The following is a 55,724-nucleotide window of genomic DNA, read 5'->3' on the forward strand; positions in this document are numbered from 1 at the left end:
GTTCGCGAGTGGATCGCGGCGGTCGGGGCCAGGACCGCGTTCATCGAGCCGGGCAGCCCCTGGGAGAACGGTTATTGCGAAAGCTTCAACTCCAAGCTCCGCGACGAACTCCTCAACGGCGAGATCTTCTACAGCCTAGCCGAAGCCCGGATCGTCATCGAGAGCTGGCGCTGCCACTACAACACCAAGCGACCGCACTCCTCGCTCGGCTACCGGCCACCCGCTCCAGCCACCGTGCCGTGGCCGGCTGCGCCACCCCAACCTGCTTCGCCGGCCACCTCTACCGTCGCCTGCAAGCCCACCATGCATTAGATTGAAACCGGGCCACCTAACCGGGGCAGGCCACTCGGCTAACCCTCAAAGCACAAGCGGGCAATGCTGATCTCGCCGTAGCCGCGCCTATCGATGCAAGCTCTACCCTCGCTTCGCCCGATCGGTCAGCATGCGATCGCGCTTCAGATGCCCGCTGATCGCTGCCCGCCACGCCCCTCAACGCGGCGGGCAACTCTCGCGTCAGGAGCGGCTGAGCATCGTGCGCGCCGTACCGCCTCCGTCGCGATATGTGTAGGCCAGACCGTTGCCGCTTGGCGTGACCGTGACGGTGCCCGGTCCCCGTCCAACAGCCATTACCAACGCACCACCGGTCATGCTGGCGGATCGCACGGCCACGTTTTGGCCGTCGAAACGGTAGCTGGGCGTACCGCTCTCGGGAATGCGCAACTGGATGGATTTGCCGCTGGCCAGGCTGCCCGACCAGGTTCTAACCAACGCTTGCCGACTCTCCATCTTGCCGGCGGCCATCGCTCCCGCCGGTGGCCCGGCCGTGTTGGTCGCGTTGCAGCCGGACAGCGTGAAGCACAGCGCAACAGCGGCTGCGGCATGGTAGATCGTCATCTCAGCCCCTCAGCGTAGTCGCCAGCGACACGTACGATACGGCCAACCCGACCGGGCGCATTCTCGCCATAGTCGGCGACGGGTTTCCTCCCCCGTCCGGGGGATACGTGACTTGTTTGGGTGAGGAATCTTCGGTCTCTTGGACCACTACGGCCGCACAAAAGAAGGTCCGCCCAGCGTCAGCCGGACGGACCTCGATCATGCTGGCGGCTGTATCGGTCGTCAGGCGACGTAGGCGTCCGAGAACTGTGTCTGTGTGACACCCTGCAGGATGATGACGTCGCCTCGGACAGCAGAAGCGCCGCCGAACAGCCGCGTGCCGTTGTCAGCGCGTACATCTCGCTTTGCAGGTCGAGCACGTCGCCATCCTCGATGCTGAAGTTGGTAACGATGTCGTTGCCCTGGCCGGGCACAAAGACGAACGTGTTGGAACCTAGGCCTCCAACTAGGACGTTGTCGCGCCGGCCACCGTTCAGCGTATCGTTGTCTTGGTCTTCGAACAGCGTGTCGTTGCCAAAGCCGGCAGTGGTAATATTCCCCGACGTGTTTCCAGCGAGATTGTTATTGTCGGTCGTTCCGAAAACCGCCATTTTGCTTGTCGGACGCTGTGCGGGCGAGGTATTATAGGTGATCGAGATATCGAGGAACGTCTCGTCCCCTTAGGCTGCCTAAATCGTCAACGTCTTGGTCCATTCCATAGCTAAGGTCGACGGTTCCATCTGCAATGATCACCACCTAGGCTGGGCTAGGGATCGTAAAGGCCACCTCGTTGCCACCAGTATCGTCGTCATTTGGCACGATCCCGTTGAAATTTGCGCTCTGATAGCCCTCGATCTGGGCGTTCACGAATTCATCCGCAACGGATGGATCGAAATCTCCGTAGTATTGAGAAGTGACTTCGAGTATTGGACCCCTTTCTTATCGCAACGTTGATGATGGCGCACGGCCAAACGGTTAGCAGGCCGTTGGCTCCCACCAAAATTCCGTAGCGGCGCCATGACTGTCGTCGTCTTCATCATTCCTTCTTTTTCAAAATGATGCACCAGACACAAATTTAATCATGCACCTTTGCCTACCCTTCGTACCGTTATGGTAGCGCTTCATGATACGTATTGTTTATGATTGTTTTTTAATTGTTATATGGATTTATAAGAGTATCCAATCGCGCCATTCACCAAGTTGTCCTTTTGCCTAGTGATGGAGTGCTCTGGTCCGACGCTGCGGCGACGGCTATCGAACCGCTGCGTCAGCACCGCAACCGATGCCGACAGCCCGCCGAGCGCTTGATGGATCTCGGTTAGGTGCGCGCTGATGTTCGACAGGCTCTGGTCAATTCGCGCGTTGGTCGTCCCCAACGCTTCCTCGCTGGCTGCGCCTGGATGAATAAGGTTCGGCCTCGTCACCGTCGCCCATCGCGATCGGCCTGACTTGGCCGGGTTTATTTGGATGGCTGGGTCAGGTCGCCAGACCGATGGAGTCAGATATTGATCCGATCCGGTAGTTCGATTCCCATCGCATTGGAGGCAGCATGGCATTCGCAAAGCTTACGCGTGACGACGGAAAGACGCCCCTGTACGTGAATCCCCAGCAGGTCGTTTACGTCTCCCTGTCGCGGGGCAAGACCGTCATCGGCCTCACCGGCGCTCTCGGCGAAGGTCTGGGACGGGTCTTCGCCGTCCTAGAGACGCCGGATGAGGTCATGCAACGGATCGACACACACCCTCGGCCCTGAGGGTTTCCAGACGGAGATGATCGATGACCCCGACCGACCGGTGCCCTGTGACCGATGAGGCCGCGACGACGCAGAGCGTCGTCGGCGACTTTATCGAGGTCGAATGTCCGACCTGCGGTACATTCCGAGTTGCGCAGTCAGCCCTGGCACAACTCCGCGATATGCCGGAGGGGCTCAGCCTCGACGCCTTGTCCAAGGCCAAGAAGCGAGCCGAGATCAACGAGGACGAGGTTCCCGTCATCAAGACCTACGATCTGGTGATGAGCTGATCGCTTCAGGTTGTCTCCAGCTTGCGGCTATCAACGATAAGCGCCAATGCGCAGGACGATCCGAATGGATCTGGTGATCGCCCGCGCACCTCACAGCTCACGCCATTGATGTCCGGCACAGCGAAGGCCTCGACAGTCTGATCGCTCGTGAACTTGCCGTCGTACCCTCCAAGAAGGCGTCTGGCGGCTTCGACTGCCGCAGCGCGTCTCTGGCATCGTTGGTAGAACAGGTGCGTCGTCTCCCGCACCCATCGGAATGACCGCGCATCACCTCCATGCGCGCGATCCATACGCTCTTCCCAGAGCATCGTCGTTCAAGGTTTTCCAACCGTCGCTCAGCCAACGGCGCGATAGCGGGGGAGAGAGGAGCAGCATTCCGTTCGATCGCCTGAAGCCTCACGCGCCTCGTCGGCGAAGCCCATCAGCGACGGTTCGAACCGGCAACCGATCTCCCTGTGAATCGTCCGGAACCATCGGATCATCTCACCGAGCCCGTAAAGCGCTTCGTGCGTAAGTGTGTGAGTGCGGGAGGTTTGGAAGCGATCCTCTTCAGTTCCGTGTACCGGCGCACGCCGTCTTCGGCCAAATATCCGCGATGACAAGTTCGATGCGGGCAGATGCCGGATCCCGACGACGGTCGTCTCGGCGTTTGCGGCTCCGCTGCGGCCCCAGAGACGCCCTTCTCGTCAGATTCGGATGTCTTTGCGAAGCCCCATGCCTCCATCGCTTCGCGCAGATCATCGACGAGGTTGCCATGGATCCAGCTGTTCGTAGTGAAGTGCCAGGCCGAGCCCTCAATCGTCAGCGGATCACACGCATCTCCGTCGTCGCGGCTGAGGATGGCAATGAGGGCGCGTTGTTCTGTTCGCGCTAGATGAAGGGGCGCGTCGGTATCGAAGAGGAGACCGTCGAGTTCAGGACTCATGGATCAGAGTCAGAGAGCACGGTGGTCGCGATGGCGGAGCAGAAGACGGTTGGGCATCGGTCGGTGCGAGTGGCAACGCGCCGCCAGTCCGTCAGCCGCGCGAACATGACCTCGATGCGATCACGGCTGACAGAGCGTCGCTTGTCGTGCTTGACGGGCGCGTTGCGTGACCGGCGTCTTGGAATGCAGGGCTCGATGCCTTCGTTGCAAGAGCGTCCCGGCACCCGGTGGCGTCGGTACCGCAATCACCGAGCAGCCAATGCGCCTGGGGCAGATCGTCCAGAACCGCTGCCGCGCCGGTATCGCCGCTCACCGGCCTGGCGGTCAGAAAGAAGCTAATTGGCCTTACCAACGGCATCGGCCACGGCATGAAGCATGGTGTTCATTCAGCTCTTTGCACGACCGCCAGGCTCGATGCGGTGCGGTGCGCCTCCAGACAGGTCGCGTCGATCATGACGGTCCCGGGATCGGCGTCGCCTGCGACCGGTCCTTCCGTCATCCGAAGGACGACACCCGCTCAGCCAAGATGCTTCTCCTGGTTGGTGAGCGTCTTTGCGGGTTCATCGTCCCTTGGTGCACCCCATCAGCGCAGACCGTTGCGGTTGATGACCACGATCTCGCTCAACACGCGCCGATCATCGACCCGTGGCCTGCCGTGACGTCCGGGGAAGAACGGCCGCAACCGCCCCATCTGTTCGTCCGCCAGCCAAAACAGGTCGTGCATCCGCAGTCTCCTGATGGAGATCGCAGTCAGATCGGCGCGCCTCCAATCAATGGGCCTTGACCCAAAGATCCCCTCCGCTGAACATCGTCAGGTCCTTCGGCGCAGCCGACGCGGCACGCCCTTCCTCATTTCCTATGTTGCCGCTCGTCGCTGTTGATGGGGTACGGCTACGGCACGGGGATCTGGCGGTAATCGGGGCTCTGCCGCATGGGCTGTCGGTTCTGCCGCCCGCATCGCGACGCGGTGCGATCGATGCTTGCGTCTTCAAGAAGCGCAACTTCACCGACAAGCAACCATCTGTTGAAATCGCACGCCGCGCGCCCCGGATCTTAAGGCTCGTCTCGTAAGGTCGATGATGAGCCGATGGTTGGCTTGCTCCCGTGTAGGCGGATTGTGTTCCGATGGATCCGGCGATGATGCTCCTAGCCAGCCGACATGTCCTGAACGCGTTGCAGTCGGCGAACACGGCGATGGAGCGTGCGCAAGGTCGCTTGGTCAGCGGATTGCGGGTCGCGCAAGCGAAGGACAATGCGGCCTATTGGTCGATCTCGACCGCGATGCGATCGGACCGCCGCTCCTTGTCTGCGGTGCAGAGCGCGTTGAGCCTAGGCGCAGCGGTTGTTGGCACCGCGCAACTCGGCCTGGAGTCAGCGGTCCCGGTGCTGGATGCCTTCAGGGCCCAGCTCATGACGGCGCTTCGACCCGGTGCCGATCCACGCGCGATCCAGAACGATATCGAGGGTCTCAAGCTGCAGCTTCGGACGATCGCGGAATCGTCCGAGTTCCTGGGCGAGAACTGGCTTTCGGTGAATTCCGGGAGTTCCGAATTCCGTGCGTCGAAATCCGTACTCGCCTCCCTGAACCGCGATCAGACCGGTTCCGTGACCCTGGGAACGATCGAGGTCGATTACGCGACTGCCGCGTTGCTCGATGCCAATGTCACGGGCGGTGGCATCTTCGACAAAGGGGCGTCCTCGAACCTGGCCGCCAACGGCATCGCAGAGGCAAGCGATACCGGCGTCGTCGCGCAAAGTGCGACCGGCGCGACGGTCGTGTACCGTCCACCGATCGGTTCAATCAACGGATTCGACACGCTCTACTATGAGATGGAGTACGTCCGACCGAATGGCGCGGGCTACGAAACCTATGTAACGCCCCATAACTCATGGCCCGGCGTGTCTCTTCATGGGATGAGCACGGTAACGATCGAACAGTTCAAGAACTTTCTCGGCAGTGCATTGACTGACTTCGCCACGGTCACCATCGCGCCCGACGGAGTATCGCTGTCCATCCAGTCGAATCTCGTTGGTTCGATATCGAGGATCGCGATTCGACAGGTTCATGTTTATAGTAACAATGGCCAAAACCGCGAACTTTCATCCCCGTTGGAGGTCCGCGATCCTATAGCCGGGACGCCTGGAACCGATGCTGTTCCGTTCCGTGCCGCAAGCGTTGCCTTCGACTTTGGCGGTTCGTTTTCTCTCGGCGTCGATGACAATCTCTCGTTCACGATCGCGGCGGACGGCCGGTCGGCGCAATCCATCAAGGTGGATCGCGCGCTTGTGGACCGAGTACGGCCCGGGCAGGATGGCGCCATAGCGGACGGTATCGCCTACCGTGACATCCTGCGCGAAGCGTTGGCGGATGCAGGCGTTACGAATGTCGCTGTCGAATTCACCGGCGGCAAGATCACCTTCGCCAGCCGTGCCACGTCCGGTCCGACGCGTATTGCGATTACGGATGTCACAGCGACGCATGAGTCGCCCGTCATGGCGATCGACATCTCGAACGCATCGGACGACCAGATCCGGCGGTCGGTTCGAACGGTTGATCGCGCCATTCGTGCCGTTACGGACGCGGCCGCCAAGCTGGGTGCCGTGGCCGCGCGCATCGATATGCAAATCGCCTTCCATCGGATGCTCGGCGATACGATGGATCGCGGCATCAGCGGTCTGGTCGACGCCGACATGGCGGAGGAGTCGTCACGCCTTGAAGCGCTTCGCGTGAAGCAGGCGCTGGCGCAACGCTCGCTCTCGATCACCAACAGCCTGCTACGCAACGGTCTGGTGCTCTTCATGCAACCTTCGCGATGACACGCCGGTCGCCCGATGGCCACGGCATCGCCGTCCGGAAAAGCTGATGATCAACGACTGCGGCAGGGCGATGCACCCGCTATAGGAAGCGGGAGTGCCATCCTCGTCTTGGTTCCGACCCCATGCCTCCTGTTGCCCGTTCACCGGAAACCGAGCTCTACGCGCCCGTCAAACGCTTCCTCGAAGGGCTGGGTTTTGCCGTGAAGGGCGAGGTCGACGGTTGCGACCTGCTGGGGATCAGCGAGGGCGAACCGGCGGTGCTCGTGGTCTGCGAGTTGAAGCAGGCTTTCAACCTCGAACTCGTCCTGCAGGGGGTGGACCGGGCCGCGGCCTGCGACGAGGTCTGGCTGGCGGCCCGACTGTCGACCCGCGGCAAGGGACGCGAGGGCGACGCCCGCTTCCGCAACCTGTGCCGGCGCCTCGGCTTCGGTTTGCTGGGCGTCGGCGCGGACGATCAGGTCCATGTTCTTCTTAGCCCCACCGCGCTCCTGCCGCGCCGGGATCCCAAGCGCCGGTCCCGCCTTCTCGACGAGCACCGGCGGCGGCAAGGCGATCCGGTCGCAGGTGGCGGCTCCCGGGCGCCGATCATGACGGCCTATCGCCAACAGGCGCTGATCTGTGCCCGGGCGTTGGCGGACGGACCGAAGCGACCACGCGACGTGAGAGCGGCCGTCCCGGGTGCTGCGTCCATCCTGCGCCGAAACGTCTACGGCTGGTTCGAGCGAACGGCGCACGGCGTCTACGGATTGACGCCGGCCGGGCACGAGGCGCTCGCGCGCTGGCCGTAGACGAGGTCGGTCCCCGGGCAACCGTTGCGCTCCGCACTCGCTCGATCGCGAGCTGGCAATCGGTCCAGGACATCCGCCGTTTCGGCCGCGCTGCGCTGGGCCTTCCGTGACCGCTTCGAGCCCTGCCGGCTCGCCCGGCGCCATCCCACCCGCAGCGCTTGCCGCGATGATACCAGCGAGCATGGCCTTCAACCGCCTGGCGCAAACAGCGTGTCACGTCCGGTGCGGCCGCCCCTGTGCCGGGGCACAGCAGAGGCAACCGCGTCGGCTGCCGGGGAGCCCTCCCGAGCCTTGGCGTTCTGCCTTCCTGAACAGACCGACAAGGTTCTCGATCGGTGACGGACCGGGCGCCATCAACTCGCCTAGCATTCCGTTGGAGCGTCGCCTGCAAGCTTGCAGCGGTCGTCCCCTGCCCTCGTCTGCCCTGCTCGCGCCGGCCACGGCGATCACCTTTGGTAGATCTTCATGAGCTGGAGCTGGACGCAGGCGCACAGTTCCGCCCCGTCATGCTTCGGACCCATTGATGGGGGAAGTCCGATCCGATGCGGGCGCCGCAGGAACGACGGCGGCGCGACCGGTTCGCAGGCCGGATGCCCGCCCCGATCCGAACGGTCGCCTGCGGGTTCGGCCGGTGCCTTCGCGGCGACGGCCATGCCCGTGCCAACGCGTCCGATCGCGCAACCCGACCTTCAAACGCGGGTCGCCCGGTCGAATTCGGCGCGACGAGCGGTAGATCGCCAAAGCGCTGCGAGACGAAACAGGACGTCGCCCCGATGCCTCCTCTTCCTCCCCTTCCGTTCGGTACCGGTCGAGCTATGACGCGCCGGTCGGCGCTGACGCTCCTCCTGTCCGCCACGCCGCTTGCGAGGGCGTGGGCCGCGCCAGGCGCCGAGCCTGGCGCGAACGGCGCGCGTCCAAGACCCACCGACGCCGCGGACGAACCGGCCGTTCCGATCAGCTTCGAGACGTTCGCCACCCGTTTCGCGTGGGGCGTGAACATGCCCGGCCTCCAGTACGAGCGCCCCGACCCCTCGAAGGCCCAGCTCGACGGCGCCCCGATCCGGCCGCTCGACTGGAAGTGGGACTACCTGGCGTCCAAGGGCATCCGCCTGGTCCGTCTCCCGTTTCTCTGGGAGCATACCCAACCCCGCCTCTTCGGCCCGCTCGGCCTGGAGATGGACGGCTACGGCTCGAACCGGCGCGATCCTGACCGCAACTCGCTCCAGATGATCAAGAGCCAGGTCGCCAAGGCCGAGGCGCGGGGCATCAAGGTCGTCCTGGAATGCAAGAACTACGGCGCCCGGGCGGTTCCCGACGCCGCCGGTTCGATGGCGGCGCGCACGGGCTACGGGCGCGGCGGGAAATACGCGATCGGCTCGCCGGAGGTACCGCACGAGGCCTTTGCGGATTTCTGGCACAAGATGGCCGCCGAGTTCGCGTCCGATCCGACCGTCATCGGCTTCGACATCATGAACGAACCGACGAAGATGGTGGCCGGCGAGACCTGGGACACCATCCCGGATGGCGGGCGTGTCTGGACGCAAGCCGCGCGGCAGGCCATCCGGGCGATCCGCGAGGCGGGCGCGCCGCAATGGATCATCGTCGAAGGCTACAGCTACGCGACGACTGGCTATTGGGACCGAGCCAATCCGGATCTTCATACGCTGAAGGACGCGGATGCGATGGAGCGTCTGGCGTTCTCGCCCCACCTCTACTTCGACGCCAACCATTCCGGGACCTACAAGGAAGCGGAGGCGAGGGCGCCGCGCAGCCTGGACGACGACCGGTCGCGCATGACGCGCAACGTCGCCGTCTTCAAGACATGGATGGACGCCCATGGCTTCCGGCATGCCTTCGTGGGGGAGACCGGAGCCCCGAACACGCCGGACTGGCAGGACATCCAGGAACAGTTTCTCCTGATCTGCCGGGACAACGGCTGGCCGGTGACGCTCTGGGGCATGTGGCCGCGCGGCGAGGGAAACGCCAACGTCAACGATCTGACGCCGATCGGCGGAACGAAGGGCGTCGGCGGTACGGAAACGATCGCGATGGAGACGCTCGGCCGTCTGGCCGCCGCCAGCGCCGCATCCGGGTCGCCGACCGTCCTGCCGCCGCGCCAACCGTAGACGACCCAGCGGACCCGTCAGCTGTCCGGCCCGGGAATTGGGTCGGTGCGTTGCAGATCGACCGCGGCGATATCGAGGTGGACGGGTTTGCGACGCGAGCCCGTTCCGTTCCCCGGCAGAGCGCCCCGCTCGGCTCGTCCATCAGCAACGGGGCGGTCTGCCGGGTGCTGGCCCGCGAGTCCGCGCCCGGCGGCCGGACAGGATGCGAGGGCCGGACACCGTCCATGCGGCGCCGGCCCGGCCCTCACCTTCAGGCGAAGGCGCGCCTGAGCGGCGGCACGTTGCGGATGACGAGGATGTCGACCGCGACCATCGCAAGGATCAGCAAGCCCGACAGCGGAAACAGGACGCCGAAGACGACGGCCATTCCCCAAAGGGCGCCGTAGACGCGGCGGCTCGTCGGATAGGGCGGCACGCCCATGCGCCCCGCGGGCCGTCGCTTCAACCACATCACGAGGGCCGCCACCGACGACAGGATGATCGCAACGCACGTCGCCAGCATCAGGAGCTGGTTCGCGAGGCCGAACTCCTGGCCCATGTGGATGTTGATGCCGAGTTCGGTGAGCTTGGCGAGCGAGCCGTAGTCGGCGTAGCCGATGTCGACGATCGGCTCGCCCGTGTACTGGTCGATATGGATCGTCCGGGCCTTGGCGAGCTCGTCCGGAAACACGGCGGCGGTGTAGACGCCGGTCCCGTCCGCCGGCGGGGTCACCTCGAAGCGCGGCGCCATGCCCTTGTCGCGGGCGACCGCCACGGCGCGGTCGAGGCCGATCGGCTCCTTGGCGCTCCCATGCGACATCGGCATGGGCGAGGATTCCATCGTCCAGCCCACCGTCTCCATCGCGTGCTCGGCATGCTCGCCCGACGTCGGGACGTTGTCCCAGAGCGCGGCCGGGTAACCCGTTCCCGTCGCGGTCGCGATCTGCGTCAGCTGGCCGCCCCAGACGCTCGACCACGGCAGGCCGGACAGGGCGAGGAAGGCGATCAGGACACCCGCGAACGCGCCGGTGACCGCGTGCGTGTCGCGCCAGAAGACGCGCTTCGACGGCGTGCCGCGGACGCTGACGATGCCGCCCGTCTGACGGCGCGGCCACCAGAGGTACAGGCCGGACACGACGAGGATGACGGCAAATCCCGCGATCGCCTCGATCACGCGGTTGGCGTAGGCGCCGACGTATTCGAGGCTGTGCAGCTTGCGCACGACCTCGTTGAACTCCTCGCTCTTCGCGACGGTGCCCAGCACCTCGCCCGTATAGGGGTTCACATAGGCGTAGATCGTTCCCGCCCCGGTCCGCATTCCGATGCGGGCCGAGCCGGTCGGCCCGCCGGGGTCGCGGAAGGCCGAAAGCGTTGCCCCCGGCAAGGCGGCCTGCGCGCGCGCCACGAGTTCGCTCGGCGGCAGGGGCGCCGAGGTCTGCGCCTCGACGACCGTGCGGTGGGCGAAGACGGTGCGGTCGATCTCGTCCCGGAAGAGGTAGAGTGACCCCGTCACGGCGAGAAGGATCAGGAAGGGAACGGCGATCAGCCCGGCGTAGAAGTGCCAGCGCCAGATCGCGCGATAGGTGTCGGATGCGAGCGTGCGGGTGCGCGTCCGCATGGATGCGGCGATGTCGGTCATGGATCGGGGTCTCGGTGCGGGACGAGCCGACGCGCGCGCCGTCCCCCACGGGATTCCGGCGCGGTGCGGGACGTCTCCAACGGAACAACGAGGGCGCTGCCCTCGGCGGATCACGTCGGTTCGTCGTGCCGCGGCGGACCCCTTGCCTCATAGGTGCGGCCGGAAGGGTGCGACGTCAGCGGCGCCGCACCGTCGGCAGCGATCTCGATGCGGTCCGCGAAGCGGATCGGAATGCCGGAGGTCTGCGACGGATCGGTGACTGACTGGACGTGAAGGCCCGCCGCGCAGAGTTCGGCGCAGGGACAGGGTTTCGCGCCGTGCTCGCGCAGCGGCCGATGCGCGACGCCCCCGGACGAGGTGCAGAGGACCGTGAGCGGACCGGGCGACATCACCGCCGCAGCGGCGCGGCTGGCGTCGGCCAACTGGAAGGCGAACGACAGAAGCAGGACGACGCCCAGGACGCCCCCCAACAACCTGTCGCCCACGACGTCCCGCCAGATCCTCATGCCGGCCGCATCGCACGCCGGCCCCGCCTTGTCGATGCCCTGACGGGATCAGTCCCCGGCGGTTTCCGGAATCACCACGAGCTGGCCGTGCCGGACGCTCCGCTCGGCGATCACATGCTCGGCGAAGTGCCGAACGTCCCCGCCGGTCCCCTTGAGGACGGACACCTCGAGGCAGGTGTCGCGATCGAGATGAACATGAAGGCTGGAGACCGACAGGTCGTGATGGTCGTGGTGGCTGTCGGTCAGGCGGCGCGACAGGTCGCGCGCGCGATGGTCGTAGGTATAGACGAGCGCCGCCACGCAGGGCCGCGCGGCGTCGCCCTCGCGGTTCGCCCCGCTCAATCCCGCCCGCACCAGGTCGCGCATCGCCTCGGACCGGTTCTGGTAGCCCCGCTCGGCGATGATCCGATCGAGTTCCCCCATGAGCTCGTCGTCGAGGGTCACGGTCACACGCTGCATCTCGGCCTCCCGCGAACCCGGCACACCGGCCGCAGCCGACTGCATAGCGCAATCGGGACAGCGGGACGACAGTATGATCTTTTGGCATGGACATCATACCCGGACGATCCGTATGGTCCGCCGCGTTCCCGAAACCCTTTCGACCGCCGAGCCGATGCGCCAGACCGTTGCCCTGCTTGCCCTTCTTCCGGTGCTCCTGTGCGCCGCGGGACCGGCCGCCGCCGCCGCGAAGACCGATCTCGTCCTGGCGATCGGCGGAGAGCCGGAGACCGGCTACGACCCGTTGCTCGGTTGGGGAGCCTACGGCCATCCCCTGTTCCAGTCGACGCTTCTGCGCCGCGACGCCGATCTTCGCACCGAGGGGGATCTGGCCTCCAGCTGGACGCTGTCCGACGACCGGCTGACATGGACGGTCCAGATCCGCAACGATGCGGTCTTCTCCGACGGAACCGCCCTCACCGCCCGCGATGTCGCCTTCACCTACACGCAGGGCGCCCGGACCGCGGGCGCGCTCGACCTTTCGGTCCTCGAAAGCGCAACCGCGCGCGACGATGCCACCGTCGTCCTGCGCCTCAAGAAGCCGTGGATCACGTTCACGGAAACGTTCTTCTCGCTCGGCATCGTGCCGGCCGCCTCCTACGGGCCGGATTACGCGCGCCATCCGATCGGATCGGGTCCCTATCGCCTCGTGTCCTGGAGCGAGGGCGAGCAGCTCATCGTGGAGCGCAATCCCGGCTACTACGGCAAGAAGCCGGCCTTCGAGCGCGTGACGTTCCTGTTCACCGGCGAGGACGCGGGGCTTGCCGCAGCCCAGGCCGGCGCGGTCGACATGGTGTCCGTGCCCGCTCCGCTGGCCGATGCCGTGCCCGACGGCTTCCGGGCCGAAAGCGTGCGAACCGTCGACAACCGCGGCATCAGCCTGCCCTTCTTGCCCGACACCGGCCGGCGCGACGCAAACGGCGGACGGATCGGCAACGCGGTGACCTCCGACCGGGCCGTGCGCCAGGCGATCAACCTCGGGCTCGACCGCGCCGCTATCGTCGAGGTCGCGCTGCACGGGCACGGCACGCCCGCCTTCGGGCCGGCCGACGGCCTTGCCTGGGCCGGCGAGGCCGACCGCGTGTCGTTCGACCTCGCCGCGGCCCGGCGCATCCTCGACGAGGCGGGTTGGCGCGAGGGATCCGACGGAATCCGGGTGCGGGGCGGGGTCCGCGCGGCCTTCCCGATCCACTACCCAGCGTCCGATACGACACGGCAGTCGCTGGCGGAGGTCGCGGCCGAACTCCTGCGCCCGCTCGGTATCGAGGCGACGCCCGAGGGTTCGTCCTGGGACGCGATCAACCGCGTCATGCACGCCGAACCCGTCATCTTCGGCTTCGGCAGCCATTCGCCCTACCAGCTCTACAGCCTCTACGAGTCCTCGCTCGGCGGGGTCGAGTATCTGAACCCAACCTTCTATGCGAACGAGGCGGTGGATGCCGCCTTCGCACAGGCCCAGGCGGCTTCCGGCCTCGAGGCCTCCTATCCCTTCTGGCGCCGGGCGGCCTTCGACGGCACCACCGGCTACGGCCTGCAGGGCGACGCCGCCTGGGCCTGGCTCGTCAACCTCGACCACGTCTACTTCGTGAACCGGTGCCTCGACATCGGCCGTCCGCAGATCGAGCCGCACGGCCACGGCTGGCCGATCACGGCGTCGATCGCCGATTGGCGCTGGACCTGCGAGTGATCCGGTCGCGCGCCGCGCTGGCGGCAGCGACCGCGGTTCTGCGCCTCGCGCTCCTTCTCGCCTTCGTGGCGGCGGTGGCCTTTGCTCTCATGAAGCTCTCGCCGGTCGACCCGATCGACGCCTATCTCGGACCGGCGATCGCGCGAGCGAGCCCGGAACAGCGGGCGCAGATCGCGAGCAGTTGGGGCCTCGACCAGCCCGCTCCCGTCCAGTTCGGCCGCTGGGCGGCCCGCATCCTGCAGGGCGATCTCGGCTGGAGCACCAGCTACGCCGCGCCGGTCGGCGCGGTACTCGCCGAGCGCGGCCTACCCTCGCTTCGCCTGACGGCACCCGCCTGGATCCTGTCGGGCGCGGTCGGCTTTGCGATCGGTCTGCTGGCGGGCGCCTTCGAGGGATCCTGGCTCGACCGCACCTTGCGCCTGGGCGCCTACCTGACCGCGTCGGCTCCGTCCTTCTGGGTGGCGATCCTCCTGCTCTCGTTCTTCTCGGTCACGCTCCGCTGGACCCCGCTCTGCTGTGCTGGCCCGATCGGCGTCGAGCCCGACGCGGTCACGCTGCTCCAGCGCCTCTACCACCTCGTGCTGCCGCTTCTGGCGCTTTCGCTGGTCGGCATCCCGCAGGTCGCGCTTCATACGCGCGCCAAGGTCGCGGAGATCATGCGCTCCGACTTCGTTCTCCTGGCGCGGGCGCAGGGCGCGACCACCGGCGACATCCTCCTGCGCCACGTCGCGCGCAACGCCGCGCTTCCGGCGGTCGCGATCCTCTTCGCATCGCTCAGCGAGATCCTGGGCGGCGCGATCCTGGCCGAAGCCGTTTTCAACTATCCCGGTCTCGGTCGCGCGACGCTCGAGGCCGCCTTGACCGGCGACGTGCCGCTTCTTCTGGCGATCACGCTTCTGGCGACGCTGGTGGTCACCATCGGGAACCAGGCGGGCGACGTCCTGTCCCGCCGTCTCGATCCCCGCACGCGCACGCAGCGTCCGGCGCTGCTGGGCCATGGCGCATGAGCCGGGATACGGCATCGAGCCTCGACCTGCGCCCCGCAGCGCTTCCCGCGGCCGCGCTGGCGCTCGTGATCGGGGTCGCCGCCGCGTCGGTCCTGGCAGCGGAACCGGCTCGCCTGACGAACTTCGGCCTGCGGCTTCTTCCGCCCGGCGCCGCTCACCCCTTCGGAACCGACGCGCTCGGCCGCGATCTTCTCGCCCGGACCCTGGCGGGTCTCGGCACCAGCCTGCGCGTCGGCCTCGTCGCAGCCGGACTGTCCACCGCGCTCGCGATCGTCATGGCTCTGGCCTCGGGCATCGGTCGGCGCGCCGACGCGGCGGTGTGCTTTCTCGTGGACGCGTTTCTCGGCCTGCCGCACCTCGTTCTTCTGATCCTCGTCTCGTTCGCGCTTGGCGGCGGGACCTCGGCCGTGATCGTCGCGGTGGCGGTGACGCACTGGCCCCGCCTGACGCGCGTCCTGCGGGCCGAACTGCTTCAGATCCGCGAGGCGGAATTCGTCACCCTGTCGCTCGGCTTCGGACGCTCGAAAGGCTTCGTGCTTCTGCACCATGTCCTTCCGCATCTCGTGCCGCAGGCCCTGGTCGGCTTCGTTCTCCTGTTTCCGCATGCGATCCTGCACGAGGCGGGCCTGACCTTCCTGGGCTTCGGACTCGAACCCTCGCGGCCGGCGATCGGCATCCTCCTGTCCGATGCGATGCGCACGCTGGCGGCCGGCCGATGGTGGCTGGCCGTGTTTCCCGGCCTGGCGTTGCTGGCCCTGGTTCTGGCCTTCGACACGCTCGGCAACGGCCTGCGACGGCTTCTCGACCCGCGCGGCGAGCCGGCCTGATGGGGCACCTTGCGATACGCGACCTCGGCGTGGAGTTCCGGAGGCGCGCGGGATTGCGGCGCGAAACCGTGGTGGGCCTCGGGTCCGCGACGCTGGAGGTGCGTCCGGGCGAGGTGCTGGCGCTGGTCGGAGCGTCGGGCGGAGGCAAGAGCCTCCTGGCGCACGCGGTGCTGGGGCTTCTGCCGCCCAACGCACGGGTTCGGGGCGAGGTCCGGCTGGACGGGCAACCGCTCGACGAGGCGGCGTTGCGCGGGGCACGCGGGCGTCGGCTCGCGCTCGTGCCTCAATCGCCGACCCATCTCGATCCGCTGGCGCCAGTCGGGCGGCAGCTGGCCTGGGCCGGACGGCGCGGCGGGCGAGCCGTGGATGTCGGCTTTGCGTTGGCGGCCGTGGGCCTGCCGGCTGCCAGCGCCGCCCTGCGACCGGCGGAACTCTCGGGCGGAATGGCGCGGCGAGCCCTTCTGGCTGCGGCGCTCGGCACCGGCGCGGACACGATCCTGGCGGACGAGCCGACCGACGGCCTCGATCCGCGCAATGCCGCAACGGTCCTGGCGACGCTTCGGCAGGCGGCCGACGCCGGCGGCGCCGTGCTTCTGATCACGCACGACCTCGCGCTCGCGATACCGGTCGCCGACCGGGTCGTGACGCTCTGGGACGGGGCGACGCTGCCGGCCGAGGCGGCCAGCGCCTTTCGCGGGGCCGGCGACGACCTGCGGCACGAGGGGAGCCGTCGGCTCTGGCAGGCCGTGCCGCAGAACGGCTTTCAGGCGGGGGAACGCGTCGGTGCTTGAGGCCCGGTCGATCCATCACCGCTTCCGTCCCGACGTTCCGCTCCTTCGGGACGTGTCGCTTCACGTCGCGCCCGGCGAGGTCGTCGGTCTCGAGGGGGCGTCGGGTTCCGGCAAGACGACGCTGGCGCGGCTTCTCGCCGGGCATCTCGTGCCGGATCGTGGACGGGTGACGATCGACGGCACCGCCCTGCCCCAAGCCGGCTTCCGCCCCGTCCAATACGTGCCGCAGACACCGGTTCTGGCGATGAACCCGCGCTGGCGCATCGGCCGCGTCCTGCGGGAAAGCCACCAACCGGACTCCGCCGCCCGCAGCGCGCTCGGCGTCGATCCCGCCTGGGACCGACGCTTTCCGCACGAGCTGTCGGGCGGTCAGCTCCAGCGTGTCGCCCTCCTGCGCTCGCTCGCGCCCGGCACGCGCTATCTCGTCGCCGACGAGATCACCTCGGCGCTCGATCCCGTCGCGCAAGCGCTGATCTGGACCGCGCTTCTGCGCCTGTCGCGGGAGCGGGGCATCGGCATCCTGGCGATCAGTCACGAGCCGGCGCTGCTGGATCGGGTCGCGTTGCGCCGCATCACCCTGCGCTGACGCCACGGCGCCCCGCCGCCGTTCTCGGCGTCCTCGCTATTGTTATGTTATAACATAACAGGTACGAGGTCGGAGAGAGGTCGCGTCGACACCTCTTGCAAGCCGGAGACCGCGATGCCGCAAGACCTGTCCGCCCGCTTATCCATCGCTGCTGCAAGGATGATCCGATCCGCCGGTCTGATCGCCGGCGCCTGCCTTGCGCTGCTGACAGGCATCCCTGCAGCCTGCGCCGAGCCCCTGCGCGTCGTCGCCAGCTTCTCGATTCTGGGGGACCTTGCGCGCGAGGTCGGCGGCGAGCACGTCGTTCTGACGACGCTGGTGGGGCCGGATGGCGACGCGCACGTCTACGAGCCCCGCCCCGCCGATGCGCGAGCGCTGGCCGCTGCCGACGTCGTGTTGGTGAACGGCCTTCTTCTGGAAGGCTTCCTGCCGCGTCTCCTGGCGGCCAGCGGCACGAAGGCGCCCGCCGTCGAGGTCAGCCGAGGAGCCGCGATCCTCGCCGACCCGGAGGGTGGGCACTACCACGTCGTCGACGGCCAGGCGGTATTCCATGCCACGCCGAACGATCCGCATGCCTGGCAGTCGGTCCACAACGCGAAGGTCTATGTCGGCAATATCGCCCGCGCCTTCTGCGAGGCGGACAGGGCGCGCTGCGCCAGCTACGAGGCGAATGCCGTCGCCTACGGGCACGCGCTCGACGCGCTCGATGCCGAGATCCGGCAGACGATCGATGCCTTCCCGGCGGATCGGCGCGTCGGCGTCGTCGCGCACAACGCCTTCCGCTACTTCGAGCGCGACTACGGCGTCCGGTTCCTGTCGCCCCAGGGCCTGTCCACCGAGGCCGAGGCTTCGGCGGCGGACGTCGCCTCGCTCGTTCGCGAGATCCGCGCCGGGCGCGCCGTCGCGGCCTTTGCGGAGAACATCTCGAACGCGCGCCTCGTTGAGCGCATCGCCGCCGAGGCGGGGATCGCGCTCGGCGGCACGCTCTATTCCGATGCGCTCTCGAAGGCCGACGGGCCGGCGCCGAGCTATGCCGCGATGATGCGCCACAACGCCCGGACCATCGCCGCGGCGCTTGCCGTGGACTGACGATCCCTCCCCCTTTTCCGATCCTCTGACAGGAGAACAGAATGCCGAGATCGCTGGCCTGTGCGACAGGTCTTTCGCTCGCGCTCACGGTCCATGCCGTGGCGCAGGACGCCGAACACGCTCGCGAGGACGTGACGCACTACCGCGTGTTCGTGGGCGACCACGCGGACCCGCGCGTGACGGCCTTCGACCTCACGGAGCCGTCGAAGCGCTGGACGTTCGCCACGACCGGCCAGCCCAAGCTCTACGGCGTCGACGACGGCTCCGCGGTCGTGGCCGTCCAGTCCGACAGCGACGCCGTGCACTTCATGCGCAGCGGCATCTCGCTCCATTCGCACGGCGACCACGCCGACATCGAGATCGCCGACCCGGCCGCCGTCCGGGAAACCCTGACGGGTCCCCGCCCCTTCCACCTGATCGACCACGTCGGGAAGGTCGTGATCAACTTCGATCGCGGGGGATACGCCGCCGTCGTGAACGCGCACAAGCTGGGTGAAGGCGAGGTCGAAGCGACCCGGCTTCCGCAGGCGCGGGCCCATCACGGCTATGCCGCGCCGATCGGCAGCGCGTGGGTGACCAGCGTCGCGTCCGACGCCCCCGTCGAAGGTGACACGGCACCCAAACGCCTCGGTCTCCAGCAGGTGACGGCGGACGGCACCCCCGTCGGCGACGTGGCGACCTGCACCGGCATCCACGGCGAGGCTTTCTCGGGCGCCTATCTCGCGACGGGCTGCGAGGAGGGTATCCTCACCGTGACCGCCGGCACAAACGGGCCGTCCTTCACGATGCTGCCCTACCCGGCCGACCTGCCGGCCGGGGACAGCACCGGGACGCTGATCGGCTCGAAGGCGATGCAGGTGTTCCTCGGCAACTACGGCGCCAAGGGCCTCGTCGTCGTCGATCCCGTGGACGAACCCCACATCCGCCACATCGAACTGCCGTTCCGGCGCATCGACTTCGCGCTGGATCCCGCCAATGCCCGCTTCGGCTACGTCCTGACCGAGGACGGCACGCTGCACCAGATCGACGTCCTGGAGGGCAAGGTTGCCAGGAGCGCCCGCGTCACCGAGCCCTACTCCATGGATGGGCACTGGAACGATCCGCGCCCGCGCATCGCCATGGCGGGCGACGAGGTCGTCATGAGCGATCCCAAGGCCGGCCTTGTCCGGCGTATCGCCAAGGACACCCTCGAGGAAGCCGGCATGATCCCGGTCGAGGGCATGCCCTACAACATCGCCGTGGTCGGCGGCAGCGGCGTGATGCACGAGGGCGACGGTCACGACCATGCGGGCCACGCCCACAGCCACGGCGACCCGAAGATCTATGCGGGCTACTTCGAGGACAGCCAGATCCAAGACCGTCCCCTGTCGGACTATGCCGGCGACTGGCAGTCGGTCTACCCGTACCTTCGCGACGGCACGCTCGATCCGGTCTGGCGGCACAAGGCCGAGACGGGCACGATGGATGCGGCCGGGTACAAGGCCGAGTACGAGACCGGCTACCGGACGGATGTCGAGCGGATCACGATCGAGGGCGACGTCGTGACCTTCTACAAGGACGGCCAGCCGACCATGGGAACCTACGCCTCCGACGGCCGCGAGACCCTGACCTACAAGAAGGGCAACCGCGGCGTCCGCTTCATCTTCCGCAAGACGGGCGGCAATGCTGATGCGCCGCAGTTCATCCAGTTCAGCGATCACGGCATCTCGCCGACCAAGGCCGACCACTACCACCTCTACTGGGGCAACGACCGCGCCGCGCTCCTGAACGAGGTCACGAACTGGCCGACCTACTACCCGTCGTCGCTCGGCCCGAACGAGATCGCGAGCGAGATGATGGCTCACTGAGCGTCACGACGCCGCCCGCTCCTCCGATCCGCGGCGGTGCCGATCCGCCGCGGTCGGTGCGGGCGGAGCGAACCGAAGGACGGGACGCCCGCCGGGACCGGCCTCCACGCTCGCCTCGACCCGGAACACGGCACGGATCAGCTCGGGCGTCAGCACCTCCGACGGCGGCCCGACGGCGACGAGCCGTCCGCCCTGCATCACGGCGATGCGGTCGGCGAACAGGGCGGCGTGATGCAAGTCGTGGAGCGCGGCGAGAACCGTCCCGCCGCGCCGACGCACCAGCGCCAGGAGCCCGAGCTGGTGCTCGATGTCGAGATGGTTGGTGGGCTCATCGAGGACGAGCACGCGCGGCTCCTGCGCCAGCGCACGGGCGATGTGAAGGCGCTGCCGCTCGCCGCCCGACAGCGAATGCCAGGGACGCTCGGCGAAGGATGCCATGCCGACGGACTCGAGCGCCTGCGTGACGACCGCCTCGTCGCGTTCGCTCCAGGTCGACAGCGTCCCGAGATGGGGCGTACGTCCGAGTTCCACCGCCTGGCGGGCGGTGAGCCGTTCCGACGTTTCCGCCTGCTGCTCGACCAGCGCCAGCACGCGCGCGAGATCGCGGCGCGGCATCCGCGCGACCGATCGCCCGTCCAGCGTCGCCGCTCCGCCATGCGGGCGTTTCAGGCCCGCCAGCATCGCGATCAACGTCGTCTTGCCCGACCCGTTCGGCCCGACCAGCGCCAGGAACTCGCCCGGCTGGACCTCCAGCGACACGCCATCGGCGATCAACCGGCCACCGGCCCGGTATCGCAGGCTGTTCGCGGCAAGCCTCACCGCGCCGTGCTCGCGACGGGACGGTGGATCAGGATCAGCGCGAAGGCGGGCGCGCCGACCAGCGCCGTCATCACGCCGATCGGCAGGACCTGACCGGGGATGACGGTGCGCGACAGGACGTCGGCGGCGATCATGAACAGCGCCCCGATCAGGGCGGAGGCGGGCAGGAGCGCGCCGTGGCGCACGCCGACGACGAGCCGCGCCGCGTGGGGGATGACGAGCCCGACGAAGCCGATCGACCCGGCGATCGAGACCATGACGGCCGTCATCAGCGCGGTCGCCCCGATCAGCACCGCCCGCACCCGGCGCACGGGGATGCCGAGCGCGGCGGCGGACGCCGTGCCGAAGGCGAAGGCATCGAGCGAACGGGCGTGGAGCAGACAGACCGCGAGACCCGCCACCGCCACGGGCACCGCCAGCCCCGCGTCCGGCCAGCGCACGCCTGACAGGTTGCCGAGCAGCCAGAACAGGATGCCTCGCGCCTGGTCGGCGGTGGCGGACTTGGTGATGATGAGCGAGGTCAGCGCGTTGAAGAGCTGCGAGCCCGCGATGCCCGCAAGGATGATCGCCGCCGCCCCGCGCCCGGCCAGCAGCGCGAGGCCGGACACGACGCCGAAGGCAAGGAGCGCCCCGCCAAGCGCGCCGAGCGGCAACGACAGGAGTCCGCCGCCGAGCCCGAGGATCGCGACCGCCACCGCGCCCGACGAGGCACCGGCGGAGATGCCGAGAAGGTAGGGGTCGGCCAAAGGGTTGCGCAGGAGTGACTGGAGGACCGCGCCGGAGACGGCCAGCGCCGCGCCGCAGGCCGCCGCCACCACGGCGCGCGACAGGCGGTAGTTCCAGACGATGCCCGCGTCGATCGGATCGAGCGTATGGCCGCCGCCCCAGAGGCGGTCGGCGATCGTCGCCGCGACTGTGGCGAACGGAATGCGCGTCTCCCCCACCGCCGCCCCGACGACGAGGGCGGCGAGGAAGAGTGCCAGCGCACCGAGCGCGAAGCCGGCGGCGCGTGCCGGATGGGCGGCGGCCCGGCTCACCGGGCGAGGCCGGCCTTCGCGAGGGCGTCGGCCAGCCGCTCGATGCCGTCGATCGTGCGGATCGTCGGGTTCATCGCCTGCGCGTCCATCTCGACGACGCGCCCGTCCTTCACCGCGGGCATCAGGCTCGCGACCGGGTCGGTGCGCAGGAACTCGAGCTTCACGGCGATGTCGTCGGCGGGAAAGCGGCGGCGGTCCATCCGGCCGGCGACGATCACCGTCGGGTTGGCGCGCGCGATCGTCTCCCAGCCGACGGTCGGCCATTCCTCCTGGCTGTCGATGACGTTGCGCACCCCGAGAAGGGACATCACGTATCCCGGCGCGCCGCTCTGCCCGGCGACGTAGGGGTCGATGTCGCCTTCGGCCGAGGAGAACCAGAACACGGCGGAGGTGCCCTCCTTCAGCCCGGCGATCTTCGCCTTGGCCGCCGTCTCGCGTGCCTTCAGGTCCGCCACCACCGCCGCGCCCTTGTCCTCGACGTCGAAGATGCGGGCGAGGTCCACGACCTCCTGGTAGACGAGGTCCATGGTGAAGCGCGCCGTCCGGATGCCGTCGCCGCCCCGCGAGTTATCCTTGCCCCGGCAGTCGGCGGGCGAGGTGTAGACGGGGATGCCAAGTTCCGCGAACTGCTCGGGCGTCGCGACGACGCCCTGCGGGCCGATCTGCCATTCGAACTGCGTGGTGACGAGGTCCGGGCGCTCGGCGACGACGCTCTCGAAGCTCGGGTCGTTGTCGGCGAGGCGCTTCACCTTCGCGTTCGCCTCCTCGAAGCCGGGAAGCACCGGACTGAACCAGAGCGCCGTGCCGGCGACCCGATCGGCGACGCCGAGGAGATACAGGATCTCGGTGGTGGACTGGCCGATCGAGACCGCGCGCGCCGGCGCCTTCTCGAAGCGCAGCGTGCGGCCGCAGTTCTCCATCTCCAGTGGGTACTGCGTCGGGGCGGCGAAGGCAGCGCCCGAGGAGAGAACGGCGGCAAGGAGGCCGAGCGCGGCGGAGCGGCGGCGGAAGAGCATGAACGCATTCCTGATGGCGGCGGGCGCAGCTTCGCCATGCCGCGGCGTGCGGCCTGGGTCGCCCGGATGGTGGTGGGACCGAGGTGCGCGGCGCCTCAGCGGCGCGCGAACGCTCGCAGGCGGGAGGCGAAAGGGGGAGCGTGGGCGCGTGGGCGCCGGAGGTGGGCCGTCATGGGCATCCTTTCCGGGCATCCCCGCCCGAACAAGTGGATCGATCGCCGACGGCAGGTCTCCTGGCTCGCGGAGGTCACGTCGATCATCTGCCTTCCCGCTCGGTGCCCGGAGGCGCTTCGCAGTGGCATGGCGCCGGGGCGACCCGGCGGCCCGCCGCGACGCTGGAGCGTCGCGGGGATGATCGGCATCCGCTTACAGTTGCGGGGGCAGCCACGGTTTCGGCCCCGATTGGGTCGTCCTCACCGTGTTCCCTTTTAATCCCCCGGACTCGTCGCCGCGGGGAAACCGTCGCGAGGATGCGTACGGGCAGGGACGGGACGCGTCAACGGGCATCATGCCCGAAGGAGCCCGTCTCCCCAAGGGAAAGGGTGGGCACCAGGCACCCCTGACGCCGCAAGGCTCAGGGCTGCAGCGCCGCGACGATCTGCGCGAGATTGTTGCGGAACATGGCAAGGTAGGTCGAGGCCGGTCCGTCCGGTCCCGACAGCGCGTCGGAATACAGCGTGCCGCCGACCTTGGCCCCGGTCTCGGCCACGATGCGATCGATCAAGCGGGGATCCGTAACGTTCTCGACGAAGACCGCGGTGATGTTCTCGTCGCGGATCTGGTGGATGATCTGGGCGACGTCGGCTGCGGACGCCTCGGCTTCCGTGGAGACCCCCTCGGGAGCGATGAAGGCGATGCCGTAGGCCTTGCCGAAGTAGCCGAACGCGTCGTGGGAGGTCACGACCTTGCGACGCGCCTCGGGAATGGCGTCGAGCCGAGACCTCACCTCCCGGTCCAGCGCCTGGATCGCGGCGACATAGCTATTGCCCTTCGCCTGGTAGTCCGCCGCATGGGCGGGATCGGCCTCCGTCAGGCCTTTCACGATGTTCTGGGCGTAGACGACGCCGTTGGCGAGGTTCTGCCACGCATGCGGATCGTCGACGCCGTGCTCATGAGCGGCGTGCTCGGCCTCGTGATCGTGCGCCGCGTCCTCGGTATGGTCGTGCTCGTCCTCGCCCGCAAAGGGGATCGGCGCGAGACCGTCGGTGGCGACGACCTCGTGCCCCTTGAAGCCGGCGGTGTCGACGAGGCGCGGCAGCCAGCCCTCGAACCGGAGGCCGTTGACCACGAGAAGATCGGCGGCGCCGAGCGCCCGGGCGTCGGACGGCTTGGGCTCGTAGACATGGGCGTCACCATCCGGGCCGACGAGCGTCGTCACCGCGACGTGCTCGCCCCCGATCTCCCGGACCATGTCGCCGAGGATCGAGAACGAGGCCACGACCCGGATCGGCTCCTCGGCCCTCGCCGCGGAAACGAAGCCGAGGAGCGAGCCCGACAGGGCCAGTGTCAGAAGCGTGCGGGACAGGCGCATGGGAGACCTCCTTCAACGGGCAGGCGCAGGAAACGTCGAGCCGGCGGCTGGGCCCCTGCAGGGGTCGACCGTCGCCGCCGACAGGTTGGCGCGAGGACGGCGTCATCGTGGGTCGATAAGCCCTGCAGGATACGAACAGGCCGATGCGGCACGACTTGTCTCCCGAACCGACAGTATCGTTTGTTATGTTATAACATTACCGGCTGCAAGTCCGCTTGACACGGAACGCGCCAGCGCTGCCCGTTCTCTCGTCGGCGAGGCGGGGACCCGTTGCGAAACGGGCCAGGCACGCCGTGCCAGGGTCGGCACGCGGAGCGACCCTTCCCGCCTGACGCATGGAGGAATGACGCCCCGCGCGTGCGAACCGCTGCCGGTTCAGCCCCGGACGCTGCCGCCGAACGTCTCGGGCACGAGATCGGCGCGCGCGGCGCCGCTTCGAAGCAGGTCGAGGATCGCGGCCGCCACCCGTTCGGGCGCATGGGCAAGGGACGCGGTGCCCTGCTCCTGCGCCCTGGCGGCGTCCTCGCCCGCGCGCACGGCACCAAAGAACTCGGTGGCGGTGATCGAGGGCTGCAGGAGGGAAACGGCGATCCCGGCCTCGGCGAGTTCGAGACGCGCCACGGCGGTCAGCATGTCGAGGGCCGCCTTCGAACTCGTATAGGCGGCGGAACCCGGGTAGGTCGCGAGCGTGGCGCCCGACCCGACGTTCACGATGGCGCCGCCGCCCTGACGCCGCATCAGCGGAACGACCGCCTGCATCACCGCGAGCGGGCCGAGAAGATTGAGATCGAGAAGGTCGCGAAACGCGTCGATCCCGATATCCTCGACCGGGGCATAGAGCCCCTGCCCCGCGTTGTTGACCACGGCGTCGATCCGGCCGAAGCGCGCCACGGCGGCTGCCACGGCGTCCGCGACCTCCTGCGGTCGGGTGACGTCGCAGCGGACCGCGAGCGCATCGGAAAGCTCCGCCGCCAACGCGTCGAGCCGCGCCTGTCTGCGGGCCAGAAGCACGACCCTGGCGCCGGACCGGTCGGCGGCCCGCGCCGTCGCCGCTCCGATACCCGAGGATGCGCCGGTCACCAAGACGATCCGCCCTTCGATATCCATGCCGCTATGTCCTTCCGTTCAAGGGTCCGGCGTCCGGTTCGAACCGCGACGCCGGTGCCGGCATCGATACGGCGCGACGGGCGGCGCGGCGTGCCCGATCGGCGCGAAGACTTGCCTGTTTCTGCCGGTCGCCTTGCGGCCCGGCGCGAGGCGTGGGACGGGTCGCCCCATGAGCGATGCGGTTCAGCGTCTCCGGGATCACGTGGCCCGACGCGCGCAGGGCGTCCTGACGCGGACGCAACTGCCGCGCGTGGATATCCTGCGCGTTCTCGAACCCACCTCGCTGTTTCCCGAAGTCTACCAGCCGATGGTGAGCCTGATCCTGCAGGGCGAGAAGCGGTTGTTCATCGGCGAACAGGTGGTGCGCTATGCCGAAGCGGAGGCGTTCGTCAGTTCCGTCGCGTTGCCGGCGACCGGAGAGGTCGTTCGGGCCACGGCCGAGCGGCCCTATCTCGCGCTGCGCCTAATCCTCGACCCCGTCCTGGTCGCCGACCTCGTGCGACAGGCAGGAGGCACGGCTCCGGGACCCGACCGGCGGGGCTTCGACGTCGCGGCGGCAACCGACAGGCTGGCCGATGCCTGGCTTCGCATGCTGAGCCTCGAGGACCATCGCGACGAGATTCCGGTGATGGCTCCGCTTCTGGAGCGCGAGATCCTGTTTCGCCTGCTGTGCGGGCCGCAGGGCGGCCTTCTTCGTCAGGTCGCCGGTCTCGACCGGGATTTCGCCCGCATCCGCGCCACGGTGGACTGGATGCGGTCGCATGCCGCCGAGCGGTTCCGGGTCGATCATCTGGCGGATCGCGCCGGCATGAGCGTTTCGGTCTTTCACCGCCGCTTCAAGGCGAGTACGGGCCTGTCCCCGCTGCGCTACCAGAAGCATCTGCGCCTCTACGAGGCGCGCCGGATGCTGTTGGCGGAGCGAAGCGAGGTCGCGCCCGTCGCCTTCGCGGTAGGCTACGAGAGCGTCTCGCAGTTCACCCGCGAATACACCCGCCTGTTCGGCGCCCCTCCGGCCCGCGACAGCCGGAGCCTTCGCACGGCGGCGACCGCGGCGCTCGCCTGACACGGCGCGGGATGCGGGAGCCCTCGGCGGGGCGCCGGAGGGGGGTGGGACCCGGACAACGCCGAAGCGGCCGAGGGCTCTTCCGCCCCTCTAGCCGATCATCGCGACAGTCCCGTGACGGCGGGCGACGTCGGCGTCTCGCGGCGCCCGCCACCGCGCGACATCGCGCCAAACGCGGTACCGCGGATCGATCAACCGGTCTGCGACGTTCAGCGGGACCGGTTCCCAAGGGGTTGCGTGGTTTGGGTCGTTTGAGGATCGGCGACATCGAGGTGGCCTTCGAGGACACGGCGGACGCATCGCCGAGCGGGCCCTCCCCCTTGCTGCTGCTGCACGGCGCGGTCCAGTCGCGCCGGATCTGGCGAACGCAGATCGACGCCCTGGCGCTGGGCCGCCGCGTCATAGCGCCCGACCTGCGCGGCCATGGCGAGACGACGCTCGGCACGGCCCGCCTCGACGTCGAACGGCTGGCCTGGGATGCCCTCGGCCTGCTGGACGCCCTCGGCATCCGCTACGCCTCGGTCTGCGGCCTCTCGCTCGGCGGCATGGTGGCCTTGGAGATGGCGGAACGGGCCCCCTCGCGCCTCCATGCTCTCGCGCTGGCCAACACGCCGACATCGCTGACCTCGACCGGATGGCTCCGGCGTCTCGTCGACGGCCTCGATCCCCAGGATTTGCTTCCGCTGGTGATCCGCCTTCTCGGCGGGGAGCGCAGCGCCCGGATCGGACTGACCCTCGCCTCCCGCATCATCGGGCCGCATTGGGTCGGGGCGGCGGCCCGGCGTCACTTCATCGAAGGGTTCAGGACGATGAGCCCCCGGGCGATCCACGTTACCTACCGCGCGATCGTCGAGGCTCGCGCCGCCGACGTCGGGCACCTGGCATGCCCGACCCTCCTGATCGCCGGCCGGCACGACGCGCCCTCGATCCTGTCGCAGACCGCCGATCTGGCCGCCGAGCTTCCGGACGCGAACCTGCGAACGATTCCCGCCGGCCACGTGTCGCTGCTCGACGATCCCGTCCGCTTCAACCACCTCCTGGCCGAGTTCCTGGAGGCGCATGGGGCGTGATGCGGGCCGGGCACGCTCACGTCCCGCCCCGCAGCGCCTCGGCATCGGCACGGATCTCGTCGCGCATCCGCTCCGCGGTTCCCGGCTCCACGAGGCCGGCCTCCTCGGCATGCCGGGCGGCGCCGTCCAGCGTCGCGCCCGACACCAGCGGCACGCCGGCCGCCTCGATCCGGCGCATGGCCCGCCGGACCCGCGGCCTGAAGCCCCGGGGCGTCACGTCGCGCATGTAGACCGCCAGGATCCGGCCGGGATGGCGCCGAACCACATCGGCGTAGATCGGCGCGTCGCTCTGCCCGGTATCGCCAACCAGAACGAAGCGCAGCTGCGGATAGGCCGAAAGCAGCCGATCGATGGCCGTCAGCTTGTGCCGGCGGTGGCTCCCCGTGAGCCACTGCGTCTTGTTGAGCCCGAAGTCCTTGAGAAACATGGGCCCCGGCGGGATGCGGCGCAGCCGCAGGACATCCTCGAACAGGTCGTAGAGGTTCCACGGGCTCGAGGAGACGTAGAAGATCGGGTTCGTTTCCGGGCTGCCCCGGCCGGCCGCCAACGCCCGAAACAGGAAGGCCACCCCCGGAAAGGCGACGCGTCCTTCGGCGGAGTTCAGAGCGACCGTTCGCCAATGCCGGAACAGGTTCTGGGCGCCGGTCTCGATCACGGTGTCGTCGATGTCGGAAACGACGCCGAAGGTCGCCTCCGGCGAGACGACGCGCACCAGCCCTTCCGCCACGAGCGGCCTGAAGGCGTAGCCCGGCGCCGAGCGCAGCGCCAAGGCGACCGGGAGCCAGGGTGAGCCGGGATTTTCGCCCGAAACGAGCGGCGCGTCGATTCCGAAGAAGCCCTGCGCGTCGCTGATGGCCTGCCCGCTCGCGCCACCTGCGGTCCAGTCCACGACGGCGTTCCGGATCTCGTCGGTTTCGTAGCGGCGGAACGTGCGCTTGAGTTGGGTCCACCGGGAACGGGATGGCTCGGCCCCCACGACGCCCTCGTCCTCCACGACGCGGCCGCCCAGACGCATCCGCCCGCCGCTGGCATAGCCGCGATAGGGAAGCAGGATCGGATCGGAGGTCATCCCGAGGCGCAGCTTGAGGCCGTAGCGCCCATCGTCCCAGCGCCGGGCGAGCGCCGCGGCGACCCGCAAGACTGCCTTTGTCCCCGTCATGTTTCGATCCGCCCGTTGCCGGGCTCGAAGATGGGCCTCGGGCGCTTCGAAGAAAGGCAGCGCAGACCGCGCTGCGGCTCCCGCGGCTGACGTTCCCGATCGGCGACCTATCCTTATCGCCGGTTCCGGTCGCGGCCATCGATACTGGACCGGTCCGGACATCCCGAGGAGCGCATGAACGACGTCGCCCCGCCCCGCCTGCCCGAGCCGGGACGAAACTGTTTTCGGATCGAGACGGCGGAGCGGCTGTCGGTGATCGTGGATGCCGAAGACTATTTCCGCATCGCCCGTGCGGCCATGCTGAAGGCGCGGCGCCGCATCACCCTCGTCGGATGGGACTTCGACGGCCGCATCTCGCTCGACCCGGGAGCCAGCGACGGCGGGCCGGACAAGCTCGGCGCCTTCGTGCTCTGGCTCGTGGAACGCAATCCGGAGCTGGAGATCTTTCTCCTGCGCTGGGACGTCGGGGCGCTCGCCACGCTTGCGCGCGGCACGACCTTCCTGACGCTCCTCAGGTGGATGCGCCACCCGCGCATCCATACCAAGCTCGACGGCGCCCACCCGCCGGGCTCCTCGCACCACCAGAAGATCGTGGTGATCGACGACGGTCTCGCCTTTTGCGGCGGCATCGACATGACCGGCGACCGCTGGGACACGCGCGAGCATGCCGCCGACGACGAACGGCGCCGCCGTCCCACGACGCACCGGCCCTACAAGCCGTGGCACGACGCGACGACCGCCATCACCGGCCCCGTCACGGCCACGATCGCCGAAATCTGCCGCGAGCGCTGGGCGGTGGCCGGCGGCACGCCGGACCTGACGCCTCTCGACGGCGTCGAGGCGGCCTGGCCGGACGGCCTCGACGCCCAGTTCCGCGACATGCCTCTGGCGGTGTCGCGCTCGGCTCCCCCCGTGCAGGGGCGCGCGCCGGTCCGGGAGATCGAGGCGCTTTATCTCGACCAGATCGCCCGGGCTCGCCGCTTCCTGTATGCGGAAAGCCAGTACTTCGCCTCGCGTCGCATCGCCGAGGCTGTCGCCCGCCGCCTGGAGGAGCCGGGCGGTCCGGAGATCGTCGTGATCAATCCGCTGACGGCGCAGGGCTGGCTGGAGCCCGTCGCGATGGACACGGCCCGTGCTCGCCTCGTGGAAGCGCTGCGCCGGCGCGATCGCGAGGGACGGTTCAGGCTCTACCACCCGTTCAACGCCGGCGGAGAGCCGATCTACGTCCATGCCAAGGTGCTGGTGGCCGACGACCGCATCCTGCGTGTCGGGTCCTCCAACATGAACAACCGTTCCCTGCGGCTCGACACGGAGTGCGACGTCACGGTCGACCTCGACCTTTGCGGCGACAACAGCGCATCGCGCACCATCGCCGCGGTCCGCAACGATCTCCTGGCGGAGCATCTCGGCACGCGTCCCGAGACCGTGGCCGCCCACCTCGACCAAACGGGTTCGCTGATCGCCACGATCGAGGCGCTGCGCGGCAGCGGCCGCTCGCTGCGTCCCTACGAGGTGCCCGACCTGTCCTCGGTGGAGGCTTGGCTGGCGGACAACGAGGTCCTGGATCCGGAAGGACCCGAGGAGATGTTCGAGCCCCTGTCACGGCGCGGCCTGTTTCGCGGGTTCGGCCGGCGGCCCCGACCCTGAACGGCGCGCCGCCGCGCGTCGCGTCGGGAACCAGGCGATGGCGCCGCGTTCAGCGAAGCGGCAGGCGGCTTCGCTCGGCAGCCTGCCGCTCGGCCTCCTGCGCGGCTTTCAGCATCGCGCGGGTGTACAGGAGGGCGTGGGAGGCGAGGTCGCGGCTGTCCTCCCACAGGTTGCGCCAGATGCCGAGGATGCCTTCCAGCGGCTGGCCGACGACGCGCGAGGAGAAGCTCTCGAAGGCGATCGGCCCCTCGTAGCGCGCCGCGACCAGCGCCCGGAACACCGCGGTCAGGTCGACCGAGCCCGAGCCCATGTAGCCACGATGCGAGTCGCCGGTGTGGAAGTAGCCGATATGGGGGCCTGCCTCGCGGATCGCGCCGGCGATGTCGGACTCCTCGATGTTCATATGGTAGACGTCGAGATGCACCTTCACGTTCGGCGCACCCACGAGCCTGGCCATCTCGACGCCTTGCGCAGCGGTGTTGCAGATGTTGGTCTCGTAGCGGTTCACCACCTCCAGCGCGAGCGTGATGTCGCTCTTGGCCGCGATCTGCGCCACGCCCGCCAGCGTCTCGGCGGATTGCCGGATGCCCTCGGCGGTCGCCGGCGCCGCGTACTTGCCGAAGCCCGAGTACAGGATGCCCCCGATCGTATGGCCGCCGCAGTCGCGGCATACGCGCACCGCGTCCTCGAGCTTGCGCCGGCCGCGCTCGCGCTTGTCCCGGTCGCCCGACGAGATGTCGCTGTCGAAGTCGAGGCCGAGCGAGAAGCTGACGCCGATGCCGGCCATCTCCAGCTCGCGCCGCGTGAACACGGGATCGATCAGGCTCGGATCGAGCGCCGGCACCTCGATGAAGTCGTAGCCGACCTCGGCCGTGCTGCGGATCGCGCGCGCGCATTCCTCGTGGCTCCAGCCGGCTTCCCAGACGAGCGCATGGACACCGAGCTTGTTCATCAGACCTTCCCTCCCCCGTGCCGGCGGCGGTGCCGGTTGTCCCGCATCCGATCCGTACCGGCACGCTCGCCAGCCTACAGGAGCCGCGCCGGGCGCGCGACCGTCGATCGCCGGCGCGCCCGCTCCCGTCCCAGGGTCGCCGCGCTCGACGAGAGGCTCGGTCCGCGGTGAGGGAGGTGCCGTCCGCCGCGCGATGGGCTAACCATCGTGGAAGCGACCCGTCACCGTTCAACCGCATGTCCGCCGACCACGCTTCCGTTCCCGTTCGCAAGATCATCCATGTCGACATGGACGCCTTCTACGCGTCGGTGGAGCAGCGCGACGATCCCGCGCTTCGCGGTCGCCCCGTGGCAGTGGGCGGCTCGGCCGAGCGCGGCGTCGTGGCAGCCGCAAGCTACGAGGCACGAGCCTTCGGCGTGCGCTCGGCCATGCCGTCCGTCACCGCGCGCCGTCGCTGTCCCGACCTCGTCTTCGTGCGCCCGCGCTTCGATGTCTACAAGGCGATCTCGGCCGAGATCCGCGCCGTGTTTGCCGAGCACACCGACGTCATCGAGCCGCTGTCGCTGGACGAGGCCTATCTCGACGTGACCGAGAACAAGCAGGCGATCGCATCCGCCACGCGCATCGCCGAGCTTGTGCGCGCGCGCATCCGCGAGCAAACCGGGCTCACCGCCTCGGCCGGCGTTTCCTACAACAAGTTCTAACGCACACCTTCAGGCAGTTTTGTCAACAATTAGGGGCAAGCTGCTGTAAAACATTGCAAAATGCGCGTTTGACAGGGTTTCTTCCCTAGGGTAACTGCGTCCGCCCTATGAAGCATCTGCTGAAACCCGAAGGCATTGCCGAACTAAAGGTCACACTGGTCGTCTTTCCGAATGGCGAGCGGTGCCCGATGCTCGTCACGGGCGACGGCATCCCCCTGTTTGACCCGACGGTCTGGTCGCTCACGAAGTATCGCAGGAGGAGCGCTTCCACCGTGGAGCAAGCCCTCCGCGGGGCAATGCTCATCCACCTGTTCTGCTGGCGACACGGCATCGACCTGGCCGAACGCATCAGGAGCGGCGCGTTCTTCGAGGTCGGAGAACTGGATGCCCTCGCATCGGACGCCTCGAAACCGTTCACCCGGCTACGGGGGGTATCGAAGGTGGTCCCCGTGGCTGCAACTGCGCAGAAGCGCCGTCGCTCCGTCGCAAGACTGCATCGAAGGCTTCCGTCGACCACTCGGGCGCAAGTGGTCATTCCCGCCACCGCAATGATCAGACTGCACTACGCCGCAAGCTACCTGAAGTGGCTCGGAGAACGACAGAGACCCCGTCTCCCCACAGGGGCCGTAAGTGCCGACGAGGCGTCCGCGAGGATGCGGGAATACGGGGCGAGGCTTCTGGAAGTGGTCGAACAGATTGAGGAGCGGTTGCCGTCAGTTACCGACGCGGACCGCACGAGCCTAGAGCCCGAAGAGCGGATCCGCCTTCTCGCGGTCACCCACCCGGACAGCCTGGACAATCCTTGGATCGATCCGTTCGTGCGTCTGCGGAACTGGGTGATCGTGCGCTGGCTCCTCGCCACCGGGATGCGACGGGGCGAGCTGCTCGGCCTCAGGATCAAGGACTTCAACCGGGGTCAAGCCTTTTGCGAGATCAAACGCCGTCATGACGACAAGCGCGACCGTAGACGTAGGCAGCCGAACGCTAAGACATCGGAGCGCCTCGCCCCCTTGGACGAGGGCTTGACCGAGCTCGGGGAGGAGTACCTCGAAGCCCGCAACCGGATCGAGGCTGCGCGCAAGCACGGCTTCCTCTTCGTCGCGCAAGACGGCAAGGCCCTTTCGGAAAGCGCAATCACGGGATTGTTCGCGCTGCTTCGGGAAAAGCATCCGGATGTCGGCCCTGTGAGCGCTCACGTCCTCCGGCATCAGTGGAACGAGGACTTCTCCGCCTACGCCGACGCAATCAAGTTGAGCGCCGAAGAAGAAGTCCGTGAACGCCGCTTGCTGATGGGGTGGTCCCGAACGTCCAAGATGCCGGGCCACTACTTGAAGCGCCGGACGAAGGTCAAAGCCGACGAACACAGTAGGGACATGCAGCGCCGGTTGATGAAGCACGGGTCCGCGATCCGGCAACGCATGCAGGACATGGAACGGGCGACCAAGGCGTTGCAGGACGACAGGGCTTGGCTCGGGGAGGTGATCGGTGCGTAAAACACCCTTCGGCAAGATGCCAGACGTCGAGTCACCTTACGAGCTTCCCGACCAAGCCGAGACCCGCGATGGCTATGTCTACCGTCCCGGCGACGATCATTGGCCGATCGTTACCGACATTGGTCGGCTGAACTTCCACTTCGGCGACCTCGGCGTCGCCCACGCGCTGAAGACCGGATTCAAAGGGTTCGTCACAGCACGACTTCGCAGCGAGAACCCGAGGTCGGTGTATTCGAATTACCAGTTGGTCCGAGGACTGCTCCTTCACATCGCGACCTACGACACGGACGCAGTTGCAATCTCATCCGCCCACCTGATGAATTACTCCGCTTCGTTCGAAGAGGACCAACGCTACCGTGCGACCGAGGCCAACGACATTGTACGAGTGTGGGCGCGCCTCGGCATCCCGGCTGTTTCAAGGGAAGCCTTCGTCACCGCCACCGACATGCCGAAAAGTTCAAGGAAGCGAGCGCTTGCGGTCCGGATGCGGTGCCCGATCCAAGGTGCGTACACGAACCTTGAGTATGACGGGCTTTATAAGGCTCTCCACGCGGCTTTCGCCGCGGGCGAAATCGCTATCGACAACTACGGCCTCTGCCTTCTCAGCGGAGCGATCGGGCCCAGGCCTGTTCAGATTGCCGGCCTGACGGTCGGCGATCTGAAGGTCACGATGGGGCCTGCGGGGAAAACGTACGTTCTGGCGATCCCCCGTGCGAAGCAAAGGGGCGCACGATACCGGACACAGTTCACCGAACGCCCCCTCATCGAAGAGATCGGCATGATCATTGAGGCGCAATCCCTGTTGGTTCGCGAGAAGGCAAGGCTCTGCGGAATGGCTGACCCCAACGAGGCACCCTTGTTCCCGGCCGTGCACGTGAGCAGTACATTCTTCGACGGTGGGACAACCCCTGCCCGCCCGACGCCAGCTTCCATCGCGATGAGGATCATCAACGTGATGGAGGGACTGGGCGTGAATTCCGAACGAACCGGAGAGGCGATCAACGTGAACGCCACGCGGGCGCGACGCACGGTCGGCACCCGTGCGGCACAAGAGGGCAAATCCCTGGACGAGATCATGGTGATCCTCGACCACACGTCACGTACCGCTGCACAGAGTTACATCGAGGTTCGTTCCGATCTTCTCCAGCGCCTCGACAAGAAGCTTGCCATCTTGCTGGCACCCATGGCGCAGCGCTTTGCTGGAACCCTTGCGGCGCGTGGAAACGACGTCGGGCAAGGCATCGAGCGGCATATCCTCGGATCCGTCGACGAGGGCGAAGGGCCCGCGGCCCTGGGTGGCTGCGGGAAGCACGGCTTCTGCGGCCTTGGGAAGCCAATTGCCTGCTACACGTGCCGACTGTTCCACCCATGGCTGGACGGACCTCACGAAGAGATCCTCGACTGGCTTCTCGGGAGGCGCAGGCAGATGGCCGAGGACGGATCCATGGCCGTCGCCGTCACACTTGACGACACGATCGTCGCGTGTGCCGAAGTGGTCCGCCAATGCCGAGCAAGGGCGGCATCGCTGGAAGGCGACCGAAATGGCTGAAGTCATCCCGTTTGTCCCGAAGGCCCATCTCGCCGCCTTGGCGAACATGGAGGAGTTCGTACGCTTTTGCCGCGACGAACTCGCCGTGTTCGGCTCCGATCTCGAATTCGAATCTTTTTCTTGGAACGTTACGCGCTTTTACCATCAGCGAGGCAAGTGCCATGAGCACTTCCTGAACTTCACCGAGAACACTCCCCGGCTGGGCCGGCTGGGTCCCATAATGCCGGAGCCGTTCGCGAGCCAGGTGAAGGCCTACATCCGCTACCATGCAGGTCGAAATCCGTCGAAAGCTCCTCCTCTGAATGAGATACGTGCGTTCAGGGCGTTGCTCGCGGCGTTCCTCGACAAAGGGGTGACGCCGGACCTGGGCTCGGTAGATGCCCATTTGCTCGACCATGCTGTCCAACTTGCTGCCGCAAGGAGACCAGGCAACTATTCAGCGAGCATCGGCGTTCTTTTGACGCCAGTTTCGGAGTTCCTGAGAGAAAACAATCTCGCCGCGAACGCCCCGATCGACTGGAAGCACGGCCAAGCGTGGGAATTGTACAACAACCGCTCGAGAGACGAGCGCCGTGAGGCACTGATGCCTTCAGATGAGGCGCTGCAAGCGCTTCCACGAAGTTTCCGTAAGGCAACCGAACCTCGTGATGTGATCGCCACGTCGGTGATGGCGCTGCTGGCGTGCGCCCCAAGCCGCATAAACGAGATCTTCGCACTCCACCACGACTGCGAGATCAAGCCCCTGACGGATGGCGACGAGGGTTACATGCTGCAATGGGCGGGCTCGAAGGGCCACCACGACTTCGCAAAGGGCATCCCCGCCGTGATGGCCGATGTCGCCAAGGAAGCGCTCGCGCGGCTGAACAAGCATACGGCCGAAGCACGACGCATCGCGGCTTGGTATGAGCATCATCCCGATCGTCTCTATCTGCCGGACGACTGCGTCCACCTGCGGGGCAAGGACCTCTCCGGGGCCGACATCGCACGTATCATCGGCTTCAACGAAGCTGGCAACGGACGAGACTGGGCAACCGACCGGAAGCTCGAGCCGATCAAGGGGATGCGGTCCTCAGCGGGACAAAGGATCTATGCGTTCCGCTTCTCGGACGTCGAAAGCGCCATCTTGTCCGAGTTGCCGCATGGCTTCCCGATCTTCGACAAGCAAACGGGTCTCCGCTACAGCGAAGCGCTGATGGTGGTGCGCCGTCAGGAATTTGCCGACCGCGGACGCGGACGATGGCGCTGCATGATTGCCCCCGTTTCCTATGGCAACATCATGAATAGTTTTCACAAGCCCGACGGCGTCTTCGCGCGCCTTGGACTGTCAACGCCCGAAAATCCGATCGTCCTGAAGACACACCAACTGAGACATTGGCTCAACACGGTGGCACAGCGGGGCGGCCTGACTGAGGCGGAAATCGCGGCCTGGAGCGGCCGCTTGGACCGCCGGCAGAACGAACCCTACGATCACCGTACGCCCGAGGAGATGCTTCAAGCGAAGCGCCGTAGGGACAAGGAGGTCGCAACGATCGCGGGTACCGCGGTGAGGGTGAACCCACCGGTGGCGAGGAATGAGGCTGCGGCTCGCGCCGGGCACGGGCATGCGACAGACATCGGCTTCTGCGGGCACGACTTCGCCTCGTCCCCTTGCATGATGTTCATGCAGTGCCTGCACTGCACCAAGCACACATGCGTCAAGGGTCACGATCCGCGACACCTGGAAAGGGTGGAGTTCGCCCTCGAGCGCGCTCGGCGAAGCCTCGCTGAAGCGGAGGCGGCGCTGGCAAAAGAGTACGAGGGTGCGGACGACTGGGTCCGCGCTCATCGCGAGACGATCGAGCGCCTCGAGCAGTTGTACGGCATCCTGTCCGACCCGACCGTGCCGGACGGTTCGGTGATCCGGCTCGCCAAGTCCGGCCGTTACTCTTTGGTCGAACAGGCCATGCACGACAACGAGGTGGTCACGGGCGTCCTGCTGCGGGGGAACGTCGGCGGCATGCAGGGGATCGGTGCAGGGACGGCCGGTGCCTAGGGGCGTACGCAGGAAGCCCCCTGCCCGCCGTCCCCGCGCGCCTCCCATGACCCCGGAGCGCATCACCCGCATCGTTGCCCTGATCGACGGATGGACGGGGCGCCTCACGTGGGAGGCGCTCTGCGAAGCGGTCGCGCGCGAGACCGGCGCAAGCTACAGGCGGGCGTCGCTCAACAACTACCTTCAGATCAAGTCTGCCTACAAGGCGTACGTCAAGAAGCCCAACCTAGCACCAAGCGGGGATGCGACCCCGGCACCAAAACCAAAGGGACCGAGCAGGACGCAGAAGAAGATCAGCAGGCTGGAAAGGAAGGTCGCCGAGCTGACGGCCGTGAACGATGCCCTGTTGGAGAAGTTCGCCCGTTGGGCGGTGAACGCCGGCTCGCGCGGCCTCGACGAAGCCTTCCTGGATCAGCCACTGGTACAGATCAAGCGCTCCGAGAACCGATGATGGCGCAGAAGTCGTTCCTCGAAGTGAGCGAAGAGAACCATGCCAAGCTGGTCGAGTTCGTGGAGCGGCTCCGCGCGGCCGGCCTGAAACTCCCCGGGCGTCTCGGCAAGGTCAACAAGACTGCCGTCGCTAGGGCTTGCGGCTTCGCGCGGGAGGTTTTCCAGCAGAACTCCCGCTTCGCCCGCACCCTGGAAGAGGCCGTCGCGGACCTCGGCATCGACGTGCCGCAGGCGGAGGAGCCGGAGCCGCGGGACAGCGGGGACAAGTCCAGGATCATGCGTCTCGAGCAACAGCTCGCCGCCGCCCGCAGCGAGAACCATGAGTTGAGGCGGCGCTTGCGCCGCTACGAGGCCATCGTGGACCACGTGGCGTCGTCGGGGCGGAGGGTGATCCCGTGAGTTCCTCCCCTGGGGCGGCATGGGGAACGGAGCTGCCGCGCGGCCAGCATCTTATCCGGTTCCTGGCGGGACGACCGGAGTTCGTCGGCGTGGGCCCCGCGACGGCCCGGCGGATGTGGGATGCCTTCGGGGAAAGCCTCCACGACATCCTCGCCGAAGGCAGTGTCGAGCGCCTGACGAAGGTCCTTCCGCGGACACAGGCCGAGATCGTCTGCGATGCATGGCGGAACCAGAGGGCCGTCACCGAGGCGGTCGCGTTCTTCGACCGGCACGGCATCGGCATCCGTTACGCCCGAAAGGCCGTGGAGCTGTGGGGCGACGAAGCCATCGCCAAGCTCCAAGAGAACCCCTACCGCCTGTTGACGCTCTGCGCCTGGAGAGAAGTGGATCAGGCCGCGATGCGACTCGGGGTCCGACTGGACGACCGACGACGGCAGGTCGGGGCGGTGGAGGCGGCGCTCTACGAGCGGCTCGACGGGAAACACACGGTCACGTCCCTGGAGAAGCTCGTCCGCCATGCATGCACGCTCCTCGGCGCGACGCCTGCGGATGCGGAACGCGCCGTGACCATCGCGGTGGACGACGGCGCGGCCATCCCTTGTCCGGGTGGCTACCAGCCTGCGGGGGCCGCCTACGCCGAGCGGTTCATCGAGACCCGCATCCGTGCGGCGCTGGCCGATGACGGACAAGCGAGGGACCTGCTGGCGAGCCGACCCACGCCGGTTGCGATGTCGACCTTCCTCGAACGTTACAACAGTCTCGCCTCCCAGCGACTGACGAGCGAGCAGGCAGACGCGGTGACGATGGCGTTGAACCATCGGTTCGCGATCCTCGTCGGGGGCGCGGGGGTCGGCAAAACCACGACGCTCCGCGCCATAAACGAGGCCGCCGAGCAATTCGGATTCCACGTACACCAGCTCGCGCTCGCCGGGAGGGCCGCGCAGCGAGTGGCGGACGCGACCGGCCGGGCGGCCCGTACGATCGCCTCTTGGCTCTGGGATGCCTCGAAAGGCCGCGCGGGAACGGGAGCGCACACGCTCGTCGTCGTCGACGAAGCGAGCATGCTGGACCTACCCACGCTCTACCGCATCCTGTTCCATCTGCACGAGGATGCGAGGCTGCTGCTGGTCGGGGACGTCGCCCAGCTCGCCCCGATCGGATACGGCCTCACCTTGCACCGTCTGGTTTCCAGCCCCCGGATCCCGCGTGTCGAGTTGACCCGCATCATGCGGGCCGACGAGGCGACGGGAATCCCGGCGGTGTCCAGAGCCGTACGCGAAGGCAGGTTGCCCGAGCTACCGACTTACAGGGACGGTCGCACAGGGTGCAGCGTCGTCGGATGCGGGCCGGAAAGCGTCATCGACGAAATCGAGCGGATCCGCGACGACCTCCGCGACGAGGAAGTGCAGGTCGTGGGAGCGACCTATGCCGGTCCCGCCGGGATCGACGCGATCAACACGTACTTCCACCGCTACAACGCGCATGGCCGCTTGCGGCTCGCGCGCTTCGCCGAGGGGGACCCGGTCATCTGGACGAAGAACGACCACGAGCGCGGCCTTTGGAACGGAACCATGGGGCATGTCCTCGTCGTGAAGGAAGACCGCCTTACTGTCCGGCTCGACGGTCGGACCTTCGACCTCTTGGCTGCCGACCTGTCCGGCCGGATCGACCTCGCCTACGCTATCAGCACGCACAAGGCGCAAGGGTCGCAGTGGGGCACGATCATCGTGCCGTTGAGTTCCAGCCGTCTTTTCGATCGGGCTCTCCTCTACACGGCGCTGACCCGAGCCGAGCGACGCGTGGTCTTGGTCGGCGACCTCGGGCACCTACACCGTGTGGTGACACAGCAGCCGAGTTCGCTTGCGCGCGACGTCGCGCTTGCCGTCTGATGGATCTCGCCTCGTCAAATGGGCGGATGATCGCGCGGAGCCAGGACCCTGGATCCACGGTCCTGCCAGCATTCGCGCTGTTCCAGAATACCCTCAGGGCGGACGCGGCCCGGTCCGGCGCGCTCCCCATAGCGCCGTAGCCGGACCGGGCCGCGTCCGCCCGTCCCCGTGCCCAGCACCTCGCAGCGGCGGCGCCGGAGTCGATCGGCGGCCCGGTAGTGAACGACCGGATGCCGTCCAGCCTTCAAGACACGCGTCGGGACAAGCTTTAGCAGGAGCCCGCCGACGCGTCCCGGCCGCTTCATGCACAAGAGCGTCCAGCACTGCGTCGGCAAGCATTTCGCGGGAGGAGCCTTACTTTGCCGCGGCGTCGAGGATCGCCGCGAACTGCTCGGGCGGAAGCGCCCCGCGGTACTTCTTGCCGTCGATGAAAAAGGTCGGCGTTGAATCGACACCGAACTCGCTCGCGCCCCTGTCCTTCGTCGCCACGACCTTCGCCTGGAGGTCGGCGTCGGACAGGCATGCCCTAAAGCTTTCCTCCGTGAAGCCCGCGATGCGCGCGATCGACAGAAGCCTGTTCGCCGCGTCGTCCGCGTGCGCCCAGCTCTCGGATTGCGCGAACAGGGCGTCGACCATCGCCGTGCGCCCGTTCTCGCCAGGCGTGCAGCGCGCCAGCATGGAGGCGGCGACCGCGCGCGGGTCGAACGGGAACTCGCGGACGATCAGCTTGGCCTTGCCCGTGTCAAGGTAGTCCCGCTTCAGCGTCGGGTAGGTGTTGGCGTGGAAGGCCGCGCAGTGGTCGCAGGTCATCGAGGCATACTCGACGATGGTGATCGGCGCGTCCGTGCGTCCGATCACCACGTCGGGCAGCACTTGGCCGGACATCAGCGCGGCGACGTCGACCTCGCCGTCGGCTTCGGGAGCGGGTGTGGACGGGGATGGCGCGGACGGCGCTGCCACCGCAGTCGGCGCCGCCGGGGCCTCGCCCACCGCCGCAGCGGGTGACGTCGTCTCGTCCGAGCATCCCGCGAGCGCGAGGAGGACGAGGCAGAGGGCGGGCGCAAGGGATCGGTGCGCGCGCCGACGGGCGCCGCGGATGGATCGGGTCATGGGAATGGTCCTCTATGCGCGCGGGCGGCCCTCGGGCGGCGGCGCGGGAAACGGAAACGGGGACTGGTTGGCCGAAAGGGCCGGGTTCAGGTCCGCGTCCGGTCCGGGGGGCGCTCGTCGGGCATGCGGTCGCGCCCGAGCAGGAGATCGGCCGGAACGGTGCCGATGCGCGCGGCCGAGAACCAGGGCGAGCCAATCTCCGGATGGACGTTCCCTACCAGCCCGAAGCCGCAGTGCACGTCGTCCGGCATGTCGTTGCCGTCCGTGCCGTCGGCGGGCGCGGCATCGCCGGTGTCCGTCCCGACCCCGACCACCACGGTCTCGGCGCAGCCGGGCACCGTCGCCGCCCCGTGGGCGAGGGAGGCGAACAGGGAGGCCAGCAGGACGAGCGCGAGCGCGGCGAACTTCATGCGCCCATGATCCCCGCTCGGACCCCCGCGTCAACCGCGGCGATGCCGCAGTCCGGCAAGCACGAGGGGTTCCGGCAGCCCGGGACGACGCGACGGGTCAATGCGACCGGGCGCCCAGGACGAAGTCGAAGAGCAACTTCACGTTCAGGAGCGCGATGGCCACGGCGATCGCCAACGCCACGCCGGCCAGCCAGCGCGGAGCCACGAGCTCGCCCATCTTGCGACGATCCATCGTGAACATGACCAGCGGGAACACCGCGAACGAGAGCTGGAGGCTGAGGACGACCTGCGTGAGGATCAGGAGGCGGGCGGTGCCGCTCTCGCCGAACCAGATCGTCACCGAGGCCGCTGGGACGATGGCGATGATCCGGGTGATCAGGCGCCGGAGCCAGGGCGCGAGCCGGATGTCGAGGAAGCCCTCCATCACGATCTGCCCGGCCAGCGTCGCCGTGACGGTGGAGTTGATGCCGCAGCACAGGAGCGCGACGCCGAACAGGGTCGGCGCGACGGCGGCCCCGAGGATCGGCGCGAGCAGGCTGTGCGCCTCGCCGAGCTCGGCGATCCCGGTCCGTCCCGTTGTGTGGAAGGCCCCGGCCGCCAGGATCAGTATCGACGCGTTGACGAGGAGCGCGAAGCAGAGCGCGACGGTGGAGTCGATCGTGGCGAAGCGCAGCGCCTGGTGCTTCTCCGGCAGGGTCGTCCCGTAGGCGCGCGTCTGCACGATGCCCGAATGGAGATAGAGGTTGTGGGGCATCACGGTGGCCCCGAGGATTCCGAGCGCGAGGTACAGCATCTCGGGGTTCGACACGATCTCGGTGGTCGGGGCGAACCCGCGGATCACGTCGCCCCAGTTCGGGTCGACCATGGCGATCTGGACGGCGAAGCACACCGCGATGACGCCGAGCAGCGTCACGATCAGCGCCTCGACCCATCGGAAGCCGAGCCGCTGGAGCCATAGGATCAGGAACACGTCGACGGCGGTGATCAGGACGCCGATCTCGAGCGGGATCCCGAACAGGAGGTTGAGGCCGATGGCGGTGCCGATGACCTCCGCGATGTCGGTGGCGACGATGGCGATCTCGGCCAGGAACCAGAGCGGCAGCGCGACGTAGCCCGGGTATGCGTCGCGGCAGGCCTGTGCGAGGTCACGACCCGACGCGATCGCCAGGCGCGCGCAGAGCGACTGCAACACGATCGCCATGACGTTCGACAGGAGCGCGACGAAGAGCAGGGTGTAGCCGAAGGCCGAGCCCCCGGCGATCGACGTCGCCCAGTTGCCGGGATCCATGTAGCCGACGGCAACGAGGTAGCCCGGACCGAGGAAGGCCGCCGCCTTGCGCCATGGCGGCGCGTTGCGGTCGACGCGGACGGTGCGGTGCACGTCGAGGAGCGATCCGTCCCCGCGGTCCCGCTTCCACCCCGCCTCGTCCGTGCATTCGTTCGAACCAGACATCGTTCCGCGCCCCACTCCGAGATCGCGTAGAGTTGTTCCTCAGCACATGGTTTGTCCAGTAGCAAACTTTGTGCCCGGAGCCGATTTCCGCTAGATGAGGGAGACGGAGGACGGCGGATGACGGGCGGGATCGACGGAACGGATGCGGCAACGACGGCGGCGCGGTTCGCGCGCGTGCGCAAGGCCAACCAGTCGGAGCTGTCGGAGGACTACGTCGAGATGATCGACGACCTGATCGCGGAGCGCGGCGAGGCAAGGGCGGCCGACCTCGCCGAGCGCTTCGGCGTCTCCCCCGGCACTGTCGCCCGTACCGTGCAGCGGCTAGCCCGGGACGGTCTGGTCAGCTCCGAGCCGTACCGGGCAATCTTCCTGACGGCAGAGGGCAAGGAACTCGCCGAACGGGTCAGGGCGCGGCACCGCCTGGTCGTCGACTTCCTGAAGGCGATCGGCGTGGCGCCCGCGTCGGCGGAGATGGATGCCGAGGGGATCGAGCACCATGTCGGGAAGGACACGCTCGACGCCTTCCGCAGGTTCCTGACGCGCTGAGGGTTACGCACGGCGGGACGTCCGATCCGGAGCGACGGCGCGGGGCCGCCCGGGCCTTGCCGCCTCAGCGCTCCGCGTCCGCCGGATCCTCGGCCAGCGCTTCGGGCCGGCTGACGGGCACGGCGTCCATCGACGTCTCGACGGAGAGGCCCTTCGTCCCGAGCCGCTTGAGCATGTCGCGATACCGCGGGTGCATCCCGCCGTCGACGTAGGACATCGGCATGCCCGCCCGGCCCTCGGACAACAGGGACTGGAGCAACCTGTCGTCCCTCTCGCGCTTGGCGGCCACCTCGGGCGCGACGCGCGTCTCGAGCGGCGGGCAAGAGGCCGCCGGATCGATCGGCTGGCGGTCCTTGCGCCGCGCGTCGAACACGTAACGCCCGCCGCAGGCAGCGACCTCGGGCTCCCTCCGCGTCACCTCGAAGATGTCGTACCCGAGCTTCAGGTTGCGCCAGAACGCAATGTTCGGGTCGCTCCGGTGGCGCGCCATCTGCTCGGCGGTCATCCGGAATGGGAAGGACTGAACCTGGAAGTCGCCCTGGCCGAGCGCGAAAGCCCTCTCCGCGTCGGCGTAGACCTCGCCGACGCCCTCGTCGGTCATCGCGAAGCACCCGGACGACGAGCAGGCCCCGTGCACCATCAGCGAGTCGCCCGTGTAGCCGAGCGACTTCTCGAGCGGGTTGGGGTAACCGAGGTTGAAGGAGCGGTGGTACTTCGAGTTCGGGTTCATCAGCGCCCGGGTGACCCGGTAGAAGCCCTCGGGCGCCTGGCGGTCGCCGTTCGTCTTCTTGGGACCGAGCTTTCCGGACCATCGGCAGAGCGGATGGGTCTTGTGCGGGGCGTAGCGACCGTCCGCGCCGAGCTTCCAGACCTCGAGTTCGCTCTCCTCCTTGAAGATGCGCACCAGGATCGAGCCTGGCGGACGGGCCTTCGCCTCGGCGTAGGCCGTGGGCACGAGGTCCTTGTAGGTCTCATCCGACACCGACATGCAGCCGCCCATGGACGCGAGACCGAGAAGGGCGACGGCCAGCGCTGCTCGTCGCGTGGCGGTGCGGGCGCGGCGTCGTGCGGGAAGGTGCATCTCGTTCCGAGGGTTGGTCGTGGCGGGTCTCCGTCCATCATCGACGGCCGGGCTGTCGCGGGGATGACCCGGGGCCGCAACCGTCGCGGCCGCCAAGAGACGCCTCGATCCGGCGGAAGTGAGGCGACCGCAGCCGTCGGTCCTCAATGCGTCTCGTGCAGGCACTCGCCGTGATCGCCGAGGACCTCGATCACCCGGCACTCCGCGACCGAATGGTTCGAGCAGTTCGTCATCCGCGCGATCTCCGCACGCAGCGCCGTCAGCCGGGCGATCTTGTGGTCGATGTCGGCGAGATGCGCGGCGGCGATCCGGTCGGCGCTCTCGCACGGACGGTCCGGCTCCCCGGCCAGCGCCAGGAGTTCGCGGATGGGCTCGATCTCGAAGCCGAGCTCGCGGGCGTGCCGGATGAAGCGCAGGCGGCTGAGGTCGCCCGCGTCGTAGAGGCGGCGGTTGCCCTCCGTCCGCGGCGGCGCGGCCAAAAGGCCGATCTGCTCGTAGTACCGGATCGTCGGCACCTTGATGCCGCTCGCGCGCGACGCCTCGCCGATCGGAACGCCTTGCGTCATTTTTCCTCTTGCTCCTCTAGCCGCTAGAGGAAGTACGCCTCTCCCGACACGCACGCAAGGAGAGCGCCATGAGCGCCGTCATGAACGAGAGCCGCTACAGGGTCACCGGGATGGACTGCGCGGCTTGCGGGAACAAAGTCGATACCGCCATCCGTCGCCTCCCGGGCGTGGAGGACGTCTCCGTGTCCGTATCCGCCGGGACGGTGAGGGTCAGCCACGCCGACGGCTTCGACACTGCCGCCGTCGTCCGCCAGGTCCGCAACCTTGGCTACGGCGCGGAGCCGGCCGGGGGCCATGCGGCAGCCGCCGACGGGCATCCGTCCGCTTCCCACAGCGCCGGCGGCCACGACCATGCGGGCCACACCCACGACGACCTCGGCGAGGCGGGCAAGCCGTGGTGGCGGACGCGCAAGGCGGGCCTCACCGCCGCCTGCGGCGTTGCCCTCTTGGCCGCCTACGTCCTCGGGCATGCGGTCCCCTCGCTCGAGCGGCCCGCGTTCCTCGCGGCGCTCGCCATCGGCCTGGTGCCCGTCGCGTGGCGGGCCATCACGGCCGCCCGGTTCGGAACGCCGTTCTCGATCGAGGCGCTGATGTCGATCGCCGCCGTCGGCGCCGTGTTCATCGGGGCCGAGGAGGAGGCCGCCGCCGTGGTTCTGCTGTTCCTGGTCGGCGAGATGCTGGAAGGGGTCGCTGCCGGGCGCGCGAGGGCGAGCATCCAGGGACTGACCGCATTGGTGCCGAAGACCGCGATCGTCGAGGCGAACGGCGAGACCTCCGAGGTGGCCGCCGACAGCCTCGCCGTCGGCACGGTCATCCTCGTCAGGCCCGGCGACCGCGTCTCGGCCGATGGCGCGGTCGTCGAGGGGTCGGGCGAGGTCGACGAGGCCCCGGTCACGGGCGAGAGCGTCCCTAAGCGCAAGGTCGTCGGTGATCCTGTCTTCGCGGGCACGATCAACGCCGGGGGCGTGCTGCGCGTCCGGGTGACCGCCGCGGCGGCCGACAACACGATCGCGCGCGTCGTCCGCCTCGTCGAGGAGGCCCAGGAGGCGAAGTCGCCGACCGAGCGCTTCATCGACCGCTTCTCCAAGGTCTACACGCCCGCGGTCCTCGTGGTCGGCTTGGCTGTCGCCGTCGTGCCGCCTCTGGCCTTCGGGGCGGACTGGAGCGAGTGGATCTACAAGGGCCTCGCGATCCTGCTGATCGGCTGCCCCTGCGCGCTGGTCATCTCCACCCCAGCGGCCATTGCGGCCGGCCTGTCGGCGGGCGCCCGGCGCGGGCTCCTGATGAAGGGCGGCGCGGTGCTCGAGAGCCTCGGCCGGATCACCGCCGTCGCCTTCGACAAGACGGGCACGCTGACCGCGGGCAAGCCCGTCGTGACCGACATCGTGGCGGGCAGCCGCTCGGCCGCGCAGGTCCTGTCGCTGGCAGCCGCGCTCGAGAAGGGATCGAGCCATCCGCTGGCGGTCGCGATCCTCGAGCGTGCGAAGGCGGAAAGGGTGCCGACCCCGCCCTCGTTCGACGCGAACGCAGTGGCCGGCGAAGGCGTCGAGGGTGGGGTCGGCGGGGAGCGGGTGTTCCTCGGGTCGCCGCAGGCGGCCGGGAGGCGCGTGGTCCTCGCGCCCGAACAGGAGGCCGCGATCGCGGCGCTGAACGCGGACGGCAAGACCGTGTCCGTGGTCGTGGTCGGCGGGGCCGTCGCCGGGTTCATCGCGATGCGCGACGAGGCCCGGCCGGATGCCGTGGCGGGCCTGGCAGCCCTGAAGGCATCCGGCGTCCGGGCCGTCATGCTGACGGGCGACAACAGGCGCACGGCCGAGGCGGTGGCGGCAGGTCTCGGCATCGAGGCACGGGCGGAGCTCCTGCCGCAGGACAAGCAGCGCATCGTGCGCGAACTCCAGTCCGAAGGGCTCGTCGTTGCCAAGGTCGGCGACGGCATCAACGACGCGCCGGCGCTGGCGGCCGCAGACGTCGGCATCGCCATGGGCGGCGGCACCGACGTGGCGCTGGAGACCGCGGACGCGGCGGTGCTCCACGGCCGGGTGAAGGACATCCCCGACATGATCGCGTTGTCCAAGGCGACCATGGGCAACATCCGGACGAACATCGCCATCGCCCTCGGCCTGAAGGCTGTCTTCCTGGTGACCACCGTCCTCGGCATCACGGGCCTATGGCCGGCGATCCTCGCCGACACGGGCGCGACGGTCCTCGTGACCGCCAACGCCATGCGGCTCCTCGGCTGGAAGCCCCGGTGAGCGCCGCCGCCGACGACCTCCTTCGCATCGGGCCGGCGATCGTCCTCGCCGTCACCGTGGCGTGGCTTGCGCTCGCCACCCGTCGGACGTCCCGGGAGATCGGCGGGCGTGCCTATGGCTTCGGGAGGAGTCCCCGCCAGACGCTGGCGCGCGTCCTGTTCGGCGCGACCGTCGTGGGCGGTCTCGCGGCCCTCGGGCTCCATGCGGCGGGGAGCGCGTCGGCCGCGATCGCACCGCTCGCGGGCGAGGCCTACGCCGTCCGTCTGTCCGGTCTGGCGCTGGCCGTCGCGGGGCAGGTCCTGACGGTCGTGGCCCGGAGCGGGATGGGCCGACGCTGGCGGGTCGGCATCCCGGACGAGGCGCCTGACGCCCTGGTCACGACGGGTTTATTTGGCCTCAGCCGCAACCCCGTGTTCCTCGGGATGCTCGCGATGGCGGCAGGGCTCGCGGTGGCCGTGCCGTCCCCGGCGATGATCGGCTGCGCGCTGGCCTTCTGGGTCGCCTGCGAGGTCCAAGTCCGGGACGAGGAGCGCTTCCTCGAACACTCGTTCGGCCCCGCATACACCGCATACCGAAGCGCCGTGCGGCGCTGGATCTGACATGGAACAGGAGTGACCCCATGGGACGCAGACCGACGACGATCATCGCCGGGGCGCTCGCGCTCCTCACCGTACCCGCGTTCGCAGCCGAGACCGTCGACGTGTTCTCGACGTCGGGCTGCGGCTGCTGCATCGGCTGGATGAAGCACCTCGAGGAGGCAGGGTTCGAGGTCTCGAACGAGAACCTCGCCATGGCGGACCTCTACGCCAAGAAGACGGGCGCCGGACTGAAGCCGGGCCAGACCTCCTGCCACACGGGCTTCGTCGGCGGCTACGTCGTCGAGGGCCATGTCCCGGCAGCCGAGGTGAAGCGCCTGCTCGCCGAGAAGCCGGACGCGATCGGGCTCGCCGTTCCCGACATGCCTGCGGGAAGCCCGGGCATGGGGACCAGCGACGAACCCTACGAGGTGCTCCTAGTCGCCCGCGACGGCACGTCGACGGTGTTCGCACGGTACCCGAAGTGAGGTTCCTTGCCGCCGCGACCACGCTTGGCCTTGCCGTCCTGCTCGGGCCAGCCAGTGCGCACGAGTTCAAGGCCGGCAGCCTCACGATCGACCATCCGTCCTCCCGCCCGACGCCGCCGAACGCGAAGGTCGGGGTCGGCTACCTCTCGATCCGCAACGACGGGACGGAGCCGGATCGGTTGGTCGGGGGTTCGGCAACCGTCGCCGGCCGCTTCGAGGTCCATGCCTCCACCGTCGAGGACGGCGTCGCCCGCATGCGCCGCGTCGAGGACGGGGTCGTGCTGGAGCCGGGGGCGACCGTCACGCTCGCCTCGGGCGGTACCCACGTCATGCTCCTCGACCTCAAGGAGCCGATCGTGAAGGGCCAGTCCTTCGACGGCACCCTCGTGTTCGAGCGTGCCGGAGCCGTGCCGGTCCGCTTCTCGGTCGAGGGCTTCGGCGCCGGCGCGGCCGCCCCCTCCCACGGGGGACACCAGCCGTGAACCTGCGCACCGTTCGGATCGCGCTCTGGGGCGCGGTGGTCGTCGTCGCCGCGGGCGCCCTCGTCGGCGCGGCATGGACGCTTCCGGGCGGCGTGTCGGCGCCCGCCGCCGGAACCTCGGCGGCCGTGCCGATCGGCGGAGAGTTCGCGCTGGTCGACGAGGACGGGAAGCCGCGGACGTGGTCCGGCTTCCGCGGCAAGCCCGTTGCCGTGTTCTTCGGCTTCACGCATTGCCCCGACATCTGCCCGACGACGCTGGGCGAGCTGTCGGTCCTCCTCGCGGACCTCGGCCCTCGCTCGGACGGTCTCCAGGTCGTGCTCGTCAGCGGGGACCCGGAGCGGGACACGCCGGAGGTCCTGAATGCCTACCTCCAGTCCTTCGACCCGAGGATCTTGGGACTCACGGGCACCGAGGCGGAGGTCGACAGGGCGTTCGACGCCTTCAAGGCCTACCGCCGGAAGGTGCCGACGGAGGGTGGCGACTACACGATCGACCACTCCGCCGGGGTCTACCTCTACGACCGCGACGGCGGCTTCGTCGGCACGCTGGACATGCACGAGGACGCGAGGATCCGGCGGGAGAAGGTGGAACGCCTCCTTGAACGGCCGGGCGACGCAGCCACCCGGGACAGCGGCAGGCGGGCGGCGGAAGCGGGAAACGTCAGCAAGGGGGAGGCCATTGCTACTGGGGCGAACGGCTGATCGACGAAACGGGCCGAGGGGACTGCGCCTCCGCGTCCAACCCGGTCCCGACGCCATCGCAGCCGGACCGAGCCGTTCGAATGCGAACGGTTTTCTCCATCGGAAACCAATCCTCCGCCCGCATCCTGCCGCCGCTTGAAGGCAAGGGACCGGAGCGATCGCATGGCTGGAGACGTCACGGCTGAACCGGACCGCCGCAAGGGCATGCTGCCCGCGTGGATGGTCTCGAAGGGAGGCCTCGCGGCGATAGCGGGCGGAACGCTGCTCCTCGCCTGCTGCGGGGCCTACGCCGCCCTGAGAGGCGACGGCGAGGCCCCGCCGGCAGTGACGGAGGAGAAGGTCGAGATCCCCGTCCCGATGCCCGTGGCGAGCAAGCCGCAGGCGATCAAGGCCGACGCCTACTCCATCGTCTCCGTCTTCGAAGGCGAGGCGTTCCTCGCGACCCCGAACGACCTCGTCCGCGTCGTGGTGGGGGCCGTCGTGCCGGGCCTCGGCACGATCACCTCCGTCGAGACGTTCCCGAACGGGGGTGGCACCGTCGCCGGCACGGAGGCGGTGCTGCGCACGCGCTGAACCGCCCGACGGATCCGGGCGAGCCTTCCTGGCAGGCGCACGGTCGGGAAGGCTCGCGCCGACGGGTCACGCCGACCTAGCGAGCGCCTCGGTGAAGATAGGCGAGAACGGACGCGCCGCCGCGGCGGCCGAGGGCGGGGGATCGTCGTTCCGATCCGTCCACGGCGTCGGCCTGCGGCGCACCAGCCTCGCGACGAGGCGGTTCGTCCGCCGTGCCGCGAGGCTGTCGGCTGTTCCCGATGCCGCGAGTTCCCCGTCCCGGTCGAGCGCCGTCATGGCCTCGAGGATCTCGTCGATCGGGATCACCGCGCCGCTGTCGAGCCGACGGAGCGAAGGCTTGTCCTCGACGGTTCGGCGGTCCGATGCCCACGAGGCCAGCAGCATGCGCTTCTGGCTCTTTGTGAGCCCAGCGGCCGAGACGACCTGGTCGGGATGGTTGAAGGTGTCCGCACCGGGCACCGAGGAGCTTTCAAAGCTTGCGGGCAGTCCGTCGGCGATCCGACCGGTGTCCGTTTCGTATGGGGTTTGCATAGCCACATCCTCCGTTGAGCAACATGGATACGCTGCGCCGCCGCGAGACGTGGCGGCGGCACAGGCCCGTCTCCCGCGAGCCGGGCAATGCCCGATTTGGAAACCGTCGGCAGCGACGTCAAGACGACGGACGTTGGTCTGAAGGAAAGCGTCGCGAAAGACGTTCGCGTGTCCCTTGACCTTCCCATGGTGGGAAGCCCCATCTTCCGGCAAGTCGCAAATTTCCGGGACGAAACCGATGAACCAGACCGTTCCCTCGGAGAAGTTCGGGAAGTCCGCCGGGGTCCTCCGCCTCGACATCGAGGGCATGAGCTGCGCGTCCTGCGTCGGCCGCGTCGAGCGCGCCATCGCGGCGGTGCCGGGCGTCTCCTCCGCGTCCGTGAACCTCGCCGCAGAGCGCGCCGACGTGACTTTCGCGGGCACCGTCGACGGGGCCGCGGTCCTGCATGCGGTCGAGGAGGCCGGCTACGGGGTCCGCCAGGAGACGCGGGAGCTCGGCATCGAGGGCATGAGCTGCGCGTCCTGCGTCGAGCGGGTCGAGCGGGCGATCGCCGCCGTCCCCGGCGTGTCGACCGTCGCGGTGAACCTCGCGACCGAGCGCGCCACGGTGCGTGCGCTTCCCTCCGTGGACATGCGGACGGTCGAGGACGCCGTGCGAGGTGCCGGATACGAGCCGCGCGCCGTCACGGCGCCCGCCGCCGATGCCGAGGACCCGCGCCGGGCCGCCAAGGAGGCGGAGTACGCGCTGCTGCGCCGCGACCTCCTCGTCGCCGCGATCCTCACCGCGCCGCTCTTCGTGCTCGAGATGGGCTCGCACCTCGTCCCCGCCTTTCACGACCTGGTCATGGACCGCATCGGGATGTGGGAGAGCCGCGTCCTCCAGTTCGTCCTCGCCTCGCTCGTGCTGTTCGGCCCCGGCCTGCGCTTCCTGCGCAAGGGACTGCCCGCGCTGGCGCGCCTCGCGCCCGACATGAACTCGCTGGTTGCCGTCGGCACGCTCGCGGCCTGGGGCTACTCCGTCGTCGCCACCTTCCTGCCCGGCGCGCTGCCCGCCGGGACGGCGAACGTCTACTTCGAGGCGGCCGCCGTCATCGTCACGCTGATCCTCCTCGGACGCCTCCTCGAGGCGCGGGCCAAGGGCCGGACGGGCGAGGCGATCAAGCGCCTGGTCGGGCTGCGCCCCAAGACGGCGCGGGTCGCGCGCGGCAGTGGATTCGCCGAGGTGCCGCTGGATGCGGTCGTGGTCGGGGACACCGTCGAGGTGCGCCCCGGGGAGCGGGTGCCGGTGGACGGGACGGTGCTCTCCGGCTCGTCCTTCGTCGACGAGTCCATGATCACGGGTGAGCCCGTTCCCGTCTCCAAGGAGGGCGGCGCGTCCGTGGTCGGCGGCACGATCAACAAGACCGGCAGCTTCACCTACCGCGCCGACCGCGTCGGCGGGGACACGGTGCTGGCGCAGATCATCCGCATGGTCGAGGAGGCGCAGGGCGGCAAGCTGCCGATCCAAGCGCTCGTGGACCGCGTGACGCGCTGGTTCGTCCCCGCGGTGATGGCCGCCGCCGCGCTAACCTTCCTCGTGTGGATGGTCCTCGGACCCGACCCGGCGCTCGGTTTCGCCCTCGTGAACGCGGTCGCAGTCCTCATCATCGCCTGTCCCTGCGCGATGGGCCTCGCGACGCCGACCTCGGTCATGGTCGGAACGGGACGCGCGGCCGAGCTTGGCGTGCTCTTCCGGCGCGGCGAGGCCTTGCAGTCCCTGCGCGAAGTCGACGTGGTCGCCCTCGACAAGACCGGGACGCTGACGGAAGGCCGCCCCGAACTGACGGACCTCGTCCTCGCGGACGGTTTCGGTCGCGGCGACGTGCTGGGTCTCGTCGCCTCCGTCGAGGCGAAGTCGGAGCACCCGATCGCCGCCGCCATCGTCGCGGCGGCGAAGGCGGAGGACGTGCCCGTCTCGCCCGTCGACCGCTTCGAGGCAGTCCCCGGGTTCGGCGTGGAGGCCACCGTCGGCGGGCGCGCCGTCGCCGTCGGGGCGGACCGCCTCATGACGCACCTCGGCCTGGATCCGTCCGCGTTCGCCGCCGAGGCGGAACGGCTGTCGCTGGAGGGCAAGTCACCCCTCTACGCCTCCGTCGACGGACGCCTCGCGGCGCTGGTCGTCGTATCGGATCCCGTGAAGGCGACGAGCGCCGCCGCGATCGGGGCGCTCCACGGCCTCGGGCTGCGCGTCGCCATGGTGACGGGCGACAACGAACGGACCGCCAAGGCGGTCGCCGCCCGTCTCGGCATCGACGAGGTGTTCGCCGAGGTCCTGCCGGAGGGCAAGGTCACGGTCGTCCAGAGCCTCGGGCTGTCGGGCAAGGTCGCCTTCGTCGGCGACGGCATCAACGACGCCCCGGCGCTCGCCGCGGCGGACGTGGGCCTCGCTGTCGGCACGGGCACCGACGTCGCGATCGAGAGCGCTGATGTGGTGCTGATGTCCGGCGACCTCAACGCCGTCGTCACGGCCATCGCCGTCTCGAGGGCGACGATCCGGAACATCCGGCAGAACCTGTTCTGGGCCTTCGCCTACAACGTCGTCCTCGTCCCCGTCGCGGCCGGCTTGCTCTACCCGCTGAACGGCACGCTCCTGTCGCCGGCGCTGGCGGCGGGCGCCATGGCGCTGTCCAGCGTCTTCGTGCTCGGCAACGCGTTGCGCCTGCGGCGCTTCTCCGCCGTGGTCGCGGCACCGCCCGTCGACCCCTCAACCCGGGAGGTGACCCATGAACATCGGTGAAGCCGCCAAGGCCTCGGGCGTCAGCGCCAAGATGATCCGCCACTACGAGGCGGCGGGGCTCATCCCGGCGGCCGAGCGCGCCGAATCCGGCTACCGCATGTATTCGTCGGCCGACGTGTCGACGCTGCGCTTCATCCGAAGGGCCCGCGACCTGAACTTCTCCATGGAGAGGATCGGGCATCTGCTTGCCCTGTGGCGCGATCGCGGCCGCGCCAGCGCCGACGTGAAGCGCATCGCGTTGGAACAGGTCGAGATGCTCGAGGCCCGCATGCGCGAGCTGGAGGAGATGGCGGGCACGCTCCGCCACCTCGCCCGCAACTGCCATGGGGACGACCGACCCGACTGCCCGATCATCGGCAGCCTTGCCGACGGGGCCGCCCCGGAGGCGGCATCGCAGCCACGCCGCCGTGCGTCGCGGGCGCTGACGAAGGTCGGGGGGATCCGATGAACCCGGCCCTTGACCTTCCAACGATGGAAACCCCCATCTTCCCCGGAAAGGAGACTGCCATGCTGAAGCTGAAGGTGCAGGACATGAGCTGCGGCCACTGCGCGTCGACCGTGCGGAAGGCCGTGACGTCGGTCGACCCGGCCGCCGAGGTGACCGTCGACCTGCCGTCGGGCACGGTCACCGTCGAGAGCGCGGCCAGCGAGGCCAGCATCGGGGAGGCCATCAGGGCCGCGGGCTATCGGAACGAAACGTTAACTGCTTGACCCTTTTCGTCGGCTTGTGCCTCCCCAAATTCCGGCGGGGGGATGACGCCGATCCCCTTCGAGCCCAAATTCGGCTCGATTTCGCTGACTTGAATCCTGCCCCGTCCCTCGGAGATCCATAGGCCCGCATGTCGTTCGTCCTGAACAAGATGGCATCGCTGTTCGCGACCCTCGTGGTCGTCGGCATCGTGCTGTTCTGTTCGTCGGCGGCGCAGGCCCATGCCAACCACGACGCCCCTGCCGTCCGGGCTGCCGCCGAGGCCGTTGCCACGACCGATGCCGTGGACGAACCCGCAGATGGCGCCAGCACGCGCGAGTTGGCCGCCGCGAAGGACGCGAAGGACAGTCCCGTCGATTCCGGCCTGGCAGGCTCCTGCTGCGGCAAGGGCATGTCCAACTGCATGACGGCCGCGGTCGCCAACCCCTCGTGGACGCTCCCTGCGGCCCGTCCCGCTGGGCATGGCCGCCCGCTGGAGCCGAACGCCATCCACGGCGCCGTCGTCGACGGTCCGGTCCGGCCTCCCCGAGCCCTCGTCTGACATTCTGAACGGGCGCGTCCGCGCGCCCCGAGCGATGTTCCAGACCGTGGGCTTACCCCGTGACCCTCCGTATCCTGACCGCGGCCGTGATGGCCGTCATGGCGCTTGCCGCGCCTTCATCCGCCCATGAGGGCCACGACCACGGCGGGCCACCGCCGCCGACAGCCTCGGCGCAAGCGGCCCCCCGTGCCGAGGCGCAGAGCGCGCTGTTCGAGTTCGTCGCCGTGGCGCGCGGCAACGCCCTCGAGATCCACCTCGACCGCTTCGACACCAACGAGCCCGTCGTCGGGGCAACGATCGAGATCGACACGCCCGCCGGCCCGGCGACGGCAGCCGCGGACAGGGACCTATACCGCCTGGAGGCGGACTGGGTCCGGCAGCCGGGCGCCCACGACCTCATCGCGACGGTCACTAGCGGAACCGACGTCGACTTCCTCACCACGACCCTCACCATCCCCGAGGCGCCCGCGCCGGTCGCGGCGGCGGGCGGGGGCTGGCTCGTCGGCTCGGCCCTCGCGACCGAGGTGCGCGAGGCCCTGTCGGTCGACCTGAAGGAAAGGCTGTCCCGCAACGACCCCGCGCTCCTCACCGTCGGCGCGGCCGGCTTCGCCCTTGGCATCCTCGCAATGGCCCTCTTCCGCAGGAGGGTCCTGCTCGCGGCCGGGACGGCGACGGCCCTCGTCCTCCTCTTCGGCGGCTCGCTCGCCCTCGCGCACGAGGGACACGACCACGGCACGCCCCCGGCAGCCATGCCGACGGCGGCAGGAGGCGCAACTGGGGCGCGGGACCTTGCGCAACGGCTCCCCGACGGCGCGGTATTCGTACCAAAGCCCTCGCAGCGCATCCTCGCCATCCGGACAGTGAAGACCGTTCCCGCGGACCACCGCCGCAGCGTCGAGATGCCCGGCCGCGTGATCCCCGACCCGAACGCCAGCGGCTACGTTCAGGCGTCCATCGCCGGACGGCTCATGCCGCCGGAAGGAGGGTTCCCGCGCCTTGGCTCCAA

The 55,724-nt window shown here is 68.6% G+C and carries 53 protein-coding genes, 2 pseudogenes and 1 riboswitch (1 of these 56 running past the window's edge); of the genes and pseudogenes, 35 read left to right on the plus strand and 20 right to left on the minus strand.

What is annotated here, in order from left to right:
- On the plus strand, positions 1–312 hold a 312-nt coding region (locus tag BLQ76_RS10005), incomplete at its 5' end, for an integrase core domain-containing protein (protein WP_139183981.1).
- 201 nt (positions 313–513) lie between these two features.
- Here BLQ76_RS10005 and BLQ76_RS10010 read toward each other — a convergent pair.
- Entirely contained in the window at positions 514–894 is a 381-nt protein-coding gene (locus BLQ76_RS10010; RefSeq protein ID WP_090672765.1) for a hypothetical protein, read from the minus strand.
- A gap of 179 nt (positions 895–1,073) precedes the next feature.
- A complete protein-coding gene (locus tag BLQ76_RS21690) occupies positions 1,074–1,484 on the minus strand; it encodes a hypothetical protein (RefSeq protein WP_139183982.1) in 411 nt (136 codons plus the stop codon).
- 938 nt (positions 1,485–2,422) lie between these two features.
- Here BLQ76_RS21690 and BLQ76_RS10015 point away from each other — a divergent pair.
- Positions 2,423–2,626 carry a hypothetical protein gene (locus BLQ76_RS10015; protein ID WP_090672768.1) on the plus strand — a complete coding sequence of 68 codons (204 nt, stop codon included), beginning with the start codon at positions 2,423–2,425 and terminating at the stop codon, positions 2,624–2,626.
- Between the two features lie 23 nt (positions 2,627–2,649).
- Entirely contained in the window at positions 2,650–2,895 is a 246-nt protein-coding gene (locus BLQ76_RS10020) for a hypothetical protein (protein WP_139183983.1), read from the plus strand.
- 478 nt (positions 2,896–3,373) lie between these two features.
- Here BLQ76_RS10020 and BLQ76_RS21695 read toward each other — a convergent pair whose 3' ends face one another.
- Both BLQ76_RS21695 and BLQ76_RS10025 read right to left on the minus strand, forming a co-directional pair.
- Positions 3,374–3,820 (minus strand): hypothetical protein, encoded by a 447-nt coding sequence (locus BLQ76_RS21695; RefSeq protein ID WP_139183984.1) that lies wholly within the window; start codon positions 3,818–3,820, stop codon positions 3,374–3,376.
- A pseudogene (locus BLQ76_RS10025) lies at positions 3,817–4,544 on the minus strand (IS5 family transposase). The gene BLQ76_RS21695 and the pseudogene BLQ76_RS10025 overlap by 4 nt, the downstream one beginning before the upstream one ends.
- Before the next feature lie 401 nt (positions 4,545–4,945).
- On the opposite strand from BLQ76_RS10025, the gene BLQ76_RS10030 reads away from it, so the two are divergent.
- The 3 genes from BLQ76_RS10030 to BLQ76_RS10040 all read left to right on the plus strand — a co-directional run bounded on the left by BLQ76_RS10030 (position 4,946) and on the right by BLQ76_RS10040 (position 9,551).
- A complete protein-coding gene (locus BLQ76_RS10030; protein ID WP_090672772.1) occupies positions 4,946–6,637 on the plus strand; it encodes a flagellin N-terminal helical domain-containing protein in 1,692 nt (563 codons plus the stop codon).
- A gap of 122 nt (positions 6,638–6,759) precedes the next feature.
- Entirely contained in the window at positions 6,760–7,425 is a 666-nt protein-coding gene (locus tag BLQ76_RS10035; protein WP_090672774.1) for a DUF2161 domain-containing phosphodiesterase, read from the plus strand.
- Positions 7,426–8,198: 773 nt separating this feature from the next.
- A complete protein-coding gene (locus BLQ76_RS10040) occupies positions 8,199–9,551 on the plus strand; it encodes a glycoside hydrolase family 5 protein (protein ID WP_210184163.1) in 1,353 nt (450 codons plus the stop codon).
- A 250-nt stretch (positions 9,552–9,801) separates the two neighbouring features.
- On the opposite strand, the gene BLQ76_RS10045 is transcribed toward BLQ76_RS10040, so the two are convergent.
- The 3 genes from BLQ76_RS10045 to nikR all read right to left on the minus strand — a co-directional run bounded on the left by BLQ76_RS10045 (position 9,802) and on the right by nikR (position 12,134).
- A complete protein-coding gene (locus BLQ76_RS10045) occupies positions 9,802–11,169 on the minus strand; it encodes a PepSY-associated TM helix domain-containing protein (protein WP_090672778.1) in 1,368 nt (455 codons plus the stop codon).
- A gap of 110 nt (positions 11,170–11,279) precedes the next feature.
- On the minus strand, positions 11,280–11,675 hold the full coding sequence (locus BLQ76_RS10050) for a hypothetical protein (protein WP_090672780.1): 396 nt from the start codon (positions 11,673–11,675) through the stop codon (positions 11,280–11,282).
- Positions 11,676–11,723: 48 nt separating this feature from the next.
- Complete coding sequence (nikR, locus tag BLQ76_RS10055; RefSeq protein ID WP_090673320.1) at positions 11,724–12,134, minus strand: nickel-responsive transcriptional regulator NikR; 411 nt, start codon at positions 12,132–12,134, stop codon at positions 11,724–11,726.
- A 112-nt stretch (positions 12,135–12,246) separates the two neighbouring features.
- On the opposite strand from nikR, the gene BLQ76_RS10060 reads away from it, so the two are divergent.
- From BLQ76_RS10060 to BLQ76_RS22740, 7 genes are all read left to right on the plus strand, one after another.
- Positions 12,247–13,860, plus strand: a complete 1,614-nt coding sequence (locus tag BLQ76_RS10060) for an ABC transporter substrate-binding protein (RefSeq protein ID WP_244519572.1) — start codon at positions 12,247–12,249, stop codon at positions 13,858–13,860.
- Positions 13,857–14,867: an ABC transporter permease gene (locus BLQ76_RS10065; RefSeq protein ID WP_244519573.1), complete on the plus strand. Its 1,011-nt coding sequence runs from the start codon at positions 13,857–13,859 to the stop codon at positions 14,865–14,867. The genes BLQ76_RS10060 and BLQ76_RS10065 overlap by 4 nt, the downstream gene beginning before the upstream one ends.
- Positions 14,864–15,694, plus strand: a complete 831-nt coding sequence (locus BLQ76_RS10070; protein ID WP_090672782.1) for an ABC transporter permease — start codon at positions 14,864–14,866, stop codon at positions 15,692–15,694. Before BLQ76_RS10065 ends, BLQ76_RS10070 begins: the two co-directional genes overlap by 4 nt.
- Positions 15,694–16,485 carry an ATP-binding cassette domain-containing protein gene (locus BLQ76_RS10075; protein WP_090672784.1) on the plus strand — a complete coding sequence of 264 codons (792 nt, stop codon included), beginning with the start codon at positions 15,694–15,696 and terminating at the stop codon, positions 16,483–16,485. The genes BLQ76_RS10070 and BLQ76_RS10075 overlap by 1 nt, the downstream gene beginning before the upstream one ends.
- Positions 16,478–17,071: an ABC transporter ATP-binding protein gene (locus BLQ76_RS10080; protein ID WP_090672786.1), complete on the plus strand. Its 594-nt coding sequence runs from the start codon at positions 16,478–16,480 to the stop codon at positions 17,069–17,071. Before BLQ76_RS10075 ends, BLQ76_RS10080 begins: the two co-directional genes overlap by 8 nt.
- Positions 17,072–17,230: 159 nt before the next feature.
- Positions 17,231–18,160: a zinc ABC transporter substrate-binding protein AztC gene (gene aztC, locus BLQ76_RS10085; RefSeq protein WP_090673326.1), complete on the plus strand. Its 930-nt coding sequence runs from the start codon at positions 17,231–17,233 to the stop codon at positions 18,158–18,160.
- 1,220 nt (positions 18,161–19,380) lie between these two features.
- Positions 19,381–20,007, plus strand: a complete 627-nt coding sequence (locus tag BLQ76_RS22740; RefSeq protein ID WP_425285160.1) for a ZinT family metal-binding protein — start codon at positions 19,381–19,383, stop codon at positions 20,005–20,007.
- A gap of 3 nt (positions 20,008–20,010) precedes the next feature.
- On the opposite strand, the gene BLQ76_RS10095 is transcribed toward BLQ76_RS22740, so the two are convergent.
- The 5 genes from BLQ76_RS10095 to BLQ76_RS10115 form a co-directional block, all read right to left on the minus strand.
- Positions 20,011–20,826, minus strand: a complete 816-nt coding sequence (locus tag BLQ76_RS10095) for an ABC transporter ATP-binding protein (protein WP_090672790.1) — start codon at positions 20,824–20,826, stop codon at positions 20,011–20,013.
- Positions 20,823–21,863 (minus strand): FecCD family ABC transporter permease, encoded by a 1,041-nt coding sequence (locus BLQ76_RS10100; RefSeq protein WP_090672792.1) that lies wholly within the window; start codon positions 21,861–21,863, stop codon positions 20,823–20,825. Before BLQ76_RS10100 ends, BLQ76_RS10095 begins: the two co-directional genes overlap by 4 nt.
- Entirely contained in the window at positions 21,860–22,879 is a 1,020-nt protein-coding gene (locus BLQ76_RS10105; protein ID WP_090672794.1) for an ABC transporter substrate-binding protein, read from the minus strand. The genes BLQ76_RS10100 and BLQ76_RS10105 overlap by 4 nt, the downstream gene beginning before the upstream one ends.
- A 206-nt stretch (positions 22,880–23,085) precedes the next feature.
- A riboswitch (cobalamin riboswitch) is annotated at positions 23,086–23,358 on the minus strand.
- A 95-nt stretch (positions 23,359–23,453) separates the two neighbouring features.
- Complete coding sequence (locus tag BLQ76_RS10110; RefSeq protein WP_090672796.1) at positions 23,454–24,410, minus strand: metal ABC transporter substrate-binding protein; 957 nt, start codon at positions 24,408–24,410, stop codon at positions 23,454–23,456.
- Positions 24,411–24,785: 375 nt separating this feature from the next.
- On the minus strand, positions 24,786–25,517 hold the full coding sequence (locus BLQ76_RS10115) for an SDR family oxidoreductase (RefSeq protein WP_090672798.1): 732 nt from the start codon (positions 25,515–25,517) through the stop codon (positions 24,786–24,788).
- 169 nt (positions 25,518–25,686) lie between these two features.
- On the opposite strand from BLQ76_RS10115, the gene BLQ76_RS10120 reads away from it, so the two are divergent.
- The gene (locus tag BLQ76_RS10120; RefSeq protein WP_090672800.1) at positions 25,687–26,580 is read left to right on the plus strand and encodes an AraC family transcriptional regulator; all 894 of its coding nucleotides are present in this window, start codon (positions 25,687–25,689) and stop codon (positions 26,578–26,580) included.
- A 242-nt stretch (positions 26,581–26,822) separates the two neighbouring features.
- Positions 26,823–27,650, plus strand: coding sequence for an alpha/beta fold hydrolase (locus BLQ76_RS10125; RefSeq protein WP_244519574.1), 828 nt, complete (start codon positions 26,823–26,825; stop codon positions 27,648–27,650).
- Positions 27,651–27,666: 16 nt separating this feature from the next.
- Here the strand turns inward: BLQ76_RS10125 and BLQ76_RS10130 are convergent, their stop codons facing one another.
- Positions 27,667–28,809, minus strand: a complete 1,143-nt coding sequence (locus tag BLQ76_RS10130; RefSeq protein WP_170842553.1) for an App1 family protein phosphatidate phosphatase — start codon at positions 28,807–28,809, stop codon at positions 27,667–27,669.
- A gap of 174 nt (positions 28,810–28,983) precedes the next feature.
- On the opposite strand from BLQ76_RS10130, the gene BLQ76_RS10135 reads away from it, so the two are divergent.
- Positions 28,984–30,456 carry a phospholipase D-like domain-containing protein gene (locus BLQ76_RS10135; protein ID WP_090672806.1) on the plus strand — a complete coding sequence of 491 codons (1,473 nt, stop codon included), beginning with the start codon at positions 28,984–28,986 and terminating at the stop codon, positions 30,454–30,456.
- Positions 30,457–30,505: 49 nt separating this feature from the next.
- On the opposite strand, the gene BLQ76_RS10140 is transcribed toward BLQ76_RS10135, so the two are convergent.
- Entirely contained in the window at positions 30,506–31,408 is a 903-nt protein-coding gene (locus tag BLQ76_RS10140) for a sugar phosphate isomerase/epimerase family protein (protein ID WP_090672808.1), read from the minus strand.
- Between the two features lie 236 nt (positions 31,409–31,644).
- On the opposite strand from BLQ76_RS10140, the pseudogene dinB reads away from it, so the two are divergent.
- From dinB to BLQ76_RS10175, 7 genes and pseudogenes are all read left to right on the plus strand, one after another.
- Positions 31,645–32,109, plus strand: a pseudogene (gene dinB / locus BLQ76_RS10145) (DNA polymerase IV); the annotation flags it as partial.
- Positions 32,110–32,219: 110 nt separating this feature from the next.
- A complete protein-coding gene (locus tag BLQ76_RS10150) occupies positions 32,220–33,605 on the plus strand; it encodes a tyrosine-type recombinase/integrase (protein ID WP_082653378.1) in 1,386 nt (461 codons plus the stop codon).
- Positions 33,598–35,154: a hypothetical protein gene (locus tag BLQ76_RS10155; RefSeq protein WP_139183985.1), complete on the plus strand. Its 1,557-nt coding sequence runs from the start codon at positions 33,598–33,600 to the stop codon at positions 35,152–35,154. The genes BLQ76_RS10150 and BLQ76_RS10155 overlap by 8 nt, the downstream gene beginning before the upstream one ends.
- Positions 35,147–37,186 carry a hypothetical protein gene (locus BLQ76_RS10160; RefSeq protein WP_139183986.1) on the plus strand — a complete coding sequence of 680 codons (2,040 nt, stop codon included), beginning with the start codon at positions 35,147–35,149 and terminating at the stop codon, positions 37,184–37,186. Before BLQ76_RS10155 ends, BLQ76_RS10160 begins: the two co-directional genes overlap by 8 nt.
- Positions 37,187–37,232: 46 nt before the next feature.
- Positions 37,233–37,637, plus strand: a complete 405-nt coding sequence (locus tag BLQ76_RS10165; RefSeq protein WP_061934837.1) for a hypothetical protein — start codon at positions 37,233–37,235, stop codon at positions 37,635–37,637.
- Positions 37,634–38,035, plus strand: coding sequence for a hypothetical protein (locus BLQ76_RS10170; RefSeq protein WP_061934839.1), 402 nt, complete (start codon positions 37,634–37,636; stop codon positions 38,033–38,035). The genes BLQ76_RS10165 and BLQ76_RS10170 overlap by 4 nt, the downstream gene beginning before the upstream one ends.
- A gap of 89 nt (positions 38,036–38,124) precedes the next feature.
- The gene (locus BLQ76_RS10175) at positions 38,125–39,924 is read left to right on the plus strand and encodes an ATP-dependent DNA helicase (RefSeq protein ID WP_139183987.1); all 1,800 of its coding nucleotides are present in this window, start codon (positions 38,125–38,127) and stop codon (positions 39,922–39,924) included.
- A gap of 354 nt (positions 39,925–40,278) precedes the next feature.
- Here BLQ76_RS10175 and BLQ76_RS10180 read toward each other — a convergent pair whose 3' ends face one another.
- From BLQ76_RS10180 to BLQ76_RS10190, 3 genes are all read right to left on the minus strand, one after another.
- Positions 40,279–41,034: a DsbA family protein gene (locus BLQ76_RS10180; RefSeq protein WP_061934843.1), complete on the minus strand. Its 756-nt coding sequence runs from the start codon at positions 41,032–41,034 to the stop codon at positions 40,279–40,281.
- Between the two features lie 86 nt (positions 41,035–41,120).
- On the minus strand, positions 41,121–41,444 hold the full coding sequence (locus BLQ76_RS10185) for a hypothetical protein (RefSeq protein ID WP_061934844.1): 324 nt from the start codon (positions 41,442–41,444) through the stop codon (positions 41,121–41,123).
- 97 nt (positions 41,445–41,541) lie between these two features.
- Positions 41,542–42,897 carry an Nramp family divalent metal transporter gene (locus tag BLQ76_RS10190; protein ID WP_061934846.1) on the minus strand — a complete coding sequence of 452 codons (1,356 nt, stop codon included), beginning with the start codon at positions 42,895–42,897 and terminating at the stop codon, positions 41,542–41,544.
- A gap of 117 nt (positions 42,898–43,014) precedes the next feature.
- Between BLQ76_RS10190 and mntR the strand changes: the two genes are divergently transcribed.
- The gene (gene mntR / locus BLQ76_RS10195; protein ID WP_061934848.1) at positions 43,015–43,443 is read left to right on the plus strand and encodes a manganese-binding transcriptional regulator MntR; all 429 of its coding nucleotides are present in this window, start codon (positions 43,015–43,017) and stop codon (positions 43,441–43,443) included.
- A 64-nt stretch (positions 43,444–43,507) separates the two neighbouring features.
- Here the strand turns inward: mntR and BLQ76_RS10200 are convergent, their stop codons facing one another.
- Both BLQ76_RS10200 and BLQ76_RS10205 read right to left on the minus strand, forming a co-directional pair.
- Positions 43,508–44,524 carry a L,D-transpeptidase family protein gene (locus BLQ76_RS10200; RefSeq protein ID WP_061934850.1) on the minus strand — a complete coding sequence of 339 codons (1,017 nt, stop codon included), beginning with the start codon at positions 44,522–44,524 and terminating at the stop codon, positions 43,508–43,510.
- 143 nt (positions 44,525–44,667) lie between these two features.
- Positions 44,668–45,090 carry a MerR family transcriptional regulator gene (locus BLQ76_RS10205; RefSeq protein WP_061934852.1) on the minus strand — a complete coding sequence of 141 codons (423 nt, stop codon included), beginning with the start codon at positions 45,088–45,090 and terminating at the stop codon, positions 44,668–44,670.
- A gap of 68 nt (positions 45,091–45,158) precedes the next feature.
- Here BLQ76_RS10205 and BLQ76_RS10210 point away from each other — a divergent pair, with 68 nt between their 5' ends.
- The 6 genes from BLQ76_RS10210 (at position 45,159) to BLQ76_RS10235 (ending at position 50,161) form a co-directional block, all read left to right on the plus strand.
- Complete coding sequence (locus BLQ76_RS10210) at positions 45,159–47,342, plus strand: heavy metal translocating P-type ATPase (RefSeq protein ID WP_090672818.1); 2,184 nt, start codon at positions 45,159–45,161, stop codon at positions 47,340–47,342.
- Complete coding sequence (locus BLQ76_RS10215; protein WP_061934856.1) at positions 47,339–47,941, plus strand: methyltransferase family protein; 603 nt, start codon at positions 47,339–47,341, stop codon at positions 47,939–47,941. Before BLQ76_RS10210 ends, BLQ76_RS10215 begins: the two co-directional genes overlap by 4 nt.
- A gap of 20 nt (positions 47,942–47,961) precedes the next feature.
- Positions 47,962–48,405, plus strand: a complete 444-nt coding sequence (locus BLQ76_RS10220) for a DUF411 domain-containing protein (protein ID WP_061934858.1) — start codon at positions 47,962–47,964, stop codon at positions 48,403–48,405.
- Positions 48,402–48,887, plus strand: a complete 486-nt coding sequence (locus tag BLQ76_RS10225) for a copper chaperone PCu(A)C (protein WP_061934860.1) — start codon at positions 48,402–48,404, stop codon at positions 48,885–48,887. The genes BLQ76_RS10220 and BLQ76_RS10225 overlap by 4 nt, the downstream gene beginning before the upstream one ends.
- Positions 48,884–49,588, plus strand: coding sequence for an SCO family protein (locus tag BLQ76_RS10230; protein ID WP_244492575.1), 705 nt, complete (start codon positions 48,884–48,886; stop codon positions 49,586–49,588). The genes BLQ76_RS10225 and BLQ76_RS10230 overlap by 4 nt, the downstream gene beginning before the upstream one ends.
- Before the next feature lie 162 nt (positions 49,589–49,750).
- Complete coding sequence (locus BLQ76_RS10235) at positions 49,751–50,161, plus strand: hypothetical protein (protein ID WP_061934863.1); 411 nt, start codon at positions 49,751–49,753, stop codon at positions 50,159–50,161.
- Positions 50,162–50,227: 66 nt separating this feature from the next.
- On the opposite strand, the gene BLQ76_RS10240 is transcribed toward BLQ76_RS10235, so the two are convergent.
- On the minus strand, positions 50,228–50,692 hold the full coding sequence (locus BLQ76_RS10240) for a hypothetical protein (protein ID WP_061934865.1): 465 nt from the start codon (positions 50,690–50,692) through the stop codon (positions 50,228–50,230).
- Positions 50,693–50,930: 238 nt separating this feature from the next.
- Between BLQ76_RS10240 and BLQ76_RS10245 the strand changes: the two genes are divergently transcribed.
- The 5 genes from BLQ76_RS10245 to BLQ76_RS10265 form a co-directional block, all read left to right on the plus strand.
- Positions 50,931–53,468: a heavy metal translocating P-type ATPase gene (locus tag BLQ76_RS10245; protein WP_061934867.1), complete on the plus strand. Its 2,538-nt coding sequence runs from the start codon at positions 50,931–50,933 to the stop codon at positions 53,466–53,468.
- Positions 53,455–53,916: a Cu(I)-responsive transcriptional regulator gene (cueR, locus tag BLQ76_RS10250; protein ID WP_061934869.1), complete on the plus strand. Its 462-nt coding sequence runs from the start codon at positions 53,455–53,457 to the stop codon at positions 53,914–53,916. The genes BLQ76_RS10245 and cueR overlap by 14 nt, the downstream gene beginning before the upstream one ends.
- A 59-nt stretch (positions 53,917–53,975) precedes the next feature.
- Positions 53,976–54,179 (plus strand): heavy-metal-associated domain-containing protein, encoded by a 204-nt coding sequence (locus BLQ76_RS10255; protein WP_061934966.1) that lies wholly within the window; start codon positions 53,976–53,978, stop codon positions 54,177–54,179.
- Positions 54,180–54,307: 128 nt separating this feature from the next.
- On the plus strand, positions 54,308–54,718 hold the full coding sequence (locus BLQ76_RS10260) for a hypothetical protein (RefSeq protein WP_061934870.1): 411 nt from the start codon (positions 54,308–54,310) through the stop codon (positions 54,716–54,718).
- 89 nt (positions 54,719–54,807) lie between these two features.
- A protein-coding gene (locus BLQ76_RS10265; RefSeq protein WP_090673328.1) for an efflux RND transporter periplasmic adaptor subunit crosses the window boundary here: on the plus strand, positions 54,808–55,724 show its 5' portion. Its footprint extends 775 nt past the window's final position; 917 of the gene's 1,692 nt are visible here — the first part of the coding sequence; its start codon is at positions 54,808–54,810; the stop codon falls past the right edge of the window.

Origin of the sequence: Aureimonas jatrophae, assembly GCF_900104035.1 — a bacterium.
Classification (GTDB): domain Bacteria; phylum Pseudomonadota; class Alphaproteobacteria; order Rhizobiales; family Rhizobiaceae; genus Aureimonas; species Aureimonas jatrophae.

Excerpts from the sequence above, each read along its gene's own strand:
- BLQ76_RS10075 (WP_090672784.1), top strand. The coding sequence starts at position 15,694 with ATGGGGCACCTTGCGATACGCGACCTCGGCGTGGAGTTCCGGAGGCGC.
- BLQ76_RS10120 (WP_090672800.1), top strand. The coding sequence starts at position 25,687 with ATGAGCGATGCGGTTCAGCGTCTCCGGGATCACGTGGCCCGACGCGCG.
- BLQ76_RS10235 (WP_061934863.1), top strand. The coding sequence starts at position 49,751 with ATGGCTGGAGACGTCACGGCTGAACCGGACCGCCGCAAGGGCATGCTG.
- BLQ76_RS10130 (WP_170842553.1), bottom strand. The coding sequence starts at position 28,809 with ATGACGGGGACAAAGGCAGTCTTGCGGGTCGCCGCGGCGCTCGCCCGG.
- BLQ76_RS10255 (WP_061934966.1), top strand. The coding sequence starts at position 53,976 with ATGCTGAAGCTGAAGGTGCAGGACATGAGCTGCGGCCACTGCGCGTCG.
- BLQ76_RS10190 (WP_061934846.1), bottom strand. The coding sequence starts at position 42,897 with ATGTCTGGTTCGAACGAATGCACGGACGAGGCGGGGTGGAAGCGGGAC.
- BLQ76_RS10035 (WP_090672774.1), top strand. The coding sequence starts at position 6,760 with ATGCCTCCTGTTGCCCGTTCACCGGAAACCGAGCTCTACGCGCCCGTC.
- BLQ76_RS10165 (WP_061934837.1), top strand. The coding sequence starts at position 37,233 with ATGACCCCGGAGCGCATCACCCGCATCGTTGCCCTGATCGACGGATGG.
- BLQ76_RS10105 (WP_090672794.1), bottom strand. The coding sequence starts at position 22,879 with ATGCTCTTCCGCCGCCGCTCCGCCGCGCTCGGCCTCCTTGCCGCCGTT.
- BLQ76_RS10240 (WP_061934865.1), bottom strand. The coding sequence starts at position 50,692 with ATGCAAACCCCATACGAAACGGACACCGGTCGGATCGCCGACGGACTG.
- BLQ76_RS10245 (WP_061934867.1), top strand. The coding sequence starts at position 50,931 with ATGAACCAGACCGTTCCCTCGGAGAAGTTCGGGAAGTCCGCCGGGGTC.
- BLQ76_RS10200 (WP_061934850.1), bottom strand. The coding sequence starts at position 44,524 with ATGCACCTTCCCGCACGACGCCGCGCCCGCACCGCCACGCGACGAGCA.
- aztC (WP_090673326.1), top strand. The coding sequence starts at position 17,231 with ATGATCCGATCCGCCGGTCTGATCGCCGGCGCCTGCCTTGCGCTGCTG.
- BLQ76_RS10040 (WP_210184163.1), top strand. The coding sequence starts at position 8,199 with ATGCCTCCTCTTCCTCCCCTTCCGTTCGGTACCGGTCGAGCTATGACG.
- BLQ76_RS22740 (WP_425285160.1), top strand. The coding sequence starts at position 19,381 with ATGCCCTACAACATCGCCGTGGTCGGCGGCAGCGGCGTGATGCACGAG.
- BLQ76_RS10140 (WP_090672808.1), bottom strand. The coding sequence starts at position 31,408 with ATGAACAAGCTCGGTGTCCATGCGCTCGTCTGGGAAGCCGGCTGGAGC.
- BLQ76_RS21690 (WP_139183982.1), bottom strand. The coding sequence starts at position 1,484 with ATGGCGGTTTTCGGAACGACCGACAATAACAATCTCGCTGGAAACACG.
- BLQ76_RS10045 (WP_090672778.1), bottom strand. The coding sequence starts at position 11,169 with ATGACCGACATCGCCGCATCCATGCGGACGCGCACCCGCACGCTCGCA.
- BLQ76_RS10015 (WP_090672768.1), top strand. The coding sequence starts at position 2,423 with ATGGCATTCGCAAAGCTTACGCGTGACGACGGAAAGACGCCCCTGTAC.
- BLQ76_RS10070 (WP_090672782.1), top strand. The coding sequence starts at position 14,864 with ATGAGCCGGGATACGGCATCGAGCCTCGACCTGCGCCCCGCAGCGCTT.
- BLQ76_RS10060 (WP_244519572.1), top strand. The coding sequence starts at position 12,247 with ATGGTCCGCCGCGTTCCCGAAACCCTTTCGACCGCCGAGCCGATGCGC.
- BLQ76_RS10150 (WP_082653378.1), top strand. The coding sequence starts at position 32,220 with ATGAAGCATCTGCTGAAACCCGAAGGCATTGCCGAACTAAAGGTCACA.
- BLQ76_RS10260 (WP_061934870.1), top strand. The coding sequence starts at position 54,308 with ATGTCGTTCGTCCTGAACAAGATGGCATCGCTGTTCGCGACCCTCGTG.
- BLQ76_RS10180 (WP_061934843.1), bottom strand. The coding sequence starts at position 41,034 with ATGACCCGATCCATCCGCGGCGCCCGTCGGCGCGCGCACCGATCCCTT.
- BLQ76_RS10135 (WP_090672806.1), top strand. The coding sequence starts at position 28,984 with ATGAACGACGTCGCCCCGCCCCGCCTGCCCGAGCCGGGACGAAACTGT.
- cueR (WP_061934869.1), top strand. The coding sequence starts at position 53,455 with ATGAACATCGGTGAAGCCGCCAAGGCCTCGGGCGTCAGCGCCAAGATG.
- BLQ76_RS10220 (WP_061934858.1), top strand. The coding sequence starts at position 47,962 with ATGGGACGCAGACCGACGACGATCATCGCCGGGGCGCTCGCGCTCCTC.
- BLQ76_RS10210 (WP_090672818.1), top strand. The coding sequence starts at position 45,159 with ATGAGCGCCGTCATGAACGAGAGCCGCTACAGGGTCACCGGGATGGAC.
- BLQ76_RS10030 (WP_090672772.1), top strand. The coding sequence starts at position 4,946 with ATGGATCCGGCGATGATGCTCCTAGCCAGCCGACATGTCCTGAACGCG.
- BLQ76_RS10050 (WP_090672780.1), bottom strand. The coding sequence starts at position 11,675 with ATGAGGATCTGGCGGGACGTCGTGGGCGACAGGTTGTTGGGGGGCGTC.
- BLQ76_RS10160 (WP_139183986.1), top strand. The coding sequence starts at position 35,147 with ATGGCTGAAGTCATCCCGTTTGTCCCGAAGGCCCATCTCGCCGCCTTG.
- BLQ76_RS10110 (WP_090672796.1), bottom strand. The coding sequence starts at position 24,410 with ATGCGCCTGTCCCGCACGCTTCTGACACTGGCCCTGTCGGGCTCGCTC.
- BLQ76_RS10185 (WP_061934844.1), bottom strand. The coding sequence starts at position 41,444 with ATGAAGTTCGCCGCGCTCGCGCTCGTCCTGCTGGCCTCCCTGTTCGCC.
- BLQ76_RS10010 (WP_090672765.1), bottom strand. The coding sequence starts at position 894 with ATGACGATCTACCATGCCGCAGCCGCTGTTGCGCTGTGCTTCACGCTG.
- BLQ76_RS10170 (WP_061934839.1), top strand. The coding sequence starts at position 37,634 with ATGATGGCGCAGAAGTCGTTCCTCGAAGTGAGCGAAGAGAACCATGCC.
- BLQ76_RS10020 (WP_139183983.1), top strand. The coding sequence starts at position 2,650 with ATGACCCCGACCGACCGGTGCCCTGTGACCGATGAGGCCGCGACGACG.
- mntR (WP_061934848.1), top strand. The coding sequence starts at position 43,015 with ATGACGGGCGGGATCGACGGAACGGATGCGGCAACGACGGCGGCGCGG.
- BLQ76_RS21695 (WP_139183984.1), bottom strand. The coding sequence starts at position 3,820 with ATGAGTCCTGAACTCGACGGTCTCCTCTTCGATACCGACGCGCCCCTT.
- BLQ76_RS10115 (WP_090672798.1), bottom strand. The coding sequence starts at position 25,517 with ATGGATATCGAAGGGCGGATCGTCTTGGTGACCGGCGCATCCTCGGGT.
- nikR (WP_090673320.1), bottom strand. The coding sequence starts at position 12,134 with ATGCAGCGTGTGACCGTGACCCTCGACGACGAGCTCATGGGGGAACTC.
- BLQ76_RS10205 (WP_061934852.1), bottom strand. The coding sequence starts at position 45,090 with ATGACGCAAGGCGTTCCGATCGGCGAGGCGTCGCGCGCGAGCGGCATC.